Origin of the sequence: Pelotalea chapellei (genome assembly GCF_018531195.1) — a bacterium.
GTDB lineage: Bacteria > Desulfobacterota > Desulfuromonadia > Geobacterales > Pseudopelobacteraceae > Pelotalea > Pelotalea chapellei.
Map to the genome: position 1 here is coordinate 173,014 of NZ_JAHDYS010000006.1, position 54,893 is coordinate 227,906.

General features: G+C 48.4%; 44 protein-coding genes, 1 tRNA gene and 2 riboswitches (1 of these 47 running past the window's edge). Of the genes, 20 read left to right on the top strand and 25 right to left on the bottom strand.

Translation table 11 applies throughout. The features are described 5' to 3' along the window. On the bottom strand, positions 1-512 hold the 5' portion of the coding sequence (locus KJB30_RS08350; protein WP_214297941.1) for a tetratricopeptide repeat protein. Its footprint begins 286 nt before the window's first position; 512 of the gene's 798 nt are visible here — the first part of the coding sequence; the start codon lies at positions 510-512; the stop codon falls past the left edge of the window. Positions 513-643: 131 nt separating this feature from the next. Between KJB30_RS08350 and ptsP the strand changes: the two genes are divergently transcribed. Next, positions 644-2,992, top strand: coding sequence for a phosphoenolpyruvate--protein phosphotransferase (gene ptsP, locus KJB30_RS08355; protein WP_214297943.1), 2,349 nt, complete (start codon positions 644-646; stop codon positions 2,990-2,992). Positions 2,993-3,009: 17 nt separating this feature from the next. Here ptsP and KJB30_RS08360 read toward each other — a convergent pair whose 3' ends face one another. The 5 genes from KJB30_RS08360 to KJB30_RS18440 form a co-directional block, all read right to left on the bottom strand. Continuing rightward, entirely contained in the window at positions 3,010-3,969 is a 960-nt protein-coding gene (locus KJB30_RS08360; RefSeq protein WP_246545579.1) for a PQQ-dependent sugar dehydrogenase, read from the bottom strand. Positions 3,970-4,251: 282 nt separating this feature from the next. Then, a complete protein-coding gene (locus KJB30_RS08365) occupies positions 4,252-5,571 on the bottom strand; it encodes a J domain-containing protein (protein ID WP_214297947.1) in 1,320 nt (439 codons plus the stop codon). Beyond that, complete coding sequence (locus KJB30_RS08370) at positions 5,568-6,281, bottom strand: DnaA/Hda family protein (RefSeq protein ID WP_214297949.1); 714 nt, start codon at positions 6,279-6,281, stop codon at positions 5,568-5,570. The genes KJB30_RS08365 and KJB30_RS08370 overlap by 4 nt, the downstream gene beginning before the upstream one ends. A gap of 2 nt (positions 6,282-6,283) precedes the next feature. Then, positions 6,284-7,303, bottom strand: coding sequence for a Holliday junction branch migration DNA helicase RuvB (gene ruvB / locus KJB30_RS08375; protein WP_214297951.1), 1,020 nt, complete (start codon positions 7,301-7,303; stop codon positions 6,284-6,286). Positions 7,304-7,477: 174 nt separating this feature from the next. Beyond that, positions 7,478-7,801, bottom strand: coding sequence for a hypothetical protein (locus KJB30_RS18440; protein WP_367618951.1), 324 nt, complete (start codon positions 7,799-7,801; stop codon positions 7,478-7,480). A 9-nt stretch (positions 7,802-7,810) separates the two neighbouring features. On the opposite strand from KJB30_RS18440, the gene KJB30_RS18445 reads away from it, so the two are divergent. Together KJB30_RS18445 and KJB30_RS08385 are read left to right on the top strand one after the other, a co-directional pair. Next, positions 7,811-8,332: a hypothetical protein gene (locus KJB30_RS18445; protein WP_367618952.1), complete on the top strand. Its 522-nt coding sequence runs from the start codon at positions 7,811-7,813 to the stop codon at positions 8,330-8,332. 268 nt (positions 8,333-8,600) lie between these two features. Continuing rightward, positions 8,601-8,675: transfer RNA gene (locus KJB30_RS08385), tRNA-Val, on the top strand. 214 nt (positions 8,676-8,889) lie between these two features. Here KJB30_RS08385 and gcvPB read toward each other — a convergent pair. From gcvPB to KJB30_RS08420, 7 genes are all read right to left on the bottom strand, one after another. Next, entirely contained in the window at positions 8,890-10,338 is a 1,449-nt protein-coding gene (gcvPB, locus tag KJB30_RS08390) for an aminomethyl-transferring glycine dehydrogenase subunit GcvPB (protein WP_214297953.1), read from the bottom strand. Continuing rightward, positions 10,329-11,675, bottom strand: a complete 1,347-nt coding sequence (gcvPA, locus tag KJB30_RS08395; RefSeq protein WP_214297955.1) for an aminomethyl-transferring glycine dehydrogenase subunit GcvPA — start codon at positions 11,673-11,675, stop codon at positions 10,329-10,331. The genes gcvPB and gcvPA overlap by 10 nt, the downstream gene beginning before the upstream one ends. A 41-nt stretch (positions 11,676-11,716) precedes the next feature. After that, the gene (gcvH, locus tag KJB30_RS08400; protein WP_214297957.1) at positions 11,717-12,088 is read right to left on the bottom strand and encodes a glycine cleavage system protein GcvH; all 372 of its coding nucleotides are present in this window, start codon (positions 12,086-12,088) and stop codon (positions 11,717-11,719) included. Between the two features lie 67 nt (positions 12,089-12,155). Next, positions 12,156-13,250: a glycine cleavage system aminomethyltransferase GcvT gene (gcvT, locus tag KJB30_RS08405; RefSeq protein WP_214297959.1), complete on the bottom strand. Its 1,095-nt coding sequence runs from the start codon at positions 13,248-13,250 to the stop codon at positions 12,156-12,158. A 31-nt stretch (positions 13,251-13,281) separates the two neighbouring features. Continuing rightward, positions 13,282-13,746 (bottom strand): hypothetical protein, encoded by a 465-nt coding sequence (locus KJB30_RS08410; RefSeq protein ID WP_214297961.1) that lies wholly within the window; start codon positions 13,744-13,746, stop codon positions 13,282-13,284. A gap of 166 nt (positions 13,747-13,912) precedes the next feature. Continuing rightward, positions 13,913-14,932 carry a 3-deoxy-7-phosphoheptulonate synthase gene (aroF, locus tag KJB30_RS08415; protein WP_214297962.1) on the bottom strand — a complete coding sequence of 340 codons (1,020 nt, stop codon included), beginning with the start codon at positions 14,930-14,932 and terminating at the stop codon, positions 13,913-13,915. Positions 14,933-15,202: 270 nt separating this feature from the next. Next, positions 15,203-16,144 carry a chemotaxis protein gene (locus KJB30_RS08420; RefSeq protein WP_214298035.1) on the bottom strand — a complete coding sequence of 314 codons (942 nt, stop codon included), beginning with the start codon at positions 16,142-16,144 and terminating at the stop codon, positions 15,203-15,205. 168 nt (positions 16,145-16,312) lie between these two features. On the opposite strand from KJB30_RS08420, the gene KJB30_RS08425 reads away from it, so the two are divergent. From KJB30_RS08425 to prsR, 11 genes are all read left to right on the top strand, one after another. Beyond that, positions 16,313-17,869: a bifunctional aminoglycoside phosphotransferase/ATP-binding protein gene (locus KJB30_RS08425; protein WP_214297964.1), complete on the top strand. Its 1,557-nt coding sequence runs from the start codon at positions 16,313-16,315 to the stop codon at positions 17,867-17,869. Between the two features lies 1 nt (position 17,870). Beyond that, positions 17,871-18,128, top strand: a complete 258-nt coding sequence (locus KJB30_RS08430) for a hypothetical protein (RefSeq protein WP_214297965.1) — start codon at positions 17,871-17,873, stop codon at positions 18,126-18,128. Continuing rightward, positions 18,125-21,376 (top strand): SpoIIE family protein phosphatase, encoded by a 3,252-nt coding sequence (locus tag KJB30_RS08435; protein WP_214297967.1) that lies wholly within the window; start codon positions 18,125-18,127, stop codon positions 21,374-21,376. Before KJB30_RS08430 ends, KJB30_RS08435 begins: the two co-directional genes overlap by 4 nt. Positions 21,377-21,391: 15 nt before the next feature. Next, positions 21,392-21,727, top strand: coding sequence for an STAS domain-containing protein (locus KJB30_RS08440; RefSeq protein WP_214297969.1), 336 nt, complete (start codon positions 21,392-21,394; stop codon positions 21,725-21,727). A gap of 28 nt (positions 21,728-21,755) precedes the next feature. Then, entirely contained in the window at positions 21,756-22,184 is a 429-nt protein-coding gene (locus tag KJB30_RS08445; RefSeq protein WP_214297971.1) for an ATP-binding protein, read from the top strand. 410 nt (positions 22,185-22,594) lie between these two features. Continuing rightward, positions 22,595-24,013, top strand: coding sequence for a sigma-54-dependent transcriptional regulator (locus tag KJB30_RS08450; protein ID WP_214297973.1), 1,419 nt, complete (start codon positions 22,595-22,597; stop codon positions 24,011-24,013). A gap of 185 nt (positions 24,014-24,198) precedes the next feature. Next, positions 24,199-25,014, top strand: a complete 816-nt coding sequence (locus KJB30_RS08455; RefSeq protein WP_214297975.1) for a sensor histidine kinase — start codon at positions 24,199-24,201, stop codon at positions 25,012-25,014. Between the two features lie 147 nt (positions 25,015-25,161). Beyond that, complete coding sequence (locus KJB30_RS08460; RefSeq protein WP_214297977.1) at positions 25,162-27,648, top strand: multicopper oxidase domain-containing protein; 2,487 nt, start codon at positions 25,162-25,164, stop codon at positions 27,646-27,648. Positions 27,649-27,677: 29 nt separating this feature from the next. Continuing rightward, complete coding sequence (locus tag KJB30_RS08465) at positions 27,678-28,244, top strand: cohesin domain-containing protein (RefSeq protein WP_214297979.1); 567 nt, start codon at positions 27,678-27,680, stop codon at positions 28,242-28,244. 351 nt (positions 28,245-28,595) lie between these two features. Continuing rightward, positions 28,596-30,644 (top strand): XrtA/PEP-CTERM system histidine kinase PrsK, encoded by a 2,049-nt coding sequence (gene prsK, locus KJB30_RS08470; protein WP_214297981.1) that lies wholly within the window; start codon positions 28,596-28,598, stop codon positions 30,642-30,644. A gap of 12 nt (positions 30,645-30,656) precedes the next feature. Beyond that, on the top strand, positions 30,657-32,072 hold the full coding sequence (gene prsR / locus KJB30_RS08475; RefSeq protein ID WP_496198531.1) for a PEP-CTERM-box response regulator transcription factor: 1,416 nt from the start codon (positions 30,657-30,659) through the stop codon (positions 32,070-32,072). A gap of 34 nt (positions 32,073-32,106) precedes the next feature. On the opposite strand, the gene KJB30_RS08480 is transcribed toward prsR, so the two are convergent. Further along, a complete protein-coding gene (locus KJB30_RS08480) occupies positions 32,107-33,105 on the bottom strand; it encodes a sugar phosphate nucleotidyltransferase (protein WP_214297983.1) in 999 nt (332 codons plus the stop codon). Positions 33,106-33,580: 475 nt separating this feature from the next. Here KJB30_RS08480 and KJB30_RS08485 point away from each other — a divergent pair, with 475 nt between their 5' ends. Beyond that, on the top strand, positions 33,581-34,354 hold the full coding sequence (locus KJB30_RS08485; protein WP_246545581.1) for a PEP-CTERM sorting domain-containing protein: 774 nt from the start codon (positions 33,581-33,583) through the stop codon (positions 34,352-34,354). Between the two features lie 430 nt (positions 34,355-34,784). Further along, complete coding sequence (locus KJB30_RS08490) at positions 34,785-35,891, top strand: acyltransferase family protein (RefSeq protein WP_214298041.1); 1,107 nt, start codon at positions 34,785-34,787, stop codon at positions 35,889-35,891. Positions 35,892-36,068: 177 nt separating this feature from the next. Here KJB30_RS08490 and KJB30_RS08495 read toward each other — a convergent pair whose 3' ends face one another. Beyond that, entirely contained in the window at positions 36,069-38,117 is a 2,049-nt protein-coding gene (locus KJB30_RS08495; protein ID WP_214297984.1) for a DUF4082 domain-containing protein, read from the bottom strand. 120 nt (positions 38,118-38,237) lie between these two features. After that, positions 38,238-38,331: riboswitch (cyclic di-GMP riboswitch) on the bottom strand. A 437-nt stretch (positions 38,332-38,768) separates the two neighbouring features. Here KJB30_RS08495 and KJB30_RS08500 point away from each other — a divergent pair. Together KJB30_RS08500 and KJB30_RS08505 are read left to right on the top strand one after the other, a co-directional pair. Then, positions 38,769-39,902: a glycosyltransferase gene (locus KJB30_RS08500; RefSeq protein ID WP_367618954.1), complete on the top strand. Its 1,134-nt coding sequence runs from the start codon at positions 38,769-38,771 to the stop codon at positions 39,900-39,902. Between the two features lie 13 nt (positions 39,903-39,915). Next, on the top strand, positions 39,916-41,046 hold the full coding sequence (locus KJB30_RS08505) for a glycosyltransferase family 2 protein (RefSeq protein WP_214297986.1): 1,131 nt from the start codon (positions 39,916-39,918) through the stop codon (positions 41,044-41,046). Positions 41,047-41,333: 287 nt separating this feature from the next. On the opposite strand, the gene KJB30_RS08510 is transcribed toward KJB30_RS08505, so the two are convergent. After that, on the bottom strand, positions 41,334-43,238 hold the full coding sequence (locus KJB30_RS08510) for an LTA synthase family protein (RefSeq protein ID WP_214297988.1): 1,905 nt from the start codon (positions 43,236-43,238) through the stop codon (positions 41,334-41,336). A 193-nt stretch (positions 43,239-43,431) separates the two neighbouring features. Beyond that, positions 43,432-43,508, top strand: a riboswitch (cyclic di-GMP riboswitch). Positions 43,509-43,782: 274 nt separating this feature from the next. Between KJB30_RS08510 and KJB30_RS08515 the strand changes: the two genes are divergently transcribed. Both KJB30_RS08515 and KJB30_RS08520 read left to right on the top strand, forming a co-directional pair. Continuing rightward, positions 43,783-44,733, top strand: coding sequence for a hypothetical protein (locus tag KJB30_RS08515; RefSeq protein ID WP_214297990.1), 951 nt, complete (start codon positions 43,783-43,785; stop codon positions 44,731-44,733). 70 nt (positions 44,734-44,803) lie between these two features. Beyond that, positions 44,804-45,631: a polysaccharide lyase family protein gene (locus KJB30_RS08520; RefSeq protein ID WP_214297992.1), complete on the top strand. Its 828-nt coding sequence runs from the start codon at positions 44,804-44,806 to the stop codon at positions 45,629-45,631. Positions 45,632-45,674: 43 nt separating this feature from the next. Here KJB30_RS08520 and KJB30_RS08525 read toward each other — a convergent pair whose 3' ends face one another. The 9 genes from KJB30_RS08525 to KJB30_RS08565 form a co-directional block, all read right to left on the bottom strand. Next, positions 45,675-46,409: a PEP-CTERM sorting domain-containing protein gene (locus tag KJB30_RS08525; protein WP_214297994.1), complete on the bottom strand. Its 735-nt coding sequence runs from the start codon at positions 46,407-46,409 to the stop codon at positions 45,675-45,677. Between the two features lie 2 nt (positions 46,410-46,411). Then, positions 46,412-47,407, bottom strand: coding sequence for a glycosyltransferase family 2 protein (locus KJB30_RS08530; protein WP_214298045.1), 996 nt, complete (start codon positions 47,405-47,407; stop codon positions 46,412-46,414). Positions 47,408-47,422: 15 nt separating this feature from the next. Continuing rightward, positions 47,423-48,421 (bottom strand): class I SAM-dependent methyltransferase, encoded by a 999-nt coding sequence (locus tag KJB30_RS08535; protein ID WP_214297996.1) that lies wholly within the window; start codon positions 48,419-48,421, stop codon positions 47,423-47,425. 70 nt (positions 48,422-48,491) lie between these two features. Beyond that, positions 48,492-49,691, bottom strand: a complete 1,200-nt coding sequence (locus KJB30_RS08540; protein ID WP_214297998.1) for a carboxylate--amine ligase — start codon at positions 49,689-49,691, stop codon at positions 48,492-48,494. A gap of 121 nt (positions 49,692-49,812) precedes the next feature. After that, positions 49,813-50,820: a polysaccharide deacetylase family protein gene (locus KJB30_RS08545; RefSeq protein WP_214297999.1), complete on the bottom strand. Its 1,008-nt coding sequence runs from the start codon at positions 50,818-50,820 to the stop codon at positions 49,813-49,815. 36 nt (positions 50,821-50,856) lie between these two features. Beyond that, positions 50,857-51,396 (bottom strand): arsenate reductase/protein-tyrosine-phosphatase family protein, encoded by a 540-nt coding sequence (locus KJB30_RS08550; RefSeq protein ID WP_214298001.1) that lies wholly within the window; start codon positions 51,394-51,396, stop codon positions 50,857-50,859. Between the two features lie 7 nt (positions 51,397-51,403). Continuing rightward, a complete protein-coding gene (locus KJB30_RS08555; protein WP_214298008.1) occupies positions 51,404-52,672 on the bottom strand; it encodes an O-antigen ligase family protein in 1,269 nt (422 codons plus the stop codon). A 9-nt stretch (positions 52,673-52,681) separates the two neighbouring features. Next, on the bottom strand, positions 52,682-53,779 hold the full coding sequence (locus tag KJB30_RS08560; RefSeq protein WP_214298010.1) for a glycosyltransferase: 1,098 nt from the start codon (positions 53,777-53,779) through the stop codon (positions 52,682-52,684). Next, positions 53,766-54,743 carry a glycosyltransferase family 2 protein gene (locus KJB30_RS08565; RefSeq protein ID WP_214298012.1) on the bottom strand — a complete coding sequence of 326 codons (978 nt, stop codon included), beginning with the start codon at positions 54,741-54,743 and terminating at the stop codon, positions 53,766-53,768. Before KJB30_RS08565 ends, KJB30_RS08560 begins: the two co-directional genes overlap by 14 nt. Between the last annotated feature and the right edge of the window lie 150 nt (positions 54,744-54,893).

The following is a 54,893-nucleotide window of genomic DNA, read 5'->3' on the forward strand; positions in this document are numbered from 1 at the left end:
ATCTCTACCCCTTTACGGAAGGCCCCAACCGCACCCTCAACATCACCTTTCGAATATAGAGCGTCCCCAAGGGCATTCCATGCGAATACATTCTCTGCATCAAGTTCCAACGCCTGCCTAAATGACCTGATTGCCTCATCACTTCGTTCAAGATTGCCGTAAACAAGCCCGATGCTGACTAGTGCATCTCCATCCTCAGGATCAAGCTCATGTGCGCGGCTATAGCTGAAAATGGCCTCATTGTGCTTACCTGCCTCGAACAATAGATCTCCCATGGTTGTATATGCGTCAACATCTTCAGGGGCGATTTTCAAGCCATCTTTATAGCGCGCAATGGCTTCATCAAGCCGATTATCATCTGCCAACGCATCTCCCAGACAAAAACAGGCCTCGGCATCGTCGCGATGCTCTTCCCAATACTTTTCCAAAACAACTATCGCTTCTCTCACCTTACCTGCCTCCAGCAATTCGTTCCCTTTAACCAGCATTGCATCAAGCACTTTATCTACCATATTAACCCCCCACGCCTTTGTACAGGAAAGATATCAGACACAGCTTGGCTTTTCCAGCGATATCCCCCAAAACCTTTTACATCTTAAAAAATGTACACTATACTTTTCAAAAATTAAAATCGGGATCGTAAATGAAAGCGAATTACCATTCCATGGGTCTACGCACACTAGAAGATATCAGTTCAATCATCCTTCACTCCCATGATCTTCAAGAGACGTTGGATAATATTGTCACGATTGTAGCAAAGAGAATGAGAACAGATGTCTGTTCCATTTACCTTTTGGAAAAGGATGGAGAGACGCTGATTCTTAAGGCCACAAAAGGTCTTTCAAAAGCATCGATCAATCGCACCTCCATGAAGGTTCATGAAGGCCTTTCGGGACTGGTAGTAGAAAGCCGCGGTATGGTAATGACTGACAATGCACCTGCCCATCCGCGCTACAAATACTTCAAAGAGACACGCGAAGAAAAATTTCTTTCCTTTCTTGGCCTGCCACTGTTGGAACGCAAAAATCCTATCGGAGTCATTGTCATCCAGACCCGTGATCCGCGGCGCTTCAATGATGCTGAAATTAGCACCTTGCGTACCATCACCTTCCAGATAAGCAGCATTGTTCACAGCGCACGTCTGCTGGATTCTATTCAGAACAAGGAACAGGAGCGCGCCTGGTTTGAGCAGGAACTGGCCAAGGTTAAAAATGGCTCTTCTCATCATGACCTTTCAACCAACAGAACAAGCAATTCCACTGCTGGTATCCGTACATTGTCAGGCACATCGGTATCAACAGGTTTTTGCCGGGGCAAAGTCTACATTCTCGATCGTTTCAGCGATAAGGTCATTAAAGTGGCCAGAGTTGGAACGAAAGCTGAAGAGCAACGTAAATTCACCCTGGCATTGGAAAAGGCTAAAATCCAGACTTTATACATGGAAAAGCGCGTTGGAGAAACGCTTTCTGAAGATGATGCCGCCATTTTCCATACCCACCTGATGATCCTTGAAGACAGAAGCTTTATAACCAAAATTTCTGATCTTATTGAGCAGGGAGTTGGAGCAACCCGAGCTGTCCATGATGTTGTTCACCACTATGTTCAAGCTTTTGGAGCAATGGAAGATCCCTACCTGCGGGAGCGTTCGGCTGACATGGAGGATATCGGTCGCCGCATCATTGATGTACTTGAAGGGAATGACAATGCTCCTCTCAAACTCAGAGAACATCGCATCATTGTGGCTGAAGAAATTTTCCCTTCAGATTTGGCATTGCTTGATCACGATAAAATCCTGGCTATTGTTACTGAGAAAGGCAACATCTACTGCCATGCGGCGATTATGGCAAAGTCCCTTGGCATTCCAGCTGTGCTGGGGGTTAAAGGACTTATTGCCGCGGCCAATGTCAGAGACGAGATGATTGTTGACGGCAGTTCCGGTTACGTGTACCTCAACCCTGACGAAGTAGTAAGACAAGAGTATGAAAGATTGGAGCGGGATCATGCAGTCCGTCTGAAAGAGATGGAAGGGCTCCGTGATCTGCCGGCAGTCACCAGCGACGGGAGCAGAATAACGTTGAATGCCAACATCGGCCTTCTATCGGATATTCGGGTAGCCAATCTCCACGGTGCGGAGGGTGTAGGACTATACCGTACCGAATTTCCTTATATGACAAGGACCGCCTTTCCAAATCGAAATGAGCAGGCTGCCCTATACCGCAAAGTTCTGGAAGGTTTTCCCAATCAGACAGTTAATATACGGACACTTGACATCGGTGGTGACAAAGGTCTGCCATATTTCCCGTTTCCCCACGAAGACAATCCCTTTCTAGGGTGGCGCTCCATCCGCTTCTCTCTGGAGCGGGAGGATATTTTTCGTGAACAGCTAGCAGGCATTCTGCTTGCCTCTCCGGCTGGACATCCCACAATCATGTTTCCGCTGATTTCTTCAGTGGATGAAATCAGGCAAATTCGATTCATTCTGGCGGAAGTCAGCAAAGAGTTGCATCAAAGTGGACATGATACACTTCAGAATGTTCCACTCGGCATCATGATTGAAATTCCTGCAGCCGTCCAGATTGTGGATTTCCTTCTGGAGGAGGTAGACTATGTCAGCATCGGCACCAATGACCTGATCCAGTACACCTTGGCGGCCGACCGAAATAACCAAAGAGTTAAGCAATATTACGATCCGCACCACCCGGCGGTGCTACACTCGATCAAAAGGGTTGCCGACGCCGCCGCCCAGGCCGGAAAAAAAGTTTCTATCTGTGGTGAGATGGCAGCTGATCCCCTCAACGCATTGCTGCTGCTTGGAATGGGCATCAGGGAGTTCAGCCTTTCAGCGCCAAGCATTCCCCTGGTAAAACAGGCGATCCGCGCCAATCCTCTGGAGGAATGTCAGCGGCTTGCCGAAGCAGTTCTTATTTGCCGCAGCAGCTATGATGTAAGACAGGTACTTTTAGAAGCACGCTCTACTCTGCAGCTTTCTTAAAATCCCTGGTGCCGACACTATTTTTTGCGGTAGCTGAGCCGATAAATGGCACCTGATTTGTCGTCTGATATCAACAAACTACCGTCAGGCATTACCTGCAGATCCACTGGACGTCCCCAAGCTGTTCCCTTCTGAAGCCATCCCTCGGCGAATACCTCATATGACTCAGCCCGTCCCCCCTTGAGCCTGACCAGGGTCAATCGATAACCGAGTGGCTCACTCCTGTTCCAGGAACCATGTTCAGCTATAAAAATCTGATCTTGGTACTGTTTCGGAAACATTTTTCCCGTATAGAAGCGCATCCCCAACGATGCAACGTGGGGACCCAGCTCCATTTCCGGAAGAGTAAATTCCTCAGCTTTGTGTCCCATTCCAAATTCCGGGTCAGGTATGTTGCGGCCATGCCAGTACGGAAATCCGAAATGAAGACCAGGGCCGGATGCGCGATTCAGTTCATCGGGGGGCTTGTTATCCCCAAGGCGGTCACGTCCATTGTCTGTGAACCAGAGTTCACCAGTCTGGGGATGCCAATCAAACCCAACGCTGTTACGTATGCCCTTGGCAAATACCTGCAGTTCTTTTCCATCCGGATTCATGCGCATAATAGAGGCATATCGCTGATCCTGTTTCTCACAGATATTACACGGGGCACCAACAGGCACGTAGAGTTTGCCGTCCGGTCCGAACCTGATGAATTTCCAGCCATGATTTGTTTCGGATGGAAAGGTATCATTGACTACAACAGGTTGAGGTGGATTCTCCAGATGACTTTCAATGTTGTCGAAGCGCAGCACTCTGCTGTTCTCAGCCACATAAAGTGAGCCATTACGAAAAGCAACACCATTTGGCATGTTCAACCCGCTGGCAATGGTAGTCACTCTCGAACTCTTTTTACCAGTTTGCCCTGCTGCAATGGCATAAACCTTTCCTTGGTCCCTGGTGCCTATAAATAAAGTGCCCTTTTGTCCAAGAGCCATGGAACGGGCTCCAGGAACGTCCCGTGAGAAAACTTCGATGGAAAAACCGGGAGGAAGTTTGATGGAGGAAAGATAAATGTTTGCAGCGAGGCAAGGGGAACCAAAGCAGAACGGGATAGAAACACAAAAAAACAGACACTTGAGATGATTCACCGTTAAATTAAAATGCGAACCAACCATAAACACCCCTGCTTGATCGTAATTTATTTAACAAGTTGGTATTTAGTATGTATCAGGGCTGATGTTTTGCAAGGAAGGCAGCTAGCAAGAAGTTATTGGAGTTCATTTTCCATGACGCCACTCAAAGTTGGCCGCTTTACATGTCGAAAGCATTTGACGAAAACGACTCAACCCATCATCAGTTATGTTGGTACCGCTGCAAGTGAGCCATTTCAATCCCTTCATTTCGGCAAGGTTGAACAACGCAGCATCACCAATGGCTGTATGGTAGACGTAAAGGCGGCGCAGGCCATGCAACCCCAGCAGCTGACGTATTCCGTTGTCGCTGATTAAGGTATTGGAGAGGTAGAGTTCTCGCAAGCCAGTGAGCTTTTGCAAATGCACCAGAGCAGTATCGTCCACACCATGCAGGAATAAAGCCTGGAGATCCTCTGGTAGCAAAGCGTCAAGAAAACCGAGTTTCATTGCCATGTCACCCTTGACATCCAGTCGGATTGCTTTATCCAGAAAAACTTCCCGCACCCCTCGGGCGGTGCCCAGACGTTTCCAGTCCCGAAAATCGACTGAGTCACTGCTACGCTCATAAAGAACGCCGCATGCCTCTGAGGGAAAGCGTATCAGCCGCGTTTCAGGAGTATTTCCATGCAGATTTCCTGCATGATCTCCCTGCAGCACTGCCAATCGCCTGCGAGTTCTAGAAATATCCAAATCAACTCTAGCAGCCATTTCAGCCATCAAATCAATCCCATCGACCATGGCCTCATCAACGCGTACCTTAAAATGGAAAATATCTGTTTCCTTCAGCTCCTCGACCTGCTGAGCAAAAGCATGAATATCCTGCTCAGCCCGAGCAATCAAACGAATAATCCGTACCAACTCCATGGCAACATCAACTCCTGAAACAAGCTCAGGCCCTTGTTCCCAATCACACAGGATACCCTCCAGCACCCTACGATCTCCATTCTCATAGGCATGGTTCGCCATTGCCATAAGCTCTTGCCTTCTGAAACGTTCATCTTCATCTGCGGAAAGGTCAGGATGGATTGTTTTAGCCACTTCTCGGTAAAGCTTTTTAAGGTTCATCTGGGGAGTGTTCTGAGTGCTGTCCAGATCGTCGTCCAAAAGATCGGTGCGATGGCTAAACTGAGCGAAGGTTTCCTCATATACCGACGAAGCATTACCATCAACTGGATCTTCAATTCCAAGCAGTCCCTTCAGCTGCCATTCCAGCTCCTCCAGCTCATGAATTTTCACGCCAAGAACCTGCTCATAAACCTGTTCAAACTGACGTATGTCGGACTTGAGCTCAACAAAGATCCGCTCCGACTCGGCCACTTGCCTTTGTACCAGGGTAAGTTGGTCCCGTTTGCGCCCTAATTCAATCTCTTCAGGTGTTTTAAGACGATTCCGGTAGGGACTCATTCCAGCCCCACATTCATGTTCAATTCATTCGCTTCCCGAGCTAGCGAAACGGTAATTTTTCTTTTTTTGGAAATGGAGAGCCGGTAGAGTGCTTCGAATGACTCAATTAAATCACCAACTTCCCTACTGGTAGTCATGAGGACATAATCAACCACATCATCGGGAACCCTGACCTGACGGTCATCAGCTATTTTCTTAAGAATCATGCGGCGGGAGGTATCATCAGAAGCATCAACTCGGGCAATCAGACCCCACAGCAGACGCGAAACAAGATGATCATCAAGCAGGGGCAATTCACGGGGATGATGTAGTCCGGCCAGCGCCAGTATACGACCGGAGGAATAGAAATCATTGAATAACTGCCATAAACCCGCGCGCAGAGCTGGATCATCACGAAGAAGATGCAAATCATCCACCATCAGTGCTGCAACATCCAGGGGTTGCTTGAAAAAATCATCAACTGTCAACACATCGGAACATGACAGTATGGGTACAGGACCAGATCCGGCTGCAACCAATGCCTGGCCGATAGCTTTCAGCAAATGGCTTTTTCCGGAACCGGAAGGACCGTAAAGATAGAGCAGGTTGTCAGCATCACCCGGATCAGCGACGCGGCGGGCAAACTGAAGTGCAGCAGCACTACCGTCACAGACAATAAAGCTATCAAAAGTGCAGATGGATGTTTTGGGGAAATCGAGAATCTGCTGCATGATCAAAACAGGTTGGCCTGAGCACCTTGGGGTGCAATGCGTCCAAAGTGCTGATAGGCGGCGAGAGTGGCTACTCTGCCGCGAGGTGTGCGATTTAAAAATCCGTTCTGTATCAGATAAGGCTCGTAGACATCCTCAATGGTATCGCTCTCCTCGCTGATTGCAGCAGCGATAGTATCGAGTCCAACCGGCCCGCCACCGAATTTATCAATAATGGTCAGAAGAATCCTGCAATCCATGTGGTCGAAACCCATCTCGTCAATTTCCAGTAGTTTAAGAGTATTCTGCACGACACTGCGAGTAATGACGCCTTCTGCTCTCACCTGGGCAAAGTCACGTACCCTGCGCAAAAGACGGTTTGCAATTCGTGGGGTACCGCGACTGCGGCGGGCAAGTTCTTCGGCACCCTGTGGTTCGATTCCTATCCCAAGAATACGGGAAGAACGTGTGATAATGGTGGCCAGTTCCTCGCAGGTATAAAATTCAAGCCGGGAGATAACCCCGAAGCGGTCTCGAAGGGGCGAAGAAAGAAGACCGGCCCGGGTAGTGGCTCCCACAAGAGTAAAATGGGGCAGGTCGAGCTTGATGGAACGGGCACTGGGGCCCTGACCGATGATGATATCGAGCTGAAAATCCTCCATCGCAGGATAAAGAATTTCTTCCACAACATGGGAGAGGCGATGGATCTCATCAATGAAAAGAACATCATGTGGTTCCAGATTGGTAAGAATGGCTGCCAGATCACCAGGACGCTCTATAACCGGACCAGAGGTTGACTTGATGCTGACTCCCATCTCACAGGCAATGATATTGGCAAGTGTCGTTTTGCCAAGACCAGGGGGACCATACAGGAGGACATGGTCGAGTGATTCTCCCCTCCCCTTGGCTGCATCAATGAACAATCCCAGGTTACCTTTGATTTTCTCCTGGCCGATGTACTCCTCCAGAGCGCGGGGACGGAGGGTAGCATCATAGGTAAAATCATCTTCATTTTTGTGGGGGTTGATGGCGCGGGACTGCATTGATTCTCCGTTTGCTGGCTAAATGCTGGTGGAGAACTATGACTTAATTTGGTCTGATTGTCAAAGGAGGAGTGGCATTCGCGACGGTCATCAGGCAGGACGTAACATAAACGTTAAAGGGCCGGTGAATAACAATTCACCGGCCCTTTTATTCATAGCTGCACGTTCAGTGCATTACTTTTTTTTGGTTGCCTTTTTGGCATGTGGTGCTGCTGTTGCTGCAGTCCCCTTCTGGGCAGCATCCCAGTGGTTCAGATTGTGAGCGATGTTGTGGCAATCGCCGCACTTGGCAAACTTGGCAAGCATTCCGGCCGGATGCGGAGTGCCGTGGCAGCTCTGGCAGGTCGGTACCATCTTGTGTTTTTCCTTATGACAGGTTACGCAGGCAACGGCCTTGTGTTTGGCGTCGCTGGCAGCAAGCAGGTCATAGGCTTTCTTGTGGCAAGAAGCACACATTTTGTTTGAAGTATCGGAAGCGTAGGTAACTGCTGTAGGCATATGAGCCTGGTGACAGCGCTTGCAGTCAGCGGCACCCATGTCGGCACTGTGAGGCTTATGGCACTGGGTACACTGCGGAATCTTGCCGTGAACATTGTGGCAGAAGCTGCAGGCCAGCTTGGTGTGTTTACTCGGGACCTGTTTCAGTTTGACGATCTGCGGAGTATGGCAGGTAAGGCATTCGTCAGTAATGTTGTTGGCAAGCTTGATAATCTTGGGTGTGTGAGGATTGTTGTGGCAACGCAGACAGTTAGGCAGTTTTTAGTGAGGCTTGTCGCTGTGGCACATGCTGCACTGGGGAATGACATTTTTCTTTACTGCGGGGGGATGGCCAACATGGCAATCTTGGCATGTAACATTGGTCTTATGTGCTCCACCGTTTGCCTCAATATCGGCAGGGGGGGCAGAGTGGCACTTGACACAATCCGCATTGCTCAAAGCAACTTTGGGCTTGGCCGGCTCAGCGCCGAAAGCTACGACAGACAACAAACATGTCATCGCAACAGACAGCAAGAGTCCTCTCAGGGGTGACAGCAATAGACGTTTCATTATTCCTCCTCTTTCAGATGTATACAGCCATAATCAAATGGCGTACCTAACGAACATTACATCAAAATTTTCCCACAAATACTGCCATCATTCCTTCCACCCGTCAAGTTAAACAGTATACAAAATACAATTCAACTTGACAAAAGCCACTGAATTAACGGACTAAATTTATCCGGTTTATTTTAAAATCTGAAAAATAGTGGGAAGGCTTGACAGAAGTCAGCTTTGTCTGGTATTCAATTCAGCACATGGGCGCTTAGCTCAGCGGGAGAGCACTGCCTTCACACGGCAGGGGTCACTGGTTCAATCCCAGTAGCGCCCACCATGAAATTGATCAGGCCAAGTCAGTACCCAACATCAGAATGCTGACAAATCCCCGCTACAAGCGATAAATTATCGCTTGTAGCGGGGATTTTGTTTATGACATCGTATTGTGGTTAATAGGATAAGACAATCGACAGATTAGCACGGGATTTATGAGCATCAATTAATTGATTCCTAGGGATAATTTTGCTCAATTGACAAGTCATTGATTTCGGTCACCACTGACAGCAGACATTCTGCTCGCGGGCCGCCTTTGTTTCATCCAAACGTGAAATCGGCATGGTCAGAGGGGCATCCAGAAGTGCCTGGGGATTATCTTCAGCAGTCTTTGCCGCCTCAATCATGACCTCGATGAATTCATCCATGGTCACTTTGCTTTCGGTTTCGGTCGGCTCAATCATGATTGCATCTTTGACTATCATTGGGAAATACACTGTTGGCGGGTGATAACCACGATCTATAAGGTACTTTGCAATATCAATGGCATGTACCCCATGTTTAAGCTGTCGTGAGGCAGAAAAAACACATTCATGCATGCAGGTCATATCGTAAGGCAGATCATAGTAAGGCTTGAGCCTTTCTTTGATATAATTCGCATTTAATACCGCCTGCTCAGACACCTGAATCAACCCCTCCCGACCAAGCATGATGATATATGCATAGGCTTTAGCCATGACACCAAAATTGCCGAAAAATCCGGCTGTCCGCCCAATGGTGCAAGGGTTGGAATTTTCAAGCATCAGCTTGCCGTCATCCTCCATCACGATTCGCGGTTGCGGTAGAAAAGGAATAAGAACCTCTTTTACTCCTACCGGCCCGGCACCTGGTCCCCCTCCGCCATGAGGGGTACCAAAAGTTTTGTGAAGATTGACATGCACCACGTCAAAACCAACATCACCCGGCTTTACCTTGCCCATGATGGCATTCAGGTTGGCACCATCGTAATACATAAGGGCATCGTGGGAATGTGCAATATCACTGATTTCTTTGATGTGAGGATTAAATAAGCCCAGAGTATTTGGGCATGTCATCATGACCGCAGCCACCTCATCATTCATGGCTTTCTTGAATAACTCAAGGTCCATGTCCCCATAGGGCGCTGTAGGAACAGTAATAATCTCATAGCCGGCAATTGCCGCCGAGGCCGGATTTGTCCCATGGGATGAGTCCGGTACAACCACATATTTCTTTTTGGATTTATTGCCTTTGGCAGCGTGATATGCTGCGATCAGAAGAATGCCGGTCATTTCTCCGTGGGCACCGGCCAAAGGCTGTGTGGTGACCTCATCCATACCGGTAATATCCGACAGCATCTGCCCCAGGTCATAGAGCATCCCCAAAGTGCCTTGACAGAATTCTTCACCTCCCGGAAGAAGCGCTGTCATTGGATGAAACGGTGCAAACAGGGCCGCAGAATTTTCCAGCACCTTGGCGTTGTACTTCATGGTGCAGGAACCGAGTGGGTAGAAGTTGGTATCTACCGAGAAATTGCGGCGGGACAGATTAGTAAAGTGACGAACCAGGTCGAGTTCAGAAAGTTCTGCCAGGCCGGCAGCCTCCTGGCGGAGCAGGGCTTGGGGTAATGCGCTGGCAGCTGGAACATCTGATGTCGGCAGTTTGATTCCGCGGCGCCCGGGAATGGATTTCTCATAAATCAGCTGCATAGCGCGACCTCCAGTTCCTTTACAAGCAAATCGATTTCCTTCTTGGTACGCTTTTCAGTTACTGTCACAACCAGAGCATTTTCAGAATCAGCAAAATAGCTGCTCAATGGTACACCGGCAACTATGCCCTTTTTCATCAAGGCACCAACGACCGCTTCGGCCGGTTTTGGCAGAAACAGGGTGAACTCGTTGAAAGTAGGGGCTGTCTGCAGCACGCTCACTCCTGCAATTCCGGCAAGCCGAGCCTTGGCATATTCGGCCTTGTCCCTGTTGAGTCGAGCCATTTCCACCAGACCTTCCTTTCCAACAGATGAAAGAAAAATCAGTCCTCTAAGAGCGCACAACCCCTGATTGCTGCAGATATTGGATGTGGCCTTATGCCGTTTGATATGCTGTTCACGGGCCTGCAGGGTCAGTACATAGCCCCGCCTGCCCTTTTTGTCGACAGTCTCACCAATAATGCGACCGGGCATATTTCGTATGGATGCCTTTTTGGCAGCAATAAAGCCAAAGGATGGACCACCAAAAGAGAGGGGGTTACCCAGACACTGCCCATCGCCGACAGCTATGTCTATGCCCATTTCACCTGGAGTTTTAAGCAAACCGAGGGATATGGGATACACTGAAGCTACAACAAGGGCGCCAACAGATTGAATCTGACCAACAATGGAAGAAAAATCCTCTATGCTGCCAAAAAAATTGGGGTTCTGCACTACTACGGCTGCGACTTCATCATTGAGCAATAACTTCAATGCCTCCTGGTGCAAGACACCATCAAGCGGTGGAACCTCGATAATTTCAACATCAAGATTATAAAGATAGGTTTTTAAAACCTGGCGAGAAAAGGGATTGACGCAACCATCCACAATGATCCTGTTCCTGCCGGTGATGCGAAGGGCCATCATGGCTGCCTCGGCACATGCCGTGGCTCCGTCATAAAGGGAAGCGTTGGCAACATCAAGCCCGGTTAACCGGCAGATTGAGGTCTGGTATTCAAAGAGCGCCTGGAGCGTTCCCTGGGAACATTCCGGTTGATAAGGCGTATAGGCCGTATAAAACTCTGCCCGCCCGGAGAGATGGTCTACCACTGCTGGTATGACGTGGTCGTAAAAACCTCCGCCGATGAAATTGACCATGTCACTGCTATTCTCGCCTGCTATGGTCTTCATTTTGTCGTAGGTTTCGAATTCCGAAAGCCCGGGTGGAATATTGAAAGTTTTGGCGCGCAATTCTGAGGGGATCGGTGCAAAAAGCTCCTCCATACTACTGATCCCGATGACTGAAAGCATTTCCTGGATTTCCTGGGGAGTATGAGGGCAATAGTTGCTGTCATTCATTGGTTACAATCTCCAGTTTATAAATTTGCTACCCACGCCGTTCAAAGAGTTTTCAAAAATTCTTCGTACTGTTCCTTGTTCATCAGGTTGCCAAGTTCAGCTTCGTCCGCAAGCTCCAGCCAAGCCATCCAACCTGCATCTTCAGCACTTTCATTAACGATCTCGGGGGCAGCATCCAGTGCTTCGTTGACCTTGGTCACCTTGCCTGAAACAGGGGAAAAGATATCACTGGCAGCCTTTACAGACTCTATGCTACCCAGCACTTCAAATTGCTTGACCGTTTTACCGATCTGCGGCAATTCTACAAAAGTGATATCCCCAAGTTCATGAGCCGCATGTTCGCTGATGCCGACTGCAGCGATTCCATCTTTGATTTTGACCCACTCGTGATCCTTTGTGAAATAGATACTCATCATACCCTCCTGTTTTTGTGTACTGTATGATTAACCCGAAGTTAAAGAACATGCCCAATAAAAATCTTCATGATCTGAGAGAACCCCCACGATAAAAGGGCAGCTCGCAGACTGTTGCCTCCATGCTGATCCTCTCTTGGCGAATGGTGAGCGGAGAACCGATCGCAGCCAGTTCTGGTTTTACGAATCCGATACCAATGCCGCATCCAAGCATGGGAGAAAACACTCCGCTGGTTACTTTTCCCGCACCTGCACCTTCGAAACATATTTCGTAATCGTGACGCGGCGAACGTCGCCCGGCAACTTTAAAAGCAACTTTGCGACGATTGGTTCCCTGTTCTTTCTGTCGAAGCAGTGCATCCTTGCCCACAAAAGTTTTATCGAAATTGACAAAGGCTTCAAGACCCGCATCTAACGGAGTAGTGGATTCATCAATATCACTTCCATATAAAGAATAACCCACTTCGAGCCGGAGAACATCACGTGCACCAAGCCCTGCTGGTCTGACACGCTCATCTTGCAACAAGCGATCCCACAATTCACTTACTTTTTCAGCGGAAAGGAATATTTCATAACCAAGTTCTCCGGTATATCCTGTGCGGCTGACAATCGCTTCACAACCGAGAATATTCATGGTTATGAACTTGAAATAAGGTATAGCCGCTATTTCCGGACCAAAGGCAGATACGAGAACCTCACGAGAAAGCGGCCCCTGGAGGTCCAGTTTGCCGGTACTGCATGTGATGTTTTTTAGCGACCCTGCCTTTACCCTGTTCTGTATCACCGCAAAGTCATTTTCTGCAGTAGCTGCATTGACAACAATCATGGCCTTGTCTTCTGCCAGCCGGAAAACGATCAGGTCATCAATAATGCCCGCCTTTTCGTTTAGCAAAAATCCGTAACGTGAGCGTCCCACAGGAATAGTTTTAACAGAAAAGGTGAATACGCCCTCCAGGCCATCTGCCTCGATGTCCCCCTGAAATAAGAATTCTCCCATATGGCAGATATCGAACAGGGCCGCCTTATTACGGCACCAAGAGTGTTCAGCGATGATACCTTCATACTGAATGGGCATGTCCCATCCCCCAAAAGGCGCCATAAGGGCGTGAAGGGCACGATGCTTCTCATTCAGCGGTGTTTTATGAACCTGTTCATCTTTCATTATTTTCTCCTGGCAGCTTGCTGAAGATGTTTTAGTGGCTGATATGTTTCTTTGAGTGCCGGGATTTCTTTACAGTCGACATTCCGGCAAGACTGCTTATATCTGCCAGCTGCATCTTCCATAAACCCGCTTCGTTGGTGAGCTTGAATTCACGAGTACTTGAATCGACAGGATTCGGTGTGCCTTCCAAGCCTACCTTGACATAGATCGTAGCAGTGGTGCGTTTTTCACTAAGTACCGATAAATGTTCCATTTTCTGCCAGCAACAAGCAGGCCGGATGGAGGTTTCGCGCATTCTGATGGCGAAACGCTCTCGGGACATTTTACCACGGTGAGCAAGCCGGTCAAAAAGCTGCTCATAACGCCCTTCACGCCAGAGATCAAGAGTTTCCGATACAGCCTGTTCAAAAATAACCGCATCGGTTGCAGCAGAAGGAAGAGAAGGGGAAATCAGGACCAGGAAAAACAGAAGAAAAAGGAGAAAAGGAAACCGCATGAAACCCCTCCTTAGCAAAATTAATCTGGCGCATGGTAGTGTAATTGGTTGCGCCGTGCAACTCGTAATTTGAGGAAGGGTTAATCCTATTTTAAGAAATATCGCCTATTGGTTGTTACAGAACGTGGGACGAAGCCTGCGCCCCTGTCCCACGTTTCTATATCCCTTATAATGTCTTTCCGGCAGCTTCTGCAAATAACTTTAACTTTTCCATCATACGATCAAACTTGGCAGGCTTAAGAGACTGTGGACCATCACTTGAAGCGTGCTCCGGGTCAGGATGCACTTCTACGATCAAGCCGTCTGCTCCGGCGGCAGCTGCAGCAAAACACATGGGTGCCACATAATGATGATTGCCGGTTCCGTGAGAAGGATCTATCACAACCGGCAGATGGGTTTTTTCCTTGAGCACCGGAATGGCCGACAGATCAAGTGTGTTACGGGTGGCTGTCTCGAAAGTACGAATACCCCGTTCGCAGAGAATAACCGACTGATTGCCTTCGCTCATGATGTATTCCGCGCTCATCAAAAATTCCTGAATGGTCATGGACATTCCCCTTTTGAGCAGGACAGGTCGCTTAAGCTGACCGACTTTTTTCAGAAGAGCGAAATTCTGCGAATTTCGGGCACCGATTTGCAGAATATCGGCATATTCAGCAACAAGATCTGCCGTTTCCGGGTTAATTACTTCAGTGACAACGGGAAGTCCGGTAAGATCGCGGGCCTTGGCAAGGAGCTTGAGACCATCCTCCTCCAACCCCTGAAAGGAATAGGGAGAGGTACGAGGCTTGAACGCTCCTCCCCGAAGGATATGTGCCCCCGCCTTTTTGACTGCCAGGGCCGACTCCATTATCTGTTGTTCGCTTTCCACCGAACATGGGCCAGCCATTATGATGAGTCGATCACCGCCGATGCTCACCTCATCGCTTATCCTCACCACGCTTGGCTCCTTTCTCACTTCCTTTGAAGCCAGCTTGTATGGCTGCAAAATCGGCACAACATTTTCGACTCCATGCATCGATTCAATACTCTGCAATACTGTTTTGCCCCGTTCATCACCTACAGCGCCGATAACATCACGTATTTCACCGTGTATCACGTGGGGCCGATACCCCAACTCACGAATACGCTTCAAAACCTCATCACGATCTTTCTTCGCAGCCCCTGCCTTCATTACGATAATCATACCTCTTCCCCTTTCCCACAAAAAAAGGCCGGGAAGATTCCCGGCCTGATACCTGTATCGGAAAAGATATAGGCACAAAAAAAACCGGGAAGACTTCCGTCTGCCCCGGTTTGTGGTTTGAATTGTGTTCGCTCTTCTGAACTTACACTTCTACCCGGGCAGACGGCTTAAAATAGCCGAACCAAAAGTAAAAGGAATAAGTATCAAAAAAACAAGAATTGAGCATGACAGCAACTTAATCACAGCACTCCAACGGAAGTCAAGCTAAAATTAATACACTGCCAATTCGTCGGCGACCTTAACCAGATTCGGCAAATCAGGCTTTGTGAGGATGTGATTAGCACCCAGTCCTACCCATTTTCGTTTGTTGTCCTCGGAAGCAAGTGAAGAGAAGATGACCACAGGAATGTCTTTGAGCATATCTGTCTTACGAACCAGGGAAGTAAGATGAAGGCCATCCATCTGGGGCATCTCCACATCAGTTATCAGCAGACTAAGAATGCTTCTGATGTCACTCCCTTCCTGGGTACTCTGTTCCATCTTCTTTTGAATCATCTCCCATGCCATTGAACCATCTTCCGCCTCCTCAACAATATATCCGGCTTGGCGAAGAGTATTACACATGGTGTTTCTAATAAAAAGTGAGTCATCAGCTACCAGAACGGTCTTTCGACCACGATTGTGAACTGTTGAATCAAGCAGAACAGCTTCGTCAAGAGGCTTCAGAGCACTCTCGGAACAAAGTTCGCCAACTATTTTTTCAAAGTCGAGCACCAGGATGATACGGTCATCCATTTTAACCAAACCAGTAACCTGATCACTGTGAACTGAACGTGACGGCGGCTCGACATTTTTCCAGGAAATACGATATATTCTGGACACTGAGTGCACCAGAACGCCAACCATCAAATTGTTGAATTCAAGAACTACCACCCGATCAGCCACCATTTCCCCGGTCTCCTTACCGAGTACTTTGGCAAGGTTAATGATCGTAATAACTTTATCACGCAATTTGATCATACCCTCAACACCGGGCTTGGCGTTAACCACTCTAGAGATCTGCGGCAAACGGATTATCTCTCTCACCTTGGCTACATTAACGCCATAATGGCACGGCACGACATTGCCATGCCAATCTACTTCGTCAATTCTGAACTCAACAATTTCCAACTCGTTGGTGTCACTTTCTAGAAGAATATTGCTTTGACTGATTGCCATGGTTTTCCCCCTGCTCAATTTTGTGCACGATAACATGATTCCTTTAGAACTAAAAATGCTAATATCATGTCCTTACAGTAAAATTGTATTGCTAAGTTGAAAAGTTCAAGAGCTTGCGAATAAAGAGCTTTAATGGTACTCTTGGGCTCGAAAGGTACTGAAATGATACGTTCTATCCTCAAATCTCTTTTGAAATCCGAGGCGTATCCCGAGCCAACCAACAAGGTAGAACTTGTTCAAACCCATGTCTCATGGATTTTCCTCACAGAAACTCACGCCTATAAAATCAAAAAACCTGTTGATTTTGGTTTCCTCAATTTTTCAACCATAGATCGTAGACGTTTTTACTGTAATGAAGAGGTTAAATACAACCGGCGCCTTTGTCCCGACATTTACGAGGGTGTGGTCGAATTGCGCAAAACTCCAGATGGTGCTGCTTTTTATGGAGAAGGACCGGTTTTAGATTACGCCGTAAAAATGAAGCGTCTGCCTGCTGCTCGGATGTTGGACCAGCTTGTGATTAAAAAGGAAATTACCTCGGATGAAATGAAAGAGGTTGCTCGTCTCATTGCCGAATTTCACCGCAATGCTCCCACCTCCTCCACCATAGCAGAATATGGCAGCCTGGACCGGATCATGTTCAATTGGCAGGAGAACTTTGAACAGGCCATGCCTTTTGAAAATACCACCTTGCCTGCCGTGGAACGGGAGTACATCCGGACGTGGGTAAACAACTTTGTCACCGAGAATGCGGCGCATTTAAACGAACGAGTCCAAAATGGATTCATCCGCGAATGCGATGGAGATATTCATCTAGAAAACATCTGCCTGCACAATGACAAAGTTTGTATTTTTGACTGTATAGAGTTTAACGAACGTTTTCGCTGCTGCGATACTGCCGCAGATGTTGCCTTTCTATTGATGGATCTTGATTTCCATGGGCGGCATGATCTGGCAGAAACCGTTGTTAATACTTATATGGAAATCTCCGACGACCGAGGAATTCTTCTTCTTATCGATTTTTACAAAATTTATCGTGCTTTTGTACGTGGGAAAGTTGAGAGTTTCATACTCAACGATCCTTCAATAGATCAGGTTGATCGTAAAAAGGTATTGGCAAGAGCCATTGGATATTTTCGCCTCGCACGTGGGTACATTCAGCGCCGCAAACTGCAGCAGACCTTGTTCATAACCTGCGGTCTCATGGGCAGCGGTAAAAGTACGCTTGCGGCCCAACTTTCTCTAGAACTCGGTCTTCCCCTGATAAGCTCCGATATTGTACGTAAAAAACTGGCAGGGCTTGATCCTGAAACTCCGGTGCCAGTCTCTTATGGCGAGGGTATCTACTCGCATGAAAAAAACAAGGATACCTACAAGGAGCTGATAAAATTGGCTGAAGCTGAGCTGGCTGCTGGCCGCTCCGTTATCATCGACGCCGCCTTTATTCGAAAACAGAATCGCACCCAATGTCTATCATGCGCGTCACAATACGCAGCTGCCTTTGTTATTTTACATCTTTCCTGCAACGACACCGAAAATCGTAGGAGACTTGCCGAGCGTTCCACCGAGAGCAGATCGGTTTCCGACGGTCGCTTCGAACTATTGGCCCTTCAGCAACAGGAGTTTGAACCACCGGAAGAACAAGAAGGCATGCTTATTTCTCTGCCTGCAGCCTCTCCTTCTTACCTCACCAGCATAATTTACGAAAGGATCGGCTGAAATGCGCAACCGCCTGCACCACAAGCTGCTACGCAGGTTGCAGTTACGCGAATCCTGGATCATCTTCTTCATCATGGGCATCATCATGATGAACTTTCCTTTTCTGCATATATTCAACAAAGCCAATATAGTCCTGGGATTCCCGATTTTTTTCCTCTACCTTTTCGTTGGCTGGGCCGTTTCCATCTTTGTCATCTACCTGTTTACACTGGCTATCGGCCATAATGAAGTACGTCAGCGGGAGAATCGCAAACATTGACAACTGGACTTGCCCAAGCAGCAATTATTTCCTTTCTCTACACCCTGCTGATCTTTCTGATTGCCTGGTATGCCCACAGGCGCAAGTTAAAGGGACGCAGCATCATAGGCAATCCATATATCTATACACTCTCCATTGCGGTTTACTGCACATCATGGACTTTCTACGGTAGTGTAGGCAAAGCAGCCACAACAGGTATTGACTTCGTGATGATCTACCTGGGCCCTTCGTTGACTGCCTTCTCATGGCTTTTTCTGCTACGCCGCATAATTCTCATTGCCAAAGAAAACAACATCACCTCCATTGCCGACTTTATCAGCTTGAGATATGGCAAATCACTCTGGTTGGGCGCTCTGGTCACTATGATCGCGATTTTCGGAATCATGCCGTATATCGCATTGCAGATAAAGGCGGTTTCCACCAGTTTTCATTTGATCGCTGGCTTCAAGGGAGATGAGATAAACATCTCCCACGGTATACATGATTACAAGCTGCCCATTGGGCTTCTGCTGACCCTGATCCTCTCCATTTTCAGCGTTATTTTCGGAGCCCGCAACCTGGTCTCATCGGAACGTCACGAAGGCCTGGTGGCAGCGGTGGCTTTTGAATCCCTTGTAAAACTAGTCAGCCTACTGGGCGTCGGCACATTTATCACCTACTATCTTTTCGATGGATTCAGAGATATTTTTGTTAAATTTCAGCACCTTTACCCGGTGCAGTTCAACCATCTTTTCACTTTTACCGCCAACCCCGGCAATGGAGATGTTACCCCTTCCTTCACGATGCTGTTCATGTCAATGGGCGCAATAATGCTCCTGCCACGCCAGTTTCATGTGATGGTAATCGAAAATTCCGATGAGCGTCATGTTACCACTGCCATGTGGCTGTTCCCCGTCTATCTGTTTCTGATTAATCTGTTCGTAATCCCGATCGCCCTGGGCGGAGTCTTGACCACTGGCAGCACACTTGGAGCCGATTTCTTCGTGATCAGCATCCCTATCCTCACCGGCCACAATACGATTGCCATGCTTGCTTTTCTGGGAGGACTTTCCGCTGCTGCAGGCATGGTGATGATCGAAGCAGTGGCCATTTCTACCATGCTGCTTAACCACATTTTCATGCCTGTAATTGTACGCTTCACGCCTCAAAGCTGGTTCCCTCTACTGCTCATAAACCTTAAGCGAATTGGTATTTTTCTGGTTATCTTCCTTGGATATTTTTATTACCGCATGGTTGGCGACACATACATGCTGGTCAATATGGGACTGACCTCCTTCTCTGCTGCGTGTCAATTCATGCCGGCCATGCTGGGAGGGCTCTACTGGCGTCGTGGAAATTGCACTGGGGCAATCAGCGGCATCCTGTTCGGTTTTATCACGTGGTTTTACACTCTCCTATTGCCTTCTTTGATCAAGTCCGGATGGTTCTCCAACCATCTTCTGGAAAACGGACCATTTGGTATTCAGATGCTCAAACCAACCGCTCTTTTTGGGCTTACCGGTATGGACCTTTGGAGCCATTCCCTGTTCTGGAGTATGCTGTTCAATATCAGTTCTTACCTCATCTGTTCACTTGTTCTGCAACAAAGCGAAAAAGAGCGTGAGCAGGTACGCAAATTCATTGGTGTTTTTGAACTGGAAGCACATTCATATCCACCTCAAGAAATCAAACGACTTTCAAAACCAGTGACAATTAAACAATTTACGGCCCTATTGACCAAATTTATCGGTGAGACGGATGCCAGACGAGCCATAGCTAATTATCTTGGAGAACAGAAAACAAATAGTGACGGGAATGTTTCTGAATTCGAACTTCCCAATTTGAAGAGATTTACCGAAAAAACCTTGGCTGGATCAGTTGGTGCAGCCGCAGCCGGCGCCATTGTCGACAGTTATCTCTCCGACATGGGTTCGCGGATGGAATCGGTATATGATATCTTCAGCACAGTCAGAACCTCCCTTGACCAGAGTCGGGAAGCACTTTACGTCAGATTGAAGGCATCTGAGATAATAAACCGCACTTTGGATCTTCAAATCATAATTGATGACCTGTTGAATCTGCTGTTAAAAGAATTCAAACTGGATGTGGCCCTGATTCAGCTCTGTGACGAAAATGACTCTCTTTTTGTCATGAGCTACCAAGGGAGTAACCGCCGTCCGATCAATAGCCAGCACTGGTTTCAGGAAAGCAAGCCATACTGCGATATGGTGCAGTTTGATCGGAAGGTACATTTTGTCAACGATGCCAGATTGGCCGGCGAAACAGTAGAACTCGACCGGACTATCGCTGAAGGTATAGTCTCCTTCGCACATATTCCCATTCTGCGAGAAGGTCAGCCTTCACTAGGAATAATTTCGGTCTACTCCAAAACCATAGCAGGTCTTTTTACTGAAGAATTTATCAGCCTTCTTGCCAGCTTGGCCGGACAGCTTGCTCAGGCAGTTACTATTGTGCGAGAGATTGAGGCCAAGGAAAAAGAACGCTTACAAAAAGAACAGGCTCTCCTGCATAATGCCCGCGTTCTTAGGGATATGGAGATTGCACAACAGATTCAAATGTCGCTGTTGCCGGCCGCACCGCCGGAACTTTTTGGTCTCGAAATGGCTGGGCGATGCATTTCTGCCGCCCACGTAGGAGGAGATTATTACGATTTCTTTCTGCGTGACGAACAAACACTCGATCTTTTAATTGCCGACGTGTCAGGTCACAGCGTGGGAGCCGCGCTTATCATGGCCGAAGTTCGCACGCTCTTGCGCCCCCAACTCACCACAGCCCATAGCGCCAGCGCTATCCTGCAGCTTCTCAATGGGCAGCTATACGATGATCTGACACGTGCTGAATTGTTCATCACCATGTTTTATGGCAGATACAACCCTGCTACAGGAAGGTTTTCCTATGCCAATGCAGGCCATAACCTTCCTCTCATCAGCCGTGCAGGCTCCCCCTCATGCATTCAGCTTGATGCTGAAGGACTCATTATTGGAGTCAAGCCTTCAGTAATGTTTGAGGAACGACAAATTGAGTTGATAAAGGGCGATGTCATGCTTTTGTACACCGACGGATTGACGGAAGCCGCCGGCCCGGAGGGCGAATTATTTGGTCCGCTAAGAGTCTGTGAACATCTGCAATCGGTCAGCCATCTTCCGGCGAAAGAGATTATTGACTCACTTTACGCCGCCGTCATCAACTACAGCGGCTCGTCGAGCTTCCAGGACGATATTTCTTTAGTTGTTCTTAAAATTCAGTAGAAAAAGGAAACCATCATGAATCTGAAAACTGAAACAAATGCCAAGGTAAAGGTTATTTTTGTACGTGAAGAACGATTGGATGCACATAATTCCGATGAACTTAAATCAGAGATGAACCGACTGTTCGAGGAAGGAGCCAAGGACTTGGTGATAGATCTCAAGGAAGTAAGATTTATTGACAGCTCTGGACTCGGTGTACTCGTGTCTGGTTTCAAGAATTCCTCAACCCGCCAAGGAACTCTCAAACTTTCCGGGTTGCAGTCCCAAGTCAAATCAATGTTCGAACTGACCCGCCTGCACAGAGTTTTTGATATATTTCCAACGGTTGACGAGGCTTTGGGAAATTTCTGATACCACATCACATAACTGCGAGGAATCCATGAAGAACGAGATAGAGCTTCAGATCAGGGTGCCGAATCAGACCCGTTATCTGAGCCTGATCGGCAGAATAGGCGAAAATCTTGCTCAGGAACTTGACCGTTTTGACGGCGATAAAAATGCCTTGGCTCAGCATCTTAACGTAGTATTGACTGAGGCTATGACAAATGCCATTAAACACGCCAATGCAGCTGATCCGGATAAGGATGTGTTCATCAGAATCCTGGTTTCCGACACCGAGCTGTGCATTGATGTATACGACAGCGGGCAGGGATTCGATCTTAATGATCTGCCCAGCCCTGTTTTCGACACCGATCATCTTATAGAAAAGGGTCGCGGTATTTTCATTATCAAGTCACTCATGGATACGGTCGTCTATCGCAAATGCGAAAATGGCAATGTACTTGAAATGAAAAAACTTTTGAGATAACACCGCGCACCGGTATGGATTGGATCTTCATTGCATCAGTCACAGAGAGTAGTGTTCATTCCTTCCAAAAAGTTTTCGCCTGGGCGGACCATACCTGACTCTCCCTGCTAATTGCTCTTTATGAATTTGCTGCTCACTTCTACCTTCGCCATTCCTGAAGTATCGATCTTCCAAATTCAACCCGGAGCACTTTTCCCTCAAAAGGAATCGGCTCAGGGAGCCGGTCTTTAAGAACACATTAAAAATTTAAATAAAGTTGTTCAAAAACAAATACCTCCACATTTCAGAGATCGGATTCAATTCCGACGGTCTTGTCAAGGCGTTATCCTAGGGTAAACTACTACATAGTCTTACCTATTAATGTGCTGCGGCAAACCTTTCGATGCCCGGCTACAGAGGATGGAGTGCTGATGAAGGCCTTACCTGGCGGGCAATTTTCAGTTTTACTTGTTGATGACGATACGCGTGCCCTGGAGTTAACCCGAATGCTGCTGCTCAATGCAGGCATTGGCACTGTGCTTACTCTTTCAGACAGTCGCGCTACACTTCCTTTTCTCGAGGAGCACGACGTCTCGCTTGTGATCCTAGATCTGATGATGCCGCACATGAATGGGGTAGATCTCCTGCCGCTTATTCATCACGACTACCCCCACATTCCGGTCATCGTGGAAACCGGAGCTGGCGAGGTGGATACTGCTGTTAAATGCATGAAGTCAGGGGCAATTGACTATCTTGTCAAACCAGTGGAAGCGAACCGATTGGTAAATTCGGTAAAAAATGCGCTCAATTTTGATGACCTGCTTCATGAAGTATCTTCCCTTAAAAATTATCTGCTGAATGATCGTCTGGAACATGCGGAGGCTTTTGCCGAAATTAAGACCACCAGCAGAAAAATGCGTTCAATATTCCAATACGCCGAAGTGGTTGCAAGTTCTCCTCAGCCGGTACTTATTACGGGAGAGACGGGTGTGGGCAAGGAACTTTTCGCTCACTCCATTCATGAAATAAGTGGCGTGAAAGGTGAATTTGTCTGTGTCAATGTGGCAGGACTTGATGATGCCATGTTTTCAGACACCCTTTTTGGACATAAAAAAGGGGCCTTTACTGGTGCGGATCAGTTTCGTGAAGGACTTGTCAGCAAAGCCGGGATGGGTACACTTTTTCTTGATGAGATTGGGGATTTGAATGAACTGTCACAGGTAAAACTTTTACGGCTTCTTCAGGAACGTGAATATTATCCTGTGGGGGCTGACACTATTAAAACCAGTTCAGCCAGAATTGTATTAGCCACAAATATCGATCTGGAAGCACGCATCAGGGAAGGACGATTCCGCCGTGATCTTTACTATCGTCTCTGCACACACCAAATCCACATCCCCGCCCTCCGCGAACGTCCGGAGGATATCCCTCTCTTACTCACCACCTTTATCGACGTAGCAGCACGTCATTTTGGTAAACGCAGACCAACACCTGCTCCAGAACTCATTTCTGCATTAGCAGGATATCCCTTTCCAGGCAATGTCAGAGAACTGCACGCCAGGGTCTTTGATGCCATGGCAAGGTGTAACGAGGGAATGCTTACTCTGGAAAATTTTCCCGGAATTCTTTCCTCACAGCCACAGCGACCTGCACCTGTGCCACCCATTCTTTCAGGCGAATCCAATGGCATTTACACCATCTTTGGTCGCTTGCCAACTTTCCGTGAAATCGAGGATTATTTGATCGGAGAAGCAATGAAAGTATCAGGCGGCAGCCAGGCAGTAGCCGCTTCTATGTTAGGCGTCACTCGTCAAACCATAAGTAATCGTCTTAAATTAATCTCGGCGTAAATACTACAAGCAGAATAGACTCTCCAACATAGAACAGAGCTGTAAATTATGATTTGGGGAGATCAATAAGGGATTCAGTTCCTCACGTGACAAGAGACTTTTAGATGATACTATAATTATAATTTTTAAATATAAATAGTGTAGCTGATCTGCCGCACTTCAAAATTTTGTTGTCGAGGACTTGCATGACAAACAAGAGCATCAATGAAAGCTCAAGACTTTCCTCTCTCGAAAAGAGGAATATGGAGGAACGGATATACTTGCTTGAGCAGCGGCTTCTTGAAGCAGAGGCAGAAATCAACCGCAAGGACCAGATGTTGATAAAACAGAGCCGCCAAGCCGATATGGGAGAAATGATCAACAATATCGCTCATCAATGGCGTCAACCACTCAACAACCTGGGATTACTTATTCAAAATATGCAGCTGATGCAGGAGATTGGCGAGTTAACCCCTGATATACTCCGAGGGGATTGTCGAGAAGCAATGGAAATTATATTTTTCATGTCACGTACCATTGAGGACTTTCGAGACTTTTTTAGACAGGATAAAGAGAAGAAAGCTTTCCTGATTAATGAAGTAATTTCCAAAACCCTCAATTTCATCTCAGCAACACTTGAAAACAGCAGCATCAAGGTTGAAGTTGACGCATCCGGAGATGTTACGGCCATCGGCTATCAAAATGAATACTTCCAGGTGCTGCTTAACATTATTGCCAATGCAAGAGACGTCCTGGTAGAGAAGAAACCCACCTCACCACTTATCCGTATCTCCATTGCCAATGAAGGCGATTCATCTGTTGTCAAAATCCGTGACAATGGCGGTGGAATTCCAGCGGAAGTGATCCCAAGGATTTTTGACTCCTATTTCACCACAAAAGGGCATGGCAAAGGCACGGGAATAGGCCTCTACATGTCAAAGGTCATAATCGAGAAAAACTGCGGCGGACGCCTGAGCGCCTACAATGTTGATGACGGAGTTGAATTCCGAATAGAAGTCTGAACCGAATCATCTCCATTGTCAGCCCTGCAAAGGTAGATGGCGTTCCGTCTTAGTTGTCTTGCAATATTTTATCATATTATATTAAAGATATTTAATTTAATTAAATCAACAGGAGGGACATTTTCACCATTTTGAAAGGAGAAAAAAATGTCCCGAAACCGTATCAATGTAAGATCCGCAGCAACAATTGGAATGGCCTTATCTGTGTTTGTACAGCTGGACACACCAGGTGCCCGTGCTCAACCGGTTCCAGGTGGCACGCTTGATCCCACAACCATCCCCAAATATGTTACCCCACTGGTCATACCTCCTGTAATGCCAAAGAGTACAACCCAGCCCGGAACTCCTGCTGCCGATTACAATATCGCAGTTCGACAGTTCAAGCAGCAGATTCTGCCGGGTGGGGTCTGGAACACGGTCAACGGCCGCAACGATTCATTTGCGCCTACAACAGTCTGGAGTTACGGCCGCGCACAGGACAACCTGCCGGCCAACTTCACAGCACCGGTACCGCTGTCCCAAAATATCACCTTCAACTACCCTGCCCTGACTGTGGAAAACTCGTCCGGAATTATGACCAAGGTACGCTGGATCAACGATCTTAAGGATGCCGACGGCAATTTCCTGCCGCACCTCTTCCCCGTCGACCAGACCCTTCACTGGGCAAATCCTCCAGCTGTGGGCTGTGCAGATGGCAGCAACCATACCGACTGCATGACCATGAATCCCGCACCCTATAAGGGCCCGGTTCCTCTGGTTACCCACGTACACGGCTCACATGTCAATCCGGAAAGTGATGGCTACCCCGAGGCATGGTGGCTGCCGGCAGCAAAAAATATTCCTCCTGGATATGCCAAGCGTGGTTCAAAGTTTACTCAGTTCGATAACAGCAACACTGTCCCCGGCTCAGCTTTCTACGGTTATGAAAACAATCAACCCGCAGCCACACTCTGGTACCATGATCATGCTCTCGGAATGACCCGCAATAATGTTATGGCTGGTCCGGCCGGTTTCTGGCTGGTCCGGGGGGGGATTAACGGCGACAGTTATGTCAAAGACAACAACGGCAATGCTGCACGCCTACCTGGTCCGGCTCCCAAAACCGGGCTCGGTGATCCTAATTTTACAGCATCCGTGCGCGTCAAAATCCGAGAAATCCCTGTTGCAATCCAGGACCGCTCGTTCAACGCCGACGGATCACTTTTTGTCCCGTCAAACCGCGCTTTCTTCGAAGGTTTGAATGTACCGGGACAACCTCCTCAATTCCCCGGGGCTGGTATACTCGAAATTCCTTATATACCCATCTCGGATATAGCCCCTATATGGAATCCGGAAGTATTCTACAACACCATGGTAGTCAACGGTACAACCTGGCCGCAACTTGAAGTTGCTCCGGCCCTGTACCGGCTCCGCCTGCTGGATGGTTGCACCGCTCGCAGTCTGAATCTGGCATTAAAAGTGATCAGTTCGCCGGAAGAAGAACTGGTGGGAACCGAAATACCTTTCTACCAGATCGGAGCAGAGCAAGGCTTCCTCCCCAAGGTTGCCATGATCTCAACCGGTTTTTCCACGCCACTTCCGGGGAACGGCACAACTCCCTCCCCTCTCCCTGCTGACGATCCCCAACGAGCCCTGCTGATGATGCCGGCGGAGCGAGCCGATGTACTGATTGATTTCAGCGATCTGCCCAATGGAACGATAGTGCGCATGATAAATACCGCTCCCGATTTCCCCTTCAACGGCTTCCCGATCGCTCCGGCAGATCAGGCCGATCCCGAAACAAGTGGCCAGGTGATGCAGTTCAAGGTCAATAATGCCTTGAAGCAACCAGGCGATGACACCGTCACAGAACCGGAGAAACTTGTTCTGCCGGCCGAAGGCCCACTGGGTCCTGCCAGCAACACCAGGCAGGTGACCCTCAACGAAGAAGAATCGGCTGTACTTTGTGTCCAGAGCCTGCCTGACGGCAGCATAACCACCCTGTTCGTCAACCCAGGCCCCACCCCCAGCTTCGCAGCTGACTGCGCCGCTGCCGGTGGGTTCCCGTTTGGTCCCAAGGCCGCTAAACTCGGCATTCTGGCCACAGATCCCAACAGTAACAGCCTGGCCAGTATCCCACTGCGTTGGATGGATGGCGTCACTGAAACACCGCTTCTGAATGCCACAGAGGAATGGGAAATTTTCAATACCACCGTAGATGCCCATCCGATCCATCTGCACTTGGTGCGAGTTCTGATAACCGGTCGTCAAGATTTTGATCCGCTCACCTTCGCTCCAATCGGTTCGGCTTCACCTGCCCAGCCCAATGAAAAAGGATATAAAGACACCGTTGCTGCGCTTCCTGGTCAAATCACCCGAATCAAGGCCAAATTCGATGTCCCTGGCGAATATGTCTGGCACTGCCATATCGTCGACCATGAAGACAATGAAATGATGCGGCCCTATGTGGTCAGATTTGATCCCAAGAAGCCTGACTTCAACCAGGATGGCAAGGTTGACAACACTGACTACTCAATCCTATTGGCTGAAATTCGTAAGACAACACTTCGCAATCCTGCATTCGATTTAAACAGCGACGGCAAAGTTGATCTACTTGATGCAAAGTTCTTCTATAACGTCATGAAAGGCATATAGAAATTTAAAATTCAACAAAGGAGTTTCAAATGAAGAAGATAATAACTCTGCTCTGCCTGCTCTGCTGCATCGCCCTGGCCGGTCAGGCCATGGCCTACACCGTCTCTCTCACCCCAGCTTCACAGACCATTCAGACCGGCGGCTCCGGCCAGGTGGATGTCAACCTCATGCTGACTTCTGGAGAAGAACTTTTCGGGTTCAACATGGCACTTTCATTTGATCCAAGCATTCTGAAATTCGATAATCTCTCTTTTGGCGCTCTCATCAATGCAAATTATCTTGCCGGTTTTACTCCACCGAGCGGAACAGACAACCTGGTCACCTTTGACGGTGGACTGTTAGCGTCTGGAGGCGTTACATCTAATGTGATCCCTCTTGCATCACTGTTCTTTACCGGCATCGCCTCCGGCACCAGCTCACTCACTCTTGAAGGCGCTGTCCTGGATTTCAATGCACTCAGTGAAGTACTGGTCGCTGATCTGGCTAGTATTAACGTCGGATCAGCAGCGGCACCGGTACCAGAACCTGCCGCTTGCCTGCTGGTTCTGGTTGCATTAACCTGCATCCTTTTTGTAAGAAAAAGATATTCTTTTTAAAGTCTGAAAATGTTTATCGGATACAGCCGCAGGGGATAAGTCCCCTGCGGCTGTTACATCCTGCAACTATGTCGACTGACATCCTCATTGACCTCCCTTCCCGATCTGGCCTTCTGCTCCAAAGCTAACAGCAATAAAAATCTTTACGCAACGTTACCACCGGTTTTTCTCCGACTCATAGCTACTATGGCCTTTTAAGAGTTATCCTCTTAACATTTTCCACAAAAAACAACCCGCCCCTGCAGCCATAAGCTACTGTTTTTTAACACTTTGTCAATTACATGGAATGGCATGATTCGTGATAGATGAAAAGGGATGAAATAGAACTACTGCTTCAAAAACGGACATAAAATGCTATCAGCCATTTCCATTACGGCCATCACATATGCAATCCTTTTCCCCTTTATTACAGGATCCAAGAAGAACATGGCCATTCCCTCCCTTGAACTGTCAATTGCAGTTATTGTGGCTGCCGGCGTGGAGCTTTTTGATCTCTTGTCGCTCACAGATCCGAGCCAGATGTTTTTCTGGAAAAAGATGTCGATCATATTTGAAGCCCTTCTCACTCCTGCATTGCTCTGGTTCAGCCTTACCTATGCACGTCAGGAAAATCCCCGGTCAATATCGCCGATGATGCGCGCTCTGCTTGCCATATCTCCTTTATTTGCAATCTTCGCCTTTTTCTTCCCTTTAAGCGCGTTTGTGTATGCCCCTGATCTTGGGACTGAAAAAATCCTTTTTTTGAATAATGCCGGCTTCATTTTTTATCTTTTCATCCTGATTTACCTGATCACAGCCTTGGTGAATCTTGAAATTACACTACTGAACACGACACTCACGGCCCGTTGGAAGATTAAATTTGAAGTTTTGGGGGCTGGAGCTTTTCTGGCGGTGCTTATCGTCTACTACAGTCACGGCCTGCTTTTTAGAACCATCAATATGCAGTTGGCTCCCGCACGTGGAATGGTTTTGATCATTTCTTTGACCATGATGATCTATTCGAGAATGGTGCGAGGTAATGCAGTAAAGGTTTATGTGTCCAGGAAAATCGCCTATCGGTCAGTGGTCCTGCTTTCAGTCGGCCTGTACCTTGTGATACTCGGGCTTTTCGGGGAAGGAATGCAGCACCTTGGTGACGGTTTTCAGCGAGCCCTGCTACTTACCTTAGCGCTTGTATGTGGATTGGCACTTTTTACCCTGCTTTTGTCTGAAACCGCGAAACGCAGGGTCAGACTTTTTGTGGATCGGAATTTTTATCAGAATAAATATGATTATCGTAACCAGTGGTTGCAGTTCACTGATCGCCTGGCAGCATCACCAACTGGAGATGACTTGTTAAGTTCAATAATAATCGGGTTCTGCGACACGTTCGGCATGCGGACCGGAACCCTGTTCACCCTCAATCAGGAGGGCGATTCATACCTGTCCACGGTCAACATGAGAGCGCCACTGAGGGGTTGCAGTTTCCCTGTCACTGACAGCATTGTTGTTCAGTTGGCCGGCAGCCGGCAAATCAGCGATCTTCGCCATATTCCTTCCGTCGGTTCCAATGAGGAACAGAAAACGTTTTTTAAAGAGCATCAAGCCTGTTTCCTCATCCCCCTTTATTCACATGACAAAATGGATGGTTTCATCATGCTCGGTAATCCCCTAAATGATAGGGAGCACTACTCACACGAAGATTTTGATCTGATGATAACACTGGCCAAACAGGCTTCCTCTGCCCTCATCAACTTGCGCCTTTCCCACCAGTTGGCCAGTTCCCGCGAAATGGCTGCACTTGGAAAAGTATCTGCCTTTGTCATGCACGACCTGAAGAACCAGACCTCAGCAATTTCGCTCATGCTTTCCAACGCACGTGAGCACATCACCGTACCGGAATTCCAGAATGACCTGCTTGTTTCCATGGAACAGACTGTCTTCAAAATGAACGCACTGATCATGCGCCTCAAACATCTGCCTGAAAAAAATGACCTTCAGAAAACATCAGTCGATCTGCTGCAGATTGCCCATGAAACTGCAGCACTGGTCAAGGGAACCAACCTGCAGGTAACCGGCACCAGGGTCATCGCCGAGGCTGATCGGGAAGAACTTCAGAAAGTTGTTCTCAATCTTGTTCTCAATGCAGTGGAAGCGACCAATGGAACAGAGACGATAACAGTCGAGGTAGGTGAAAACGAGACTGCTTATTTAAAAGTCAGCGACAAAGGATGCGGCATTCCGGAAGACTTCATGCGAACCGCCCTTTTTTCTCCTTTTGTCAGTACCAAAAAGAAAGGGCTTGGTATCGGCCTGTATCAGAGCAAGCAGATCATCGAGGCACATGGCGGTACAATCCAGGTTGTCAGCAAACTTCATAAGGGCTCTGAATTCACGGTATGGCTGCCAAAGATCGCCTGAGGAGGGGATAGCGTGTCAGTGTCGGATAGAAAGGAATTCATGGAAAAGCTAATCATTGTCGAAGACAACAAGGAAATCGCGGGACAACTACGTTGGGGACTTTGTAAGGATTATGAGGTTTTCATTGCGGCGGACCGTGTGGAGGCGCTCGCCCTTTTCAACAAGCACTCCCCAAAGGTGATTACTCTTGATCTGGGATTACCACCTGAGGAGAATGGCTCTGACGAAGGTTTCCGCTGTCTTGAAAATATTATCCGAAGGGCACCGACCACCAAGGTAATCGTGATTACCGGCAACGATGAACGAGAACACGCTTTTCGTGCGATACAAAGTGGAGCGTATGATTATTACAGCAAACCGATCGACATCAGCGAGCTAAAGGTCATTCTCAGCAGGGCCTTTCATCTCGCTGAAATTGAAAAAGAAAACAGCAGGCTACAGAGCAATCTGGCTCAACATGCTCCTACTCCAGGAGGCATAATTGGCCAATCCCCAGCCATGCAGGAAGTCTTCTGCTCTATGCGGAAAATTGCCTGTTCAGATGTGCCTGTGCTGGTAACCGGGGAAAGCGGCACCGGAAAAGAACTGGTGGCCAAAGCAATACACGGCCTGAGCAACCGCAAATCCGAAGCCTTTATTGCCATAAACTGCGGAGCAATTCCCGCCAACCTGCTGGAGTCAGAACTTTTCGGGTACGAAAAAGGCGCATTCAGTGGTGCACATAACAGAGTACAGGGTAAGGTAGAATATGCTCACAAGGGTACACTGTTCCTGGATGAGATTGGGGAACTGCCCCTGAATCTGCAGGTCAAGCTGCTCCGTTTCCTCCAGGAGAAGAACATTCAACGTGTGGGGGGGAGAGAGGATATCGCGGTAAATGCCCGCATCATAGCTGCAACCAATCGGGACATTGTCAAGGACACGGAAGCAGGTACATTCAGGGAGGATCTCTACTACCGGATTTCAGTTATACACATAAATCTTCCGCCATTGCGGGAGCGGGGAGACGATCTGCTGCTGCTGGCCAACTATTTTCTTCGCAAATTTAGTAGCGACTTCAGGAAGAAAGTACGTCGCTTCAGCCCGGAATCTATCCGATTGCTGGAATCCTATGCCTGGCCAGGAAACGTGAGGGAACTTGAGAACAAGGTGCAGCGAGCTGTACTTATGTCTGAATCAGCGATCCTTGAGCCGGAATCGTTGGATCTGTCACACAAGTCGGTAAAGGAGCGTTTCATCACATCCGCAAAGCTGTCTCTACGGGATGCCCGCGAAATGGTCGAACGGGAAATGGTCATCGCCGCCATAAAAAAACAGCGAAACAACATGGCCAAGGCGGCTGAAGTTTTGGGAATCAGCAGGCCTACTCTATATGATCTGGTCAAGAAATACGGGATACTGAAACAACTTGAACAGGAGCTGGCCTGAAAAAGCAGCGTCAGCTCCTGTTGCGGTTACTGATTCATTCCATCTGCATTTCGATCAGAGAATGATCTCCGATATTCATCCGGCGGGCGGAACTGACCAGTTGCACCGAATCTCCGAGTATCGAGTGATGCAAAATCATATTCCTGACAAGTGAGCCGTTATTGATGATCGAGTTACGCACGATACTGGTTTCAATGACGCTGCCTGCTGCGACTGAAACATTGGGACCCAGAATACATCCGCGAACAAGTGCCCCTTTTTCAATATGAACCGGTTCGATAAGCACCGTGTCTTCTACCTGACCATGAATGTGATGGCGTCCCAGTAAAAGATAGCTGTTTGTTTCCAGCAGTGTGTCCGGCTTGCCGCAATCCAGCCAGGCATCAATCTCCGGCGCTTTGAACATGCAGCCGTCCTGCATCATACGCATGAAGACCGGCGGCAGGTAATATTCCCCTTTGACCATTTCCTTGGCAGCAATAGTCTGGTCCAGATAATCCATGAATTGAGCTGCGTCTTTCAGATAATACATGCCCACTTGGGCAAGCTTTGAAATAGGTTGCTCAGGTTTTTCTACCATTCCTGTAATAAAGCCTTCTGAGACGACATTCACCCCAAAACGCTGATAATCCTCAACCTCCTTCGAATAGATCAAACCGTCACAATCAGCACAGAGCTCGTTGATCAAACTTAGATCGGTATCGAATATGGTGTCATTGAAGACTATCAGCAGATCATCACCCCGCTTGATAAGTGGTGCTGCCAGCGAAACAGCGTGTGCCGGCCCTTTACGTTCCTTCTGGACCACATAACTGCACGGCAACGCCGGAAAATTCTTTTTCATGAAATCTCTGATTTGATCGCCGTTTTCATCTATTACAAATATGAACTCTGTTGCCTCCAGTGCGGTCAGACGACTGATGATATGTTCAAGAACTGTTTTACCCGCCACATGAACAAGTGATTTTGCCTTGGTATGGGTATGGGGACGCAGGCGGGTTCCTTTTCCGGCAACTGGAAGCATTATCTTCATGCTGACACTCCTTTTCTGAATTTCGTAATGCTGAGAGTGTTTTGTTATTCAGTTTTCGCGCCAGACTTTAAAAAGCACAAAAATCAGCTACTTACCAAACATCACACTCTTCCAGATCATTGATACCGCTAAAGAATAACAGCCTGACCGCCCGAAGTAGCTGTAATGACGCAGGTTTTAGAAGGCAAAAAAACTTGAAGCTGTTATCTTTTTTGCGCAGTTCCAGGAAAAGGATCTTCAGCTTTACTATGGCGGCTCTCCTTTCATGTTATTCGCCTCTTTTTCTTGAAAAATCGCTGTGTTTCAATCTCATACAAAGCCGTCAATGTAAATTTCCCGACTGATATGTCGAAAACACTTACATCATCAAGCAAATTTATAACTTAATTAAATATATTCTATATATTTTTCAGATATTTAAGACTTGGAATATATTGTGCTACTTTAAAAAAATTCCAACCAAGGAGGTTCAGTTATGAGATCTGTTGCACGTACGATGTTAGGTACGACGTTTATGGCGCTAGTTCTGTCGGTATTTCTGAACGTTATCCTTGTGGACGGGGTGCGAGCGAATATCATTACCAACGGTGATTTTTCCACAGGAACCTTTGAAGGTTGGAATACTTCCGGTAATCTCAGCATAGCAACCATGGCAAGCTTACCAGAGGAGTGGAGGACCAACTGGGACCTGACATCGTGGAACAGCGTAATGAACGGAAATTTTGCTCTTATGCAAGCTTCTTCTTACCTTCAAACTAGTACTAATTTCACTACTACAATTCCACTATCCAGCTCTTCGCGTCCCATTTCTCTATCATATGACTACGCAGTGGCCTCGGATGCTCTCAATTCCCCATACAATACCGTTGCATATTTTCGACTTGAACTGGTTGCAAAGAATTTTAATGAGAGCAGAAAATATTATCTTGTCTATAGTGAACCGATGTGGAGTGCCACCCCACAGAAACAGGTGTTCACCGGCACAGTGAAGCTATCAGAGGATTATTTTCTACGGGGAATTGGGCCTACCGCGGAGTCTTACGATGAACAATTCGAGATCTGGGTAAGTTTTTGGAACCCGTTTGGTTACAACTATATCGTGGGCATCGATAATATTGATCTTGAAGTGCTGCCCGCAAATTCAAATGCAGCCCCCGTTCCCGAACCTGCTTCTTGCATCCTGCTTGTTGCCGGATTAGCAGGCGTCGGCATATATGCCAGGAGAAAGCGGTCTATGAAATTAGCCTGAAGTGTAGAAGCTTCCGCGGTCACCAGGTAATAAATGAAAAATGAGGGGCACTACTTCAGCGTCCCTCATTTCTTTACACCTGCAGTATGTTTATTGTTTGAGGACCGCATCCACCCAACAGTTGCTGCTTTGATAGCATGTGGTCGGCTTTCTCAGTCTTACCGATTACCGTACCGGGTCCGCCCCACCAGTCTTGCGTATCTCCAAACCTATGCAATAATTTTCAGGCATTTCTAAATAACTTTCAAACACCCCTTTATTGGATGGAGGTCTACATTGCATGCTCTCAGTCCATTTCCAGCCGTTGCAGCTCTCTTAGTCGCTCTAATCACCCTATCTTTTCTCAAAAACTGGGCGACAATTGAAACGGCTGGCGGACGCTACGATTCTATCGATGGCCTACGTGGTTATTTAGCTTTTTTCGTGTTCTCTGCATCACGCCACAAGTTGGTATTTCTATCTCAGAAACGGCAGTTGGGGGCCTCCCGATTCGAACCTGTATATACACTTTGGTCAAAGCAGCGTAGCGCTGTTTTTCATGATAAGCGGTTTTCTGTTTTATTCAAAACTGCTGGAAGGCCGCAAAAAACCCATTAACTGGACTAAATTGTACATTTCAAGGGTACTTAGACTTGGACCTCTGTACTTTTTTGCAGTAGCACTCGTTTTCCTGATCATCGCCATCATGGTAAACGAGCCACCCATGACGCTACTGAAAGAATCCCTACACTGGATCAGTTTTACGGCGTTGGGTAGCCCAAATATAAATGGAATTGACGGAACTAATATTGTAATAGCCGGTGTTACATGGTCATTGCGATATGAGTGGGTCTTCTACTTTTCTTTACCTTTGCTGGCACTTGCCTTACAGGTTTCAGTACCCATACCATACCTTCTCCTTAGTTCGGCTGTAGTAGCCATTGCAGTCCTTCACATGCATCTGGCGCGGATTCATTTTGTATCATTTGCCGCTGGCATTGCCGCAGTTTACTTGGTGCGTTCCGACTATCTCCGCGGCCGCGCTTCTTCTGCAACCGCGTCCACAGTGGTCCTGGCGTGCCTTGTTGTTGTGGTAATCAGTTCTCGTACCGCTTATGGCATTATTCCCCTTCTCTTACTGTCTGTGGTATTTGCCTTGATTGCCTGTGGCAATAATATATTTGGCTTGCTGACTATCCCCGTCTCCCGCCTTTTAGGGGAATTAACCTATGGAATGTATCTCCTGCAAGGAATGGTGTTGTTTGTTGTGTTCAAATTCCTGATAGGTTTCAAGGCGGCTGCCGCTTTAACTCCCCTACAATACTGGCTCGTTATTTTGGGCTGTACCCCTCTCCTGATCCTGATCAGCTTTATCACTTTCAAGACTATTGAGGCTCCAGCAATGTCTTTCGTACATCCACTAAGTGCATGGCTCCACTCACGGTGGCCTTGGTATTCAATTGCCAAGGTTGATACAGGTGCTTTCACCAACCTGGAAACGCCTATGATACCGATCCAGTCCGATACAGGGGAACCTCAAAGTTCTCCAGAAACCTGATTTTCTAAGCGGTATTTACATCTGCATAAATTCTGAAGCACTACCTGCCCTTAGCTAATCTGCCACAATCAATTCTCACCCCTCTTTGTCAAAGGGGGTAAACAAATTAGACAAAAAAACTGCCTTCCCCGGTGGGGAAGGCAGCCATTGCATTGCATGACAAATTGTCAGGAATGCTTATTGTTTGAAGACAACATCAACCCAGTAGTTTCCACTTTGATAGACTGAAGTCGGAAATACAGTTGAAGAACCATAGCTGTAAACTCCACCATCTGCCAAGGCATGCAGAGGGGGGGCATCAAAAGTCTTTCCAGCGAAGTAGCTTGTGTTGAAGCTGTAGTGACCAGTATTGGCGTGATAAGAAGCAACATAGGTCGTGTTGGCTGAAATCGCTACAGGAGTTGAAAAATTAACCTGCTGCCATCCGGAAGCGGTTTCGTTGGTGAACGTGGCTGTCGCCAGTTTCTGACCAGTGCTGGACCAGAGAGTTCCGGTATGGGTACCGGTGTTGGTGCTGGCCTTGTAGAAGCGGATACCTGTGATGTAACCGCTAACGTCTGATTTGAATTTTACTCCCAGTTCAGCTGAGCTGTCGGCACCCGCGTCCAGTGTCGAAGGCACCGTGGTGTTAGGCCACATTGAATAGTATGTGGTAACTGGCGGGGTAGTAACTGGTGGCGGAGTTGTTGTTGTCGGCAACGTGTAGGTTACCGTGAGTTTTGGCCTCTGACCGGCATTGGCGGACTCGCTGGATACAAAGGTCCGGCTGCTGTCTGCGCTTGCAGCGTTAGACGAGTTGATCATCATGCCCAGGTTGCTGCTGGGAGCGGCCACCCAGTCTTTTACGAGACTGGTTACATTCCAACTCTTGTAGTTGCCATTGACTCCATCAATGTTGGGTGTATCCACCGGCGCAGCAACATCAGATTGAGCCAGGGGAATACTATTGTATGGAATGCTGCTGGCTGTCCAGGCATTGGTTCCATCATAGGTATACCCTGTGGCTTTGCTGAAGACCGCTGCTTTGTTGATGATCTTGGATACCGGCATGGCATAGCTGCTGTCGCCGTTCCAACCGATCTGGTAGAGATTGAGCGTTGCACTCTGAATTTGCGCACCCGCAGGCAACGCGGAGAGATTCCATTTCATCAGAATGGCATTGGCCGGTGTCTTTGCTGGCCAGGTATAAGCGTTGAGGAACACACCGGTAGAATTCAGCTCGGTATTGATGTTGAGGAAAGTGTCCTCAATCGTATTAAGATACGTTGCTCCGGTGGCATTGCCAAAGACAGCGGTATAGGTGGTCCCGCCCGTTGGAGGTGGTGGTGTGGTGGTGTTATTGACCGTCACTGTCGCGCCGGTCGCGCATTGCCCTACATTGCCGGCCGCATCGTAAGCCTTGACGTGCAGAGTATGGCTGCCGTTAGCTGAAAGAGCAGTATTCCAGTTATAGCTGTACGGACTGACGTTGGTAGCATTCAACAACACGCCGTTATCGTAGAATTCAACCTTGCTGATACCGATATTATCGCTAGCAGAGGCTTTGATCGCGACAGAGCCGCTCACAGTGGTGCTGGTACCAGGTGAGGTAAGCACAACGGTCGGTGCTGTAGTATCCTTGGCAACTGAAACAACGACATTGGCCGACTGTCCCACATTACCGGCGGCATCATAGGCTTTTGCCATAAGTGTGTATGAACCGTTCGCCAGCGCCGTGGTGTTCCAGGAATATACATAGGGAGTTGTGGTATCAGTGAGAGCGAGGCTGCCGTTAACGTAGAATTCAACTTTGCTCACACCAACGTTATCCGTTGCGGTGGCTGTAACCGACATTGTCCCGGTGGCGGTTGAACCAGCCGCGGGAGCGGTTATGGCAACCGTTGGTGCAACTCCTTCGGCAACACTTACAATGTTCGAATAACTACTCTCAGTACCTGCAGTATTATAGGCGGTTACTGCGAAATAATATGTCTTGGCAGGATCGAGACCGGTCAGGGTTGCAGTGGTTTGCTTGGCAACATTAACGGGAGAAGCTCCCTGCCCGCTGCCGGTTCCGTTAAAGGGAGTCGCGGAGGAATCCGCACGATAATAGACTTTATAGCCTGAAAGATTGCTTTCAGTGTTGGCGTTCCACTGCAAGGTGATGTCTCTGGCATAACTTACAGCACTGCATGTCATACTCAAGACGCCTGCAAACAGTACAGCTTTCAATTTACTACACTTCATACTTGCTCCTTTACGTACGGAGCTACTACTTTCCTTTTAGCTCACCACTAATTGCATGAGCAAAAAAAAAGAAACAGCCCGCCATAGTGGTAAAAAACAACCCATGGTGGAAACCGTTCCTTCGCCAACTCGGCTGTCCTGAAATACGCCTAGGATAATTTCAGGATCCGTAGCTTTGTGCCCCCAGGTTACCCTGGGTTTACCTCTTCGGAAACAGTTAATTTATGTACCGCTACTATTGATCGGTCCACAAAAAACGTATGTGACGGGTGTCACTGACAAGCTAACAGGGCCTTTATTGTCTTTTTGGTCCGGCATAACTGTAGCCTGTCGGGTCGGAAGTATTACTTGAAACACTCCAAATTTTGTGTGACTGAGCTCACAGAAATATAAAAAAGCACGAAAAACACACTTCCCATGCGTGATATGTAAGATGTGCTAGATATTTGACGTTGTTACATTTTTTAAAACCATTCAAACCCTCTCCCACAAAGGATTTCCCACGAATTGGGCATCTCCTCATGTTCTGCAATGTAACATTGCAACAAATGCATGATTCACGCATTTACAGCAACTTACCTGACAAATCCTATGGCATCAAAAGTGAAAGCAAGGTTCTGATTCTATTTCGTCCTCCACAGGAACCGCGCTGTGCATCCCACTACTTCGCCTCGCCGTAAAATAAAAGTATTTCATCTCATCTCTGGTGACCTATGGGCTGGTGCGGAAGTCATGGCTCTCACTCTGCTCAGGCGCTTGCAAACAGATGACAGAATAGAGCTGTCTGTACTTCTGCTCAATAACGGCAAGTTGGCAGATTGCCTCAAAAAGAATCACCTGAATGTTCATGTCATTGATGAACAAAAACACTCCTTCCACCAGATCCTGTACAAGTCTCGAGCCCTGCTGAAGCGATGGTCCCCCGACATCATCCACTCGCACCGTTACAAGGAAAACATTCTCGCTCTGCTTGCAAGAGGGGAAAAAAACCACATCAGACTAGTTGCTACCCAGCACGGCCTTCCCGAGCACTACGGCAACAAAATTTCATTTCGAGCACGTTCGATCGCCAAAATTCACCTTCACCTGCTGGCAAAAATGTTTTCCTCGGTAGTTGCGGTTTCCGCGGATGTTCAAAGCTTTCTTCTCGGTCAACCCGGATTTAGAGAGGACCGGGTGGAAATCATCCACAACGGCATTGAGTTACCTGAAGCATTTGCAAAAAAAGATGAGACTGCGGTGGATTTTGTAATCGGATCATCAGGAAGGCTCTTCCAGGTAAAAGACTACCCATTACTGTGTGAGGTTGCGAGTTCAGTGGCAAAACGGTCCCGCGAGAAAATACGTTTTGAACTGGCCGGTGATGGCCCGCAACGGGCACTGCTGGAAAAACTCATCACACATCTGGACATGAAGGAAAGTTTTCTGCTGCGCGGACATCAGGAAGACATGGACAGCTTTTACGAGGGATTGGACCTGTACATGAGCACCTCGATCCACGAAGGAATTCCCATGGCTGTTCTGGAGGCGCTTGTTAGGGGACTGCCTGTTATTGCGCCGGCAGTGGGTGGATTTAAAGAAATCATCAATGACGGTGTGGAAGGATTTTTGATCCCAGACCGTGATCCGCACAGCTTTGCGGAAAAATGCCTGTTGATTCAAGGAAATGAAAATCTGCGAAGGAAAATGTCACTTGCAGCTCGAAAAAGAATAGAACACGCCTTTTCCGCACAATCCATGGCTGACGCTTACTATCGGCTTTATTGCCGGACAATGATCCAATAAGGAGTTCTACCAGATGGAAATCATACTGATATTGTCCCTGCTCCTGGTATTTCATGCCTATTTCGGCTACCCGCTGACACTCAAGTTTATCAGCCTGTTTAGCTCCAGGCCTGTTAAAAAAGAAGCTTACCAGCCGCATGTTTCACTCGTGATCACTGCCTGCAATGAAGAACGCCGCATCCGGGAGAAACTGGAAAATACCCTCGAAATAGATTATCCACGTGAAAAGCTGCAGGTCATAGTAGCGTCAGACGGCTCTACTGACGGAACCCACGAGATAGTGGAAAGCTATGCTCAGCATGGCATCGAACTGTTCGTATGTCCGGTGAGACGAGGCAAGGAAAATGCTCAGAAAGAGGCACTGCAACGAACATCCGGTGAGATCATCGTCTTTTCGGATGTGGCAACCCGCCTTGACAGCCATGGGATTTCACAGATCGTGTCGAACTTTGCCGATCCGACAGTAGGCTGTGTCAGCAGTGTGGACCGGGTAATCGGTCGTGATGGCAAGCCATGCGGAGAAGGTTTTTATGTAAGGTATGAAATGTGGCTGAGGAAACTGGAATCCCGTGTTTACTCGTTGGTGGGATTGAGTGGGTCTTTCTTTGCAGCCAGAAAAGAGGTCTGCCGCGATTTTTCAGGAGATATGCAGAGTGATTTCAGAACCGTCCTGGCCAGTATCAGAATTGGTTTGAGAGGAATCAGCGATCCTGAAGCAATTGGATATTACCAGGATATTTCAGACAGCAGACGGGAGTTTGACCGAAAAGTGCGCACCGTATTGAGGGGATTGACCGTTCTGTTTCACAATCTTGAGTTTCTTAATGCTGCTCGCTACGGGTTTTTTTCCTACGAGTATTTCTGCCATAAGCTGCTCCGCTGGCTGGTTCCCTTGTTCCTTTTTACAGCGCTGGCAGCACATATCACCTTAAGCTTCAGCTCAGGTTTCTTTACAGCATTGCTGCTGATACACCTTGGATTCTACGCTATCGCCATAACCGGCTGGCTGGCCAAGACACTTCCGACCAACGTGCTGCTGAAAATCCCGCTCTACTTCCTGACGGTCAATAGTGCCATTTTGGTGGCGTGGTGGCAGTTTGTCAGGGGAAAGCGCATGGTCATGTGGTCGCCAACGCAGCGGTGAGTGAGCAGGAAAATCAAAATTCAAGGGTAAGTTTCAGGTTGAGTCCCTTCCCCTTCAAGGGGAAGGCTAGGATGGGGATGGGGTTGATTATGATAAGCTTATGTTTTCAAAAGCAAAAAAAACATTTTCTGCTTCACGATTAGTTCAGGTTTATAATCAAGCCTTTAAATCCGGACTTTTCGAGGAAGTTTCGTGAGGCAAAAGGCTTTGGGTTCTATACCCCATCCCCACACCTGCCCTCCCCTTGAAAGGGAGGGAGCACACCAGGAACATAACTCATTATTTTTTCAACGAATACGATTCAATCGATGTTGATAGACATAATCCCCTCCCTGGTAATAGGCCAGCATATCTTCCAGCAAGTGTTCTTCCAGTGGCAATGGCTTGGACTCTCCTGAACCACGGTTGACCTGATACCGGGCGGCATATTTGCGGGGTCTGAGTACCAGCAGTTGGTTTTCGGTCAGATAACCCAATTTCTGATAGGTGGAGATAAAGGCACGCGGAGCTTGCCCCGAATCTTTCAGGACATCCTGTCCCAGAAAATCCGACTCGTAGTTCATATTCATCAGCCCGAGAATAGTGGGTGCCACATCGATCTGGCTCATCAGGCGTTCCATGCGAACCGGCTTGATATGATGAGGCGCGTATACCAGCAGGGGAATCTCGTATTTTTTTATCGGAATGTCCGATTTTCCCGCACTGCTGGCGCAATGGTCAGCCACGAATACGAAGATGGTATCTTTGAACCATGGCTTCTTGCTGGCTTGGGCAATAAAACTACCGATGGCATAGTCAGCATATTTTACCCCACCATTACGACCGGTTTTCGATGGTATATCGATTTTGCCAGCCGGATAGGTATAGGGCCGATGATTGGACGTTGTCATAACCATTGAGAAAAAAGGTTTTCCTGCAGCATGGGAAACATCACCCTCCCGTATTGTCTTCTTGAAGAGATCCTCGTCACAAACTCCCCAAATATTGGTAAATGTTATTTCCTCCTTGGCAAAAGCGGCCCTGTCCACTATTGAAAATCCATTGCCTGAGAAAAAAGCGTTCATATTGTCAAAATAACCGTAGCCGGCATAGATATACCTGGTGTCGTAACCCTTGTTTTTCATGATTTCGCCCCAGGAGCGAAACCCTCCATTGTTGGGACGTTTGACGATAGATGTGCCGGGAAGAGGCGGTATGGAGAGTGTCAAAGCCTCAAGCCCTCTGACAGTGCGGGTACCGGTGGCATAAAGATTGGTAAACAGCATTGATTCTCCGGCAAGCCGATCCAGATTAGGAGTGAGGTTTTCCTTATTGCCAAAGGTCCCCAGATATTCGGCACTCAAACTCTCTTCCACAACCACGACCAGGTTAAGCCGTTTTTCCGCTCCTCCTTCACCATGTATCTTCCGGGTGAACCGATCCGAATCAGGATTGGTGTAATGATTATTCCGCTCTGCAACCAGGGTTTTCAACCGTGCCAGCACCTGTTTTTCAGGCAGGGTCCGATAAAAGCGGGTAAAGCTTAGCTCATTGTGGCGGAAAGCGGCAATCAGGTTGTAAATGCCATTACCGGAAATTTCGTTGACGAAATTGTTACTTGATGTCGCAGACTGGGACACATTGATGAACGCAAGAGAAATAGCAGCAGGAATCAGCAACAACGCTCCCGTAAGGCGATAACTCCCACGAAATGTGATGGATGCAGCCTGATCGAGTCGGCGACGCAGAAGCAGTACAGTACAGAGTGCGGCAATCGCGATGCCGATAAAAATCGGCGTCAGCGGATAGGACTCCCGTATGTTTCCGATGACCTCATTGGTATAGATAAGATAATCCACCGCAATGAAGTTAAAACGGGTGCTGAACTCGTCGAAAAAGAAGTATTCGGCACAGGCATCAAAAATTAAAGCCGCTGTGAACAAAGTGAAAAGCGATCGGACCAGCCAGTGGTGCCATTGTTGAGTGGCGAATCGCCGGGGCACCAAAAGCAGATAGAGCGCCACAGGGAGAAGAGCATATGACAGCGTTGCCAGATCGAAGACTAATCCGGTAGCCATCACTTTCAGCAGAAAAGCAAAGCTCAGACCAGCCCCTTTTGGGGTCATTGCGCAAAGCAGAATACGTATGGCTGTTGAAATGGCCAAAAAAGTTAAAGAGACCAAGGTTACGAGACCAATGCGGCGTTGCGACATGTGTGCTCCTGCAGGAAAAATGACTATCAATAATCACGGTAATCGTTCAACTGAAATAAAACAATCAGATTCAAGTGATCATTAAAATGAATCACCTGTTTTGGAGTGTTTTCCGGCTGAGGTGTGATGCGGGTCACAGCTATTCAATTACTGCTGATGCTATACAGGAGCCCACTTTTATATAGCAACAGGTAAACGATACTACTAAACCACCCGCAAGGATGGGGCGGAAAGCCTACAGGGTCTCAACGAGACAGCCGGGTTGCCGAAATACCAGACACATGGTATTTGGCCCCGGCTTTTTTTTGTCTTTTGTATGATACGAATCACAGCCCGGAAAAAAGTAATCACGTATTGTTGCATTATTGATGCAGCGATGAACCCCCAAATAGTAGCACTGGGGCACACGTTTCTTTCCTGACATTCTCCTAGGGACATCGGGAAATGGGAACGGTACAAAAAGCATCAGTCAGGTCAGAAGGCTGACGCTTTACAAAATGTGATATACCCCATGCAGAATTTGAGCATGGAAAAGGAGTCGCAAATGAAAAAACATTATGGTCTGTGCCTGCTCTGCACAACAGTCATGCTCGGATCAACCTCACCGGGTTTTAGCGCTACCCTGTTTCAGGAAAACTTTGAAGATGGCAATTTCAGCGCACGTGGCTGGTACGACAGTACTGCCCCCAAGCTTTCCAGCATTGAGCACATTGCCAACAGCACCAAATCACTGGAAGTGCGTTTTGCTGCGGGCGCCACGACCCCGGACAACCTGGGCACATCAATGAGAAAAAAATTCACCGAATCGGATTCCGTGTATATCAGCTATTACGTGAAGTACAGCTCCAACTGGCAGGGATCCAACGTCAACTATCACCCCCATGAATTTTACCTTCTGACGAACAAGGATAGTGACTGGTCCGGGCTTTCATACACGCACCTGACCGCCTATGTGGAACAAAACGAAGGAAAACCGCAGATAGGGATACAAGATGGAATGAACATAGATATGGCCAACATCGGCAAGGATCTTACTGCAACATCCGAAAAACGTGGTGTAGGTGGATGTAACGGCGACAGTGACGGATACGGCAATGGAGAATGTTATGCCAATGGCAGCGCCTACTGGAACGGCAAATGGTGGCGTTCTCCTTCGGTGATGTTTTCCGATGCAACCGGCTCCACCTACAAAAGTGATTGGCACCAGGTGGAGGCTTACATCAAGTTGAACAGCATCGTCAACGGTAAAGCCGCCAAAGATGGCATCATTCAGTACCTCTATGACGGAAAGCCCGTCATTGACGCTCGCAACGTGGTTATACGCACAGGATTGTATCCGGACATGAAATTCAATCAACTGCTGATCGGACCCTACATCGGCGTCGGATCACCGGTGAGTCAGTCCTTCTGGATCGATAATCTGACTGTGGCAACGGCACCCCCCACCGTATCAACCATAGCCGCCCCGCAGAATCTGAGAATTATCAGCAAATAGTCCAAAAACCTACCGAGACATTCCCACCTTTGGAGTGGAAATGTTGTAAATATGCTGTAAAGGAGAATATATGACAGCAGGAACCAGAACTGTATCTTACGTACTTCAGGCTTTAATGATAGTAACTCTGCTCTCCGCAGGGCAGGCATTTGCATGGACAAGAACTGCCACTTTTGAAAACGAAGGCACCGGATCTATTGCTCAGGGAAGTACCGCCTTCGAGGTCGCCTCGGGATCAACCACAATTACAACAGACAAAGTTTCCGGTGGCTCAAAAGCTGCAAAAATGTACCATGCCGCCGGCGACGGCGGGGTCATGGGATACGTATCCTTTCCTGGTGCAGTGGGAAATGGTGGGGAAATCTGGGCTCGTGGGAACTTCTACTTCGCTTCTCCCTGGAACTGGGCCTGTAATCCGGTCATCAAAGTACTTCGAGGCGCACACATTGCCAATGCGAGTGGCGGGAACGTAGGCTATCTTTCGGTTTTTGCCGATGCGGCTGGCAACATTGTTCTTTCAAATGAACCTGCTGGTGTTCAAAAACTGACCAGTGCCAAATTCGATGTGGACAAATGGCAGACCATCGAAATGTACGTTAAACTTTCCACCGGCAGTGCCACCTTCAGGATCTGGAAAAACGGCGTCCTGATATTGGAGGACACGGCCAGAACCATCAACTCAACCAGTGACTATGCCGACTTTTCCTACATCATGTCCAACTGGAATGGCGGTTCTCCCCAGAACCAGACCCAGTACATCGATGACTTTATCTGGACCAACACAACCCCTTCCCAGAAGGATAGCGCAGGCCGTCCAATGATCGGACCGACCAGCGGAACCGGCACCGGCACAACTACCCTGGCAGCACCCACAGGATTCAGGATCATCTCCAAGTAGGAAAACTTTTACCGCAGCAGACAATTGACGCAGGGCAGCATGGTTACGACCTTGTTGCTCTGCGTTTTTGTTTTCCCGCCACAATAACCGTACCCATCAGCGCCACACCAAGCAGCAGAATGGTGGAAGGCTCAGGGGCCGGAACGCTGGAGACTGCCGACTCAAGCCTGACATTATCAAACCCGGCGATCTGGAATAGGCTCTGGTTGGGATTAACCATCAGCAGGCTGACAGTCAGCCGATCGAACAATCCTTCGACACCCAGGCTCAGGTTAGGAACGAAAAGTGTGCCAGTCAGAACATTTTTCGTGATTTCAGCTGAACTGATCCAATCAATTTCGCTGCTGAAGGGCATCAAAGGATAATTAATACCATTAGCGGCATTTCTTCCCATGAGCTCGACATAAAAATAACCATAATTAAGACTGCCAACCGGATTAACTAACTCCCAGGCAATGGAATAGTCCATGTATAAGGAAAAAGGTTGCAGTGCTCTCACATCCGCCAGTTCTAAAGAAGTACCAAGCCCTCCCCCTCCCTCCATCAAAATAAAGTTCCCATTCATGGAGTTCTGCCAGGAGCTCAAATCCCACCTATTGTTATAACTGGCTGGGAGCCCGGCTGTGTCGGTCACTGCCGCTGAGCCACTCAATCCCCATCCCGAACTCCCGCTGGAAAAATCACCGTTCGTCAGCAGATTGGCCTGGACCGGGGCGGGCAGACAGAACAAAGAAAGACAGAGTGCGGCCAGCGGGGCAAACAACTTCAATCGGATCATCTTCAATCTCCTTTGCCGTGGGGGATAATTGTTTCGGTTGGTAAGATTGGACGATGATGAATCACCCGACGGCACACAACATCAACCAGAGCTGCGGTTCGAGCTGTTATGTAAATCATATACAGAAACATTGCCCCTGCAAGCTCAGCATTGATTGCACCGGATTGACGGTGAAATGCAGAGGCAAGCGATATTCCCATCAAAAACGCCATATAAAAGAGGATTGGCAGAAACCAGGGAAGCGTAGAAAAAAACAGAAAAGCGAGGCAGGCCATCAGCATGACCAGGTTCAAAAGACTTATCAATGCAGGTTTGGAAGCGATCAACGTGGCGACTGAATGAAAATCTCCCCGGCCGTGCCAGCGCTCCCTTGCAAAGAATCGCTTTATGGTACGGGGGTAACCTGCATGTACAACCTTCAATGCCGGGTTGTTTTCAATGGTCGCTCCCCTGGCCCTGGCGCGCTCACAAAATTCACAGTCCTCGCCGGTTTCCAGGTGGGGTGCAAAGCCCTCCACGCTCAGGAAAGTCTGTCGATGAAGAATCAAGTGCCCGCCGTTGATATAGCTCACCTCACTGCGCGTGGTGCGAGGCGCAAACCAGATTCGTTCGATCCAGTTATTCTCTTCGCTGATCCCATACAGAGAACCGGTGATCAACATCGGACGCTGCTGCAGCAAGACAGGCACCCGCCCGATCTGCTCCCCCCACTCCCTGGTCACATATACGTCTGCATCAATGAAAATGAAGATATCTGCGGAAGCATTCTGTGCCCCCATGTTTCGCAAGGTGGAAATAGAACAGCCCGGTGCATGCAGACAGATGGCACCGTTGTCATGAGCGATATCCAGGGTGCGATCCGTGGATCCGTTGTCAACTACGATTACTTCGTACTGGAATTTCCCTTCCAGGTTTTTCCTGATGGATTCCAGCACGCCACCGATGTGCTCCTCCTCGTTAAGGGCAGGTATGATGATCGAGAATTCTTTCGTAATGATAAAAGCCTCCGCTTTTCAGTCATTAGCAACCGTGGTTTCGGACGCACTGGCAATCACTACATAACTGGGGGTAAGTACGATTGCCCCCAGGGAAATAAGTGATACAGCCTTTGCAACCGAGTAAAAAAGAGGATATCGAATATTTTCCTGCTCCTGGACAAGCAACTCCGATGGTAAAAAACGGATTTGGCTGAAGCCTGCCTTTTTGAACCTGTTAGTCAGGTAGGAGCGGGAAAGGACATACAGGTGTTCGGGATTGAAGAACCTGATGCGCTTCTGCATGCACATCTTTTCCCGACCACTGAAGCGAAGAAATAATTGCCAGCCTTTGATCAGAGAAAGTTTGTTCGGCATCCTGATAATGATACTTCCGCCAGGTGCAAGCAGGCGTGGCAGAAGTGCCCACAGTTTCTTCAAATCCGGCTCGTAATACACCACGTCACTCATCACCACCACATCAAATCTGGTTGTGACTCGTTCAAGCGCATTCACATCACCCGGTATTACCTCAAAGCCGTAACACTCAGCTGCGTGATTACATGCTTCCGTTGAAAGGTCATTGAGAACAAGACCGAGATCCGGTCGTTGCTGCTGCAGCACCGCCAACAGATGTCCCTTTGCACCTCCGACATCCAGAACCCGCCCTCCCCTCGGTGCTGCCCGGCTGATCAGGCAGGCAAGCTGATCGAATACGCGACGCCTTCTCCTGAGAAAATAGTGTTCATCTTTGTAGGCATTCTCGAAGTGGGATTGTATGACCTGGCTGTCGATGCGCGTGTCCGCGAAAATCAGTCCACAGTCGATGCACAATTGCAGCCTTACCAAGGTTGAATAGTAGATGAACTGTCCAACGGAACGGGATGAACGTGAACTGCAGTCCGGACAGGCATCCAGTTTATCTGCTCGAACCCTTTTAAAATTGTGCTGTATGCCGTAGTCGACCCACTCCTCGGGTGAAGAAAATCCTTTGTTGAATCGGAGCAGGTCGAGCATGTGACTGCGCTCTTCTTTCATGGCATTGCTCCAGAATGACTGTAATCAAAATACGCATCATAAATTATGTGGCGGCACATGTGCTTCCTGCTCATATGCCCGCTACATTTCTGAAGTAGGACTTGGCTTCTGAAATAAATGGCTGCAGATCGTCAAAGTCATATACATCGCCGGCCGTGTTCGCTCCTCCCGGCACCAGCAGGTCCCGCATCACCTGCATGACCGGGGGAATGTCCACAGGCATTGCGGCTGAAGGTCCCCTGTTTTTAAGTCGTATGATCAGATGGTCCAGCATGCCGAAAAGCCATTTCAGACGAACTCCGGTCCGGTAATCGCGACAGGTTTGCTCCAATTTTCTTCCCAGGTGATACTCGAGACTGAGCACAGGGAAATTAATGCCGGAGGAGACCGCCAACTGCAGCGACCCCCAGAACCTGCCGTTAATCTCCATGAGTTTTGCCTTGCCGTCCCGTACGTCCCGCTTGAATTCGACCATGGCAATTCCGGTCCAATCTACGGCCGAGAGCAGTTTTTCAGCATCTTCAACCATTTGCTTGTCCAGCGGTATGCTCTCAGAAAGCACACTCACCCCTCCGGAAGGTGGCTTTTCCAGAATCCTGCGGTGAGCGAACAACGCCAGGTGACGATCGTGATCAAACAGGGTGAAAAGACCGGTTCCTTCCCCCACAATCAGTTCCTGAATCAGCGATGGATAACGCAGCACCGGCCTGGCCTCATACAGACGGTCCAGTTCCTGAGCATTTGAGGCATACATCACCCCGGCAGAAATGATTCTGTCCCCCTCGCGGATCTTGGAAAAAGCCGGCTTTACCACCACCGGGTACCGGGTGATTGAAACCTTCTGCCTGTGGTACTCATCCTGGCCATCAATAAACAGGGTCTGCGGAATCGAAATGCCTATATTTGAGGCCAACTGAAACAATTTGAACTTGTTTGATACAGCATCCATGTGGTCGGACGAAGCACAGGCCAGAATGACATTCTTTCCCAAAAGCTCGCGGTTTCGATTGAGGCAGTACACAGACTGTTCGGTCATCGGGATGACTACATCGACATTTTCTCTGATCACCAGCGCAGCAATCGCACTGACATATCCGTCGCAATCTTCCATGGGATTGGGAACCTGATAAGCATAACTGCAATACCTCGAACAGGCGGCGATGGAGCCGGCGACGCTTTCCGTAACCATGACCGTACAACCGTTACGCCCAAGGGAGCGGGTAACTGCCAGGGCAGATCTGTTTTCTCCATCAGTTACCAGCACATTCATTTAGTCACCTGCCTCACCCTCCCCCAACCCTTAGGCCCCTTTGGGTCCTCCCATAAAGAGAGGGGAGCTTTTGCCCCCTCTCCCCTCAGCGGGAGAGGGCTGGGGAGAGGGGTGGTTTTCCTCAAAAAAACGGCAGTAGCATTCGCGACCTGAAAAGAGGGATGTTTGAGCTTACATCTTCATGAATTCCGATGCGCGGGACCTCAAGAAGAGATCCTTCCGATTCCAGGTAGCCCCTTCGGGTAGTAACGGCTGCATGGAAACCATTTTCAGCCAGGACCTTTCGAATGCCGGCAGTAGTGTTTCCGTTGGGATAGGCAAAGAGCCCTACCCTTTTCCCAATGCATGTCTCGATGTGTGAACGCGAAACCGCAATTTCCTCACGCACCTGGGAGTGCGGCAGCTGATCGAGCAGCTCATGATTGACGGTATGGGCGCCGAATCGCACAAGACCGCTTTCATTCATCGTACGTATTTCCTCCCAGTTGAGCATATGCCGGATTTCGGCACCGTTGTGGTGCATGGTGCGCAGATACGACAGGATCTCCTGCCGCTCGGCTGGGGTGTAACCTTTCATGATTGCGATGATCGTTTCCAGGAAGGATTCACGATTTTCACGTGATAACGAACGCGTCTCATTACAGAAATGTTGCAGCGGGGCAGGCGCATTATCCGGCAGTGACAGGATCAGATTCATGCGATCAAGGTGCAGGAACATTTCTTCAGGCCAAAAAAGACGTTTGGTGCCCATGAATCCTGTAGCCAGAAATATTGTGGCAGGTATGTCGAGCTCCCGGAGTACAGGAAAAGCTTCGCTGTAATTATCCCGCCACCCGTCGTCAAAGGTAATGGCGCACAAACCTCCGATTTTTTTGCCCTTGGAAATCCGCTCGACAAGTTCTTCCAGAAATAGCACCCGGAATCTGCTGGATAAATACATGAGCTGTTTACGGAAGGAGGCGGTCAATACGAACATTCCCGGCTGTACATAACCTGATTCAGTGTCCCGTCCAGTCAGGACCCGGTGATACATGAAGACCGGCGCCCTGTTTGTAAAACGGACACGCTCCGCTACGGAAAGCAGGCCACTTGCCGATAGAAAACCGGCAGTAACTCTCTTCAGAGTCATACTCAACCCTGCCATCTCAGAGAGTCCCCATATGCTTCATATTTTCGCGCAAACATTGGAAACTGCTCGTTCAATCTGAGCGAAGCACTTTTCAAATCTGCTTTCATCCTGCCCAAATGGATCATTGATGTTGCAGAGGATATTCTCGGGAAAGGGAGCAAATTCCCGCAGCAGCCTGATTGATTCTTTCTTGTGAGGGTACATTGCTGTCAGAGCACGGTAATGCCAGTATTCCATGGCGATAATAAGATCCGCATTCTCAAGGTCACACAACTCCACCCCTTTGGAGAGATGATCTTCAAGGTCAAGACCTTTGCGCCTGGCCACGGACAATGCTGCACCGGGTGCGGCCGAGCGCACCCTGACATCAAGACCGCAGGAACGGATGTGCATCGTACTGGCTTCCACTTTTGCTTTCATGAAATATTCCGCAAACGCGCTTCTGCAGACATTTCCCTTGCAAACGAACACCACAGAACGAGGATTGTTCACCACGGCTCTGCTGCACGACGAATGGTACAGGACCGATTGGGCAATGTTCTTTATCCATCTTCTGCACTGCTTTTTTGTAATCATGAAAACCTCATGCAGGTTCGCTCTCTTTCTGACCTGCAATCAGAGATAGAGTCATGAAGAGAGCTGCAATGTTCCATAAAGGTGGGTAATAGAATACGGACAGAAAAATGCCGGTAACCAGGAATCCGAACAGGCTGGTCATCAAGGCCCGGTTAAGGTGGCCCACGGCATAAGCCTTATTATCGGGAGATACTTTTGTGTTCAAAATCTTTCGGTGTTTTCGCAGCAGCTCCCGGAACATCAATCCGACCAGCACGGTCCCGACCAGTCCCAGCTCAGCGAGAAGCGTGAAATATACCGAATGCAGAGCCCTGCCCCACATGTCCCTGTCCCAGTAACTTTTTCCTGAACTGTCGTACTGATACTGGTTGATAACGATGGGAATGTTCCCTTGTCCGACGCCGATAATGGGGTTGGCGGCAAAAGCCTTCAAACCGACTTTCCAAAGTTCAATGCGGTCTTTGCCGGTATCCTTTTCGGCACTGTCAATCGAGATCCCGGAAACCTCCTGCTTGAACTCCGGATCCGCAAATCCCCAGGCCAGCATTGCCACTGCCACTATCACAAAAAAACTGCTGACCTTGTGTTTGGAGTAGCACCAGCAGACAAAACCGACCGCCGCCAGCCCGATGATTCCTCCTCGTGATGCGCTGACCACATTACCAAGCACCAGCGCAATGCAGGCGCTCCACAGGATCCATCTCTTAACCCCTGTTTCCATCTGTCCCAGAAAAAAACCGAACGGCAAGGCAACATTCATGGCCAGGGCAAAATCGTTTTCATCAGTGAACACTCCGCTTCCTGTAAACCCCAGAAAATCAATTTTTAAAATTCTATTAACCGAACACAGGGCAACAACCATCACAAAGGAGAAAAGGAACACACTCAATCTGCGTGTGTTATTCAGGAATACGCAGCAGGAAATACTGATGATGAGATAGGAAAAGAGCGTCTTCAAACAGACGAATGCCCAAAAGTTGTTGGTTGCAATAAAGACGTGCACCGACATGAACAGGAGCAACGTCACGAACAACATGAAGTATTTTTCTTTGAAAAGGCGGCGCACCTGTTCCGTATGGGTTGAGAGGCAGAGAATCAGCAGAAACTGCAGCACAAGACCCGGTTTTACAGGGGCCAGAAACTGAGGCCTGCCATATTCAATGATCAAGTAAAGGACAAGCAGATAAACAGGTATGTTTGCGCCTTTTTTAACATCGATACCTTCAGAGCTTTTCGGCAACAGGTACGTCCGGTTCTCAACCATTTCTGTGTTCATGGCCCTCTCCTACGCCATTGCCTGGCGATAACAAGCTATATAATTGCCTGCCATTTCCTCTATCGAATATGCCTTGAGCACATGATCACGTGCCAGGGTTGCCTTGTGCTGAAACCGATCCGGCTGATCTACATACTCAAGCAGCTTTTCATGCAGATCATCGCTTGATCCCGGAGGAACAAGCGTGCCGAAAGTCTCATCGCAGAACAGCTCCGGAAGTCCGCCAACCCGTGATGCAATCACCGGCAGTCCAAGAGACATGGCCTCAAGAACTGCCAACGGGTGGCCTTCCGAAAGGCTCGGCTGCACATATACATCCAGGCTGTTAAGGATATTTTCTATGTCCCCGCGAAAACCGGTGAAAATGACACGGTCTTCCGGAATATTCAGGCTAGCCACCTGGTCCCGGAGCATTTTTTCTTCACTTCCGCGACCAACCAGCACCAGACGAGTTTCCGGCTGTCTGGAAAGAAGGCGGGAGAATGCGGTAATCAGATAAGTGTGCCCCTTTACCGGGTAAAGGTTCCCGACCGCACCAATACACACAGCTGACTCGGGAATTCCGAATTCCTGACGGAATGTTGATACACCGGGGATGATAAAGCGGATGCCGTTGTAGATTGTTTTCAGCTTGCTTTTGGCTATTCTGCGGGCAGCACCACCCCTCACAGCCTCGGACACACAGACAACGAGGCTGCTCAGGCGGGATATGGCCATATATTTAAGCCGTGTGCGGGAAGAGCTGCTCAGGAATATATCGCCATGCTCAGTACAGATATGGGGAATGGAGTTTTTGCTGCAAGCCAGAGCTGCGTAGAAGTTAGAGTCCAGCAGATGTGAATGAACTATGTCCGGCTGTACTTGCTTGATAATTTCCGACAAGTTCTTGAACAGCTGCCAGGGTGATCCGGACTTGTCGAAGGTTACGTAGGAAATTCCCAACTCCTCCAATGCAGGTGCGATCCAGTTTTCTCTTTTCGGGTCCCGGGCACGGGGAATGGCTGCAATCACCTCAACACCTTGACGCTGCAGTCCCCAGGCAAGCCATCGAAAGGTATTCTCCGCGCCGCCATGACCATGGGTATGAATTATCTTAAGCACCCTCATCTGTGGCTCCCTTTTCTGCCAGTTCCATTCCCTTCTGAGTCAAATCATGCCTCCCTGTTGCACGCTTCACCCCCTTGACCACACCGATGACGGCTGGAGGAAGAAATGACGCCAATGCGTACACCAGGGATTTGATCTTCCACGGACAAAACACAAAACTTCGCAGGAAATGCCCTCTGGCCTCTTGATACTTTTCCTGTGAAAAATGATGATAGCCTTCGGAAAAATACAGATCGTTGTATTTGAGTTTGATGGCTCTGACACCAATCCGGTTGAGAATTTCGGGATACTTTTTCTGCAGCAGTTCGATATGTGCCCTGATTGCAGGCATGATATTCCCGCGCGTCCTGCTCAGGCTCCCCTCGGTAAGGTGATAAAGAACCAGAGGCTCGTCCAGAAGCTTCACCCCGTAGTTCATCGCAATCCGCATCCACAGGTTATCGTCTTCAGCAACCATCAGTTCCTCTTCAAAGCATCCGACGTCATCGAGTACGGACTTGCGGATCATCACCGTTGAGGTGACCACATAGCTGTTAAGGAAGATATTCCTGACAAGGTCGCCACTCATCAGCCGCTCCCTTTTGTGCGCCCGCTCTGCAGTAATGCCGCCGCTATTGAAGAAGAGGTTCTCGGTAAAGACCATGCCAACCCTGGCGTCATCAAACAGAGCAACCTGCTTCTCGAGCTTGTCAGGCAGCCATCGGTCATCGGCATCCAGAAATGCCACGAATTCGCCTTTTGAAACGGAAATACCGAAATTTCGAGCCGCTGCAACGCCGCTGTTCCTGATGAAAAAGAACCTCACGTTGGGAAACTGCTGCCGGATTATCTGAGCAGTTCCATCTGTAGAACCATCATTGACTACAATGATTTCGTAGTCCTTAAAGCTCTGGGACTGGACGCTGGCAATCGCCTCCGAGATATGGGCTTCCGCATTGTATGCAGGAATTATGACACTGATCATGCGACCATCCTTTGCACCCTCCCCCGGCCCCTCCCATCGAAGGGAGGGGGGATTTTTTCCCTCTCCCCCTGGTGGGAGAGCAACTGTGTTAGGTGTCAAGAGGTGTTATGTGTGTTGCATGAAATTCGGGTCCCACGGCACCATGTTTTT

Excerpts from the sequence above, each read along its gene's own strand:
- ptsP (WP_214297943.1), top strand. The coding sequence starts at position 644 with ATGAAAGCGAATTACCATTCCATGGGTCTACGCACACTAGAAGATATC.
- KJB30_RS08360 (WP_246545579.1), bottom strand. The coding sequence starts at position 3,969 with ATGGCTCTTGGACAAAAGGGCACTTTATTTATAGGCACCAGGGACCAA.
- KJB30_RS08365 (WP_214297947.1), bottom strand. The coding sequence starts at position 5,571 with ATGAGTCCCTACCGGAATCGTCTTAAAACACCTGAAGAGATTGAATTA.
- KJB30_RS08370 (WP_214297949.1), bottom strand. The coding sequence starts at position 6,281 with ATGCAGCAGATTCTCGATTTCCCCAAAACATCCATCTGCACTTTTGAT.
- ruvB (WP_214297951.1), bottom strand. The coding sequence starts at position 7,303 with ATGCAGTCCCGCGCCATCAACCCCCACAAAAATGAAGATGATTTTACC.
- KJB30_RS18440 (WP_367618951.1), bottom strand. The coding sequence starts at position 7,801 with ATGCCTACAGCAGTTACCTACGCTTCCGATACTTCAAACAAAATGTGT.
- gcvPB (WP_214297953.1), bottom strand. The coding sequence starts at position 10,338 with ATGCAGCTGATTTATGAGAAATCCATTCCCGGGCGCCGCGGAATCAAA.
- gcvPA (WP_214297955.1), bottom strand. The coding sequence starts at position 11,675 with ATGAATGACAGCAACTATTGCCCTCATACTCCCCAGGAAATCCAGGAA.
- gcvH (WP_214297957.1), bottom strand. The coding sequence starts at position 12,088 with ATGAGTATCTATTTCACAAAGGATCACGAGTGGGTCAAAATCAAAGAT.
- gcvT (WP_214297959.1), bottom strand. The coding sequence starts at position 13,250 with ATGAAAGATGAACAGGTTCATAAAACACCGCTGAATGAGAAGCATCGT.
- KJB30_RS08410 (WP_214297961.1), bottom strand. The coding sequence starts at position 13,746 with ATGCGGTTTCCTTTTCTCCTTTTTCTTCTGTTTTTCCTGGTCCTGATT.
- aroF (WP_214297962.1), bottom strand. The coding sequence starts at position 14,932 with ATGATTATCGTAATGAAGGCAGGGGCTGCGAAGAAAGATCGTGATGAG.
- KJB30_RS08425 (WP_214297964.1), top strand. The coding sequence starts at position 16,313 with ATGATACGTTCTATCCTCAAATCTCTTTTGAAATCCGAGGCGTATCCC.
- KJB30_RS08430 (WP_214297965.1), top strand. The coding sequence starts at position 17,871 with ATGCGCAACCGCCTGCACCACAAGCTGCTACGCAGGTTGCAGTTACGC.
- KJB30_RS08440 (WP_214297969.1), top strand. The coding sequence starts at position 21,392 with ATGAATCTGAAAACTGAAACAAATGCCAAGGTAAAGGTTATTTTTGTA.
- KJB30_RS08445 (WP_214297971.1), top strand. The coding sequence starts at position 21,756 with ATGAAGAACGAGATAGAGCTTCAGATCAGGGTGCCGAATCAGACCCGT.
- KJB30_RS08450 (WP_214297973.1), top strand. The coding sequence starts at position 22,595 with ATGAAGGCCTTACCTGGCGGGCAATTTTCAGTTTTACTTGTTGATGAC.
- KJB30_RS08455 (WP_214297975.1), top strand. The coding sequence starts at position 24,199 with ATGACAAACAAGAGCATCAATGAAAGCTCAAGACTTTCCTCTCTCGAA.
- KJB30_RS08460 (WP_214297977.1), top strand. The coding sequence starts at position 25,162 with ATGTCCCGAAACCGTATCAATGTAAGATCCGCAGCAACAATTGGAATG.
- KJB30_RS08465 (WP_214297979.1), top strand. The coding sequence starts at position 27,678 with ATGAAGAAGATAATAACTCTGCTCTGCCTGCTCTGCTGCATCGCCCTG.
- prsK (WP_214297981.1), top strand. The coding sequence starts at position 28,596 with ATGCTATCAGCCATTTCCATTACGGCCATCACATATGCAATCCTTTTC.
- KJB30_RS08480 (WP_214297983.1), bottom strand. The coding sequence starts at position 33,105 with ATGAAGATAATGCTTCCAGTTGCCGGAAAAGGAACCCGCCTGCGTCCC.
- KJB30_RS08485 (WP_246545581.1), top strand. The coding sequence starts at position 33,581 with ATGAGATCTGTTGCACGTACGATGTTAGGTACGACGTTTATGGCGCTA.
- KJB30_RS08495 (WP_214297984.1), bottom strand. The coding sequence starts at position 38,117 with ATGAAGTGTAGTAAATTGAAAGCTGTACTGTTTGCAGGCGTCTTGAGT.
- KJB30_RS08505 (WP_214297986.1), top strand. The coding sequence starts at position 39,916 with ATGGAAATCATACTGATATTGTCCCTGCTCCTGGTATTTCATGCCTAT.
- KJB30_RS08510 (WP_214297988.1), bottom strand. The coding sequence starts at position 43,238 with ATGTCGCAACGCCGCATTGGTCTCGTAACCTTGGTCTCTTTAACTTTT.
- KJB30_RS08515 (WP_214297990.1), top strand. The coding sequence starts at position 43,783 with ATGAAAAAACATTATGGTCTGTGCCTGCTCTGCACAACAGTCATGCTC.
- KJB30_RS08520 (WP_214297992.1), top strand. The coding sequence starts at position 44,804 with ATGACAGCAGGAACCAGAACTGTATCTTACGTACTTCAGGCTTTAATG.
- KJB30_RS08525 (WP_214297994.1), bottom strand. The coding sequence starts at position 46,409 with ATGATCCGATTGAAGTTGTTTGCCCCGCTGGCCGCACTCTGTCTTTCT.
- KJB30_RS08535 (WP_214297996.1), bottom strand. The coding sequence starts at position 48,421 with ATGAAAGAAGAGCGCAGTCACATGCTCGACCTGCTCCGATTCAACAAA.
- KJB30_RS08540 (WP_214297998.1), bottom strand. The coding sequence starts at position 49,691 with ATGAATGTGCTGGTAACTGATGGAGAAAACAGATCTGCCCTGGCAGTT.
- KJB30_RS08545 (WP_214297999.1), bottom strand. The coding sequence starts at position 50,820 with ATGACTCTGAAGAGAGTTACTGCCGGTTTTCTATCGGCAAGTGGCCTG.
- KJB30_RS08550 (WP_214298001.1), bottom strand. The coding sequence starts at position 51,396 with ATGATTACAAAAAAGCAGTGCAGAAGATGGATAAAGAACATTGCCCAA.
- KJB30_RS08555 (WP_214298008.1), bottom strand. The coding sequence starts at position 52,672 with ATGAACACAGAAATGGTTGAGAACCGGACGTACCTGTTGCCGAAAAGC.
- KJB30_RS08560 (WP_214298010.1), bottom strand. The coding sequence starts at position 53,779 with ATGAGGGTGCTTAAGATAATTCATACCCATGGTCATGGCGGCGCGGAG.
- KJB30_RS08565 (WP_214298012.1), bottom strand. The coding sequence starts at position 54,743 with ATGATCAGTGTCATAATTCCTGCATACAATGCGGAAGCCCATATCTCG.